This window comes from Actinoplanes subtropicus, assembly GCF_000721705.1.
GTDB classification, from domain to species: domain Bacteria; phylum Actinomycetota; class Actinomycetes; order Mycobacteriales; family Micromonosporaceae; genus Actinoplanes; species Actinoplanes subtropicus.
Genome location: NZ_JOJL01000009.1, coordinates 55,916 through 113,586, shown reverse-complemented (window position 1 = coordinate 113,586; position 57,671 = coordinate 55,916). Strand labels below are relative to the sequence as shown.

Annotated in this window: 44 protein-coding genes and 1 pseudogene (2 of these 45 running past the window's edge); 23 read left to right on the top strand and 22 right to left on the bottom strand. The window is 71.3% G+C overall.

Features of this window, described 5'->3' with window-relative positions; genetic code table 11:
• On the bottom strand, positions 1–476 hold the beginning of the coding sequence (locus IH26_RS0115180) for an ABC transporter permease (RefSeq protein ID WP_245665202.1). Its footprint begins 505 nt before the window's first position; 476 of the gene's 981 nt are visible here — the first part of the coding sequence; its start codon is at positions 474–476; its stop codon lies beyond the left edge, outside the window.
• A 74-nt stretch (positions 477–550) separates the two neighbouring features.
• The gene (locus tag IH26_RS0115175) at positions 551–2,242 is read right to left on the bottom strand and encodes a type 2 periplasmic-binding domain-containing protein (RefSeq protein WP_051808129.1); all 1,692 of its coding nucleotides are present in this window, start codon (positions 2,240–2,242) and stop codon (positions 551–553) included.
• Between the two features lie 194 nt (positions 2,243–2,436).
• On the opposite strand from IH26_RS0115175, the gene IH26_RS0115170 reads away from it, so the two are divergent.
• Together IH26_RS0115170 and IH26_RS0115165 are read left to right on the top strand one after the other, a co-directional pair.
• Positions 2,437–3,651 carry an ROK family transcriptional regulator gene (locus tag IH26_RS0115170; RefSeq protein ID WP_030436831.1) on the top strand — a complete coding sequence of 405 codons (1,215 nt, stop codon included), beginning with the start codon at positions 2,437–2,439 and terminating at the stop codon, positions 3,649–3,651.
• Between the two features lie 141 nt (positions 3,652–3,792).
• Entirely contained in the window at positions 3,793–4,635 is an 843-nt protein-coding gene (locus IH26_RS0115165; RefSeq protein ID WP_030436830.1) for an LLM class flavin-dependent oxidoreductase, read from the top strand.
• Positions 4,636–4,878: 243 nt separating this feature from the next.
• Here IH26_RS0115165 and IH26_RS0115160 read toward each other — a convergent pair whose 3' ends face one another.
• On the bottom strand, positions 4,879–5,892 hold the full coding sequence (locus IH26_RS0115160; RefSeq protein ID WP_030436829.1) for a sigma-70 family RNA polymerase sigma factor: 1,014 nt from the start codon (positions 5,890–5,892) through the stop codon (positions 4,879–4,881).
• Positions 5,893–6,871: 979 nt separating this feature from the next.
• Here IH26_RS0115160 and IH26_RS0115155 point away from each other — a divergent pair.
• Entirely contained in the window at positions 6,872–9,106 is a 2,235-nt protein-coding gene (locus IH26_RS0115155; protein ID WP_030436828.1) for a catalase, read from the top strand.
• Positions 9,107–9,136: 30 nt separating this feature from the next.
• On the opposite strand, the gene IH26_RS0115150 is transcribed toward IH26_RS0115155, so the two are convergent.
• Positions 9,137–11,905 (bottom strand): glycoside hydrolase family 3 protein, encoded by a 2,769-nt coding sequence (locus tag IH26_RS0115150; RefSeq protein WP_030436827.1) that lies wholly within the window; start codon positions 11,903–11,905, stop codon positions 9,137–9,139.
• Between the two features lie 177 nt (positions 11,906–12,082).
• On the opposite strand from IH26_RS0115150, the gene IH26_RS0115145 reads away from it, so the two are divergent.
• The 3 genes from IH26_RS0115145 (at position 12,083) to IH26_RS0115135 (ending at position 14,653) form a co-directional block, all read left to right on the top strand.
• Positions 12,083–12,781 (top strand): glycoside hydrolase family 12 protein, encoded by a 699-nt coding sequence (locus tag IH26_RS0115145; RefSeq protein ID WP_030436826.1) that lies wholly within the window; start codon positions 12,083–12,085, stop codon positions 12,779–12,781.
• Positions 12,782–12,810: 29 nt separating this feature from the next.
• Positions 12,811–13,581, top strand: coding sequence for an LLM class F420-dependent oxidoreductase (locus tag IH26_RS0115140; RefSeq protein ID WP_030436825.1), 771 nt, complete (start codon positions 12,811–12,813; stop codon positions 13,579–13,581).
• A gap of 130 nt (positions 13,582–13,711) precedes the next feature.
• Positions 13,712–14,653 carry an alpha/beta hydrolase gene (locus tag IH26_RS0115135; RefSeq protein WP_030436824.1) on the top strand — a complete coding sequence of 314 codons (942 nt, stop codon included), beginning with the start codon at positions 13,712–13,714 and terminating at the stop codon, positions 14,651–14,653.
• 21 nt (positions 14,654–14,674) lie between these two features.
• Here the strand turns inward: IH26_RS0115135 and IH26_RS0115130 are convergent, their stop codons facing one another.
• Positions 14,675–15,316 carry a helix-turn-helix transcriptional regulator gene (locus IH26_RS0115130; protein ID WP_030436823.1) on the bottom strand — a complete coding sequence of 214 codons (642 nt, stop codon included), beginning with the start codon at positions 15,314–15,316 and terminating at the stop codon, positions 14,675–14,677.
• 100 nt (positions 15,317–15,416) lie between these two features.
• On the opposite strand from IH26_RS0115130, the gene IH26_RS0115125 reads away from it, so the two are divergent.
• Positions 15,417–16,625, top strand: coding sequence for an NAD(P)/FAD-dependent oxidoreductase (locus IH26_RS0115125; RefSeq protein WP_030436822.1), 1,209 nt, complete (start codon positions 15,417–15,419; stop codon positions 16,623–16,625).
• Positions 16,626–16,661: 36 nt separating this feature from the next.
• On the opposite strand, the gene IH26_RS0115120 is transcribed toward IH26_RS0115125, so the two are convergent.
• From IH26_RS0115120 to IH26_RS0115100, 5 genes are read right to left on the bottom strand one after another with little or no spacing between them, the layout of a single operon-like run.
• Positions 16,662–17,945, bottom strand: coding sequence for a hypothetical protein (locus tag IH26_RS0115120; RefSeq protein WP_030436821.1), 1,284 nt, complete (start codon positions 17,943–17,945; stop codon positions 16,662–16,664).
• A gap of 39 nt (positions 17,946–17,984) precedes the next feature.
• On the bottom strand, positions 17,985–20,105 hold the full coding sequence (locus IH26_RS0115115; RefSeq protein ID WP_030436820.1) for an alpha-galactosidase: 2,121 nt from the start codon (positions 20,103–20,105) through the stop codon (positions 17,985–17,987).
• Complete coding sequence (locus IH26_RS0115110) at positions 20,102–21,478, bottom strand: ABC transporter substrate-binding protein (RefSeq protein ID WP_030436819.1); 1,377 nt, start codon at positions 21,476–21,478, stop codon at positions 20,102–20,104. The genes IH26_RS0115115 and IH26_RS0115110 overlap by 4 nt, the downstream gene beginning before the upstream one ends.
• Entirely contained in the window at positions 21,475–22,389 is a 915-nt protein-coding gene (locus IH26_RS0115105) for a carbohydrate ABC transporter permease (protein WP_030436818.1), read from the bottom strand. Before IH26_RS0115105 ends, IH26_RS0115110 begins: the two co-directional genes overlap by 4 nt.
• Positions 22,390–22,399: 10 nt before the next feature.
• The gene (locus tag IH26_RS0115100; protein ID WP_157437201.1) at positions 22,400–23,200 is read right to left on the bottom strand and encodes a carbohydrate ABC transporter permease; all 801 of its coding nucleotides are present in this window, start codon (positions 23,198–23,200) and stop codon (positions 22,400–22,402) included.
• A gap of 208 nt (positions 23,201–23,408) precedes the next feature.
• Between IH26_RS0115100 and IH26_RS53560 the strand changes: the two genes are divergently transcribed.
• Complete coding sequence (locus IH26_RS53560; RefSeq protein WP_157437200.1) at positions 23,409–24,716, top strand: ROK family transcriptional regulator; 1,308 nt, start codon at positions 23,409–23,411, stop codon at positions 24,714–24,716.
• Between the two features lie 168 nt (positions 24,717–24,884).
• Here IH26_RS53560 and IH26_RS0115090 read toward each other — a convergent pair whose 3' ends face one another.
• Positions 24,885–25,685 carry an SAM-dependent methyltransferase gene (locus IH26_RS0115090; protein ID WP_030436815.1) on the bottom strand — a complete coding sequence of 267 codons (801 nt, stop codon included), beginning with the start codon at positions 25,683–25,685 and terminating at the stop codon, positions 24,885–24,887.
• Between the two features lie 1,230 nt (positions 25,686–26,915).
• Positions 26,916–28,586, bottom strand: a complete 1,671-nt coding sequence (locus IH26_RS0115085; protein ID WP_051808127.1) for a SulP family inorganic anion transporter — start codon at positions 28,584–28,586, stop codon at positions 26,916–26,918.
• A gap of 130 nt (positions 28,587–28,716) precedes the next feature.
• Here IH26_RS0115085 and IH26_RS0115080 point away from each other — a divergent pair, with 130 nt between their 5' ends.
• Entirely contained in the window at positions 28,717–29,088 is a 372-nt protein-coding gene (locus tag IH26_RS0115080; RefSeq protein WP_030436813.1) for a hypothetical protein, read from the top strand.
• On the opposite strand, the gene IH26_RS0115075 is transcribed toward IH26_RS0115080, so the two are convergent.
• The 4 genes from IH26_RS0115075 to IH26_RS0115060 form a co-directional block, all read right to left on the bottom strand.
• The gene (locus tag IH26_RS0115075) at positions 29,085–30,302 is read right to left on the bottom strand and encodes a DUF1501 domain-containing protein (RefSeq protein ID WP_030436812.1); all 1,218 of its coding nucleotides are present in this window, start codon (positions 30,300–30,302) and stop codon (positions 29,085–29,087) included. The genes IH26_RS0115080 and IH26_RS0115075 overlap by 4 nt on opposite strands.
• Positions 30,303–30,313: 11 nt before the next feature.
• The gene (locus IH26_RS0115070; protein WP_030436811.1) at positions 30,314–31,756 is read right to left on the bottom strand and encodes a DUF1800 domain-containing protein; all 1,443 of its coding nucleotides are present in this window, start codon (positions 31,754–31,756) and stop codon (positions 30,314–30,316) included.
• Between the two features lie 81 nt (positions 31,757–31,837).
• Positions 31,838–33,481 carry an amidohydrolase gene (locus IH26_RS0115065; protein WP_030436810.1) on the bottom strand — a complete coding sequence of 548 codons (1,644 nt, stop codon included), beginning with the start codon at positions 33,479–33,481 and terminating at the stop codon, positions 31,838–31,840.
• 31 nt (positions 33,482–33,512) lie between these two features.
• On the bottom strand, positions 33,513–34,208 hold the full coding sequence (locus IH26_RS0115060; protein WP_034215215.1) for a TetR/AcrR family transcriptional regulator: 696 nt from the start codon (positions 34,206–34,208) through the stop codon (positions 33,513–33,515).
• A 108-nt stretch (positions 34,209–34,316) separates the two neighbouring features.
• Here IH26_RS0115060 and IH26_RS0115055 point away from each other — a divergent pair, with 108 nt between their 5' ends.
• The 5 genes from IH26_RS0115055 to IH26_RS0115035 are packed head-to-tail and all read left to right on the top strand — an operon-like array spanning position 34,317 to position 39,588.
• Positions 34,317–35,975 (top strand): ABC transporter substrate-binding protein, encoded by a 1,659-nt coding sequence (locus IH26_RS0115055; protein WP_030436808.1) that lies wholly within the window; start codon positions 34,317–34,319, stop codon positions 35,973–35,975.
• On the top strand, positions 35,972–36,919 hold the full coding sequence (locus tag IH26_RS0115050) for an ABC transporter permease (RefSeq protein WP_030436807.1): 948 nt from the start codon (positions 35,972–35,974) through the stop codon (positions 36,917–36,919). Before IH26_RS0115055 ends, IH26_RS0115050 begins: the two co-directional genes overlap by 4 nt.
• Positions 36,916–37,770 carry an ABC transporter permease gene (locus IH26_RS0115045; RefSeq protein WP_034215211.1) on the top strand — a complete coding sequence of 285 codons (855 nt, stop codon included), beginning with the start codon at positions 36,916–36,918 and terminating at the stop codon, positions 37,768–37,770. Before IH26_RS0115050 ends, IH26_RS0115045 begins: the two co-directional genes overlap by 4 nt.
• The gene (locus IH26_RS0115040; protein WP_051808125.1) at positions 37,767–38,783 is read left to right on the top strand and encodes an ABC transporter ATP-binding protein; all 1,017 of its coding nucleotides are present in this window, start codon (positions 37,767–37,769) and stop codon (positions 38,781–38,783) included. The genes IH26_RS0115045 and IH26_RS0115040 overlap by 4 nt, the downstream gene beginning before the upstream one ends.
• The gene (locus IH26_RS0115035) at positions 38,776–39,588 is read left to right on the top strand and encodes an ABC transporter ATP-binding protein (RefSeq protein WP_030436804.1); all 813 of its coding nucleotides are present in this window, start codon (positions 38,776–38,778) and stop codon (positions 39,586–39,588) included. Before IH26_RS0115040 ends, IH26_RS0115035 begins: the two co-directional genes overlap by 8 nt.
• On the opposite strand, the gene IH26_RS0115030 is transcribed toward IH26_RS0115035, so the two are convergent.
• The gene (locus IH26_RS0115030; RefSeq protein ID WP_030436803.1) at positions 39,585–41,204 is read right to left on the bottom strand and encodes an alkaline phosphatase family protein; all 1,620 of its coding nucleotides are present in this window, start codon (positions 41,202–41,204) and stop codon (positions 39,585–39,587) included. The two genes, IH26_RS0115035 and IH26_RS0115030, sit on opposite strands and share 4 nt — an antisense overlap.
• Positions 41,205–41,606: 402 nt before the next feature.
• Here IH26_RS0115030 and IH26_RS63890 point away from each other — a divergent pair.
• The 5 genes and pseudogenes from IH26_RS63890 to IH26_RS0115005 all read left to right on the top strand — a co-directional run.
• A pseudogene (locus IH26_RS63890) lies at positions 41,607–41,801 on the top strand (hypothetical protein); the annotation flags it as partial.
• Positions 41,802–41,972: 171 nt separating this feature from the next.
• Entirely contained in the window at positions 41,973–42,938 is a 966-nt protein-coding gene (locus tag IH26_RS0115025) for a HesA/MoeB/ThiF family protein (protein ID WP_281179738.1), read from the top strand.
• A 525-nt stretch (positions 42,939–43,463) separates the two neighbouring features.
• On the top strand, positions 43,464–43,613 hold the full coding sequence (locus tag IH26_RS62830) for a hypothetical protein (RefSeq protein WP_245665200.1): 150 nt from the start codon (positions 43,464–43,466) through the stop codon (positions 43,611–43,613).
• Positions 43,614–43,668: 55 nt separating this feature from the next.
• The gene (locus IH26_RS0115010; RefSeq protein ID WP_030436800.1) at positions 43,669–44,676 is read left to right on the top strand and encodes a YwqG family protein; all 1,008 of its coding nucleotides are present in this window, start codon (positions 43,669–43,671) and stop codon (positions 44,674–44,676) included.
• 45 nt (positions 44,677–44,721) lie between these two features.
• Entirely contained in the window at positions 44,722–45,765 is a 1,044-nt protein-coding gene (locus tag IH26_RS0115005) for an asparaginase (protein WP_030436799.1), read from the top strand.
• A gap of 172 nt (positions 45,766–45,937) precedes the next feature.
• Here IH26_RS0115005 and IH26_RS0115000 read toward each other — a convergent pair whose 3' ends face one another.
• From IH26_RS0115000 to IH26_RS0114980, 5 genes are read right to left on the bottom strand one after another with little or no spacing between them, the layout of a single operon-like run.
• Positions 45,938–47,497 (bottom strand): glycoside hydrolase family 13 protein, encoded by a 1,560-nt coding sequence (locus IH26_RS0115000; RefSeq protein WP_051808123.1) that lies wholly within the window; start codon positions 47,495–47,497, stop codon positions 45,938–45,940.
• A 12-nt stretch (positions 47,498–47,509) separates the two neighbouring features.
• Complete coding sequence (locus IH26_RS0114995; protein ID WP_030436797.1) at positions 47,510–48,682, bottom strand: ABC transporter ATP-binding protein; 1,173 nt, start codon at positions 48,680–48,682, stop codon at positions 47,510–47,512.
• 10 nt (positions 48,683–48,692) lie between these two features.
• Positions 48,693–49,526, bottom strand: a complete 834-nt coding sequence (locus tag IH26_RS0114990) for a carbohydrate ABC transporter permease (protein ID WP_030436796.1) — start codon at positions 49,524–49,526, stop codon at positions 48,693–48,695.
• Positions 49,527–49,528: 2 nt separating this feature from the next.
• A complete protein-coding gene (locus IH26_RS0114985; RefSeq protein WP_281179736.1) occupies positions 49,529–50,488 on the bottom strand; it encodes a carbohydrate ABC transporter permease in 960 nt (319 codons plus the stop codon).
• A complete protein-coding gene (locus tag IH26_RS0114980; RefSeq protein WP_245665198.1) occupies positions 50,485–51,687 on the bottom strand; it encodes an ABC transporter substrate-binding protein in 1,203 nt (400 codons plus the stop codon). The genes IH26_RS0114985 and IH26_RS0114980 overlap by 4 nt, the downstream gene beginning before the upstream one ends.
• 280 nt (positions 51,688–51,967) lie before the next feature.
• Here IH26_RS0114980 and IH26_RS0114975 point away from each other — a divergent pair, with 280 nt between their 5' ends.
• From IH26_RS0114975 to IH26_RS0114960, 4 genes are all read left to right on the top strand, one after another.
• Positions 51,968–53,188 carry a glycoside hydrolase family 6 protein gene (locus IH26_RS0114975; protein WP_245665196.1) on the top strand — a complete coding sequence of 407 codons (1,221 nt, stop codon included), beginning with the start codon at positions 51,968–51,970 and terminating at the stop codon, positions 53,186–53,188.
• Positions 53,189–53,258: 70 nt separating this feature from the next.
• Positions 53,259–55,328 carry a hypothetical protein gene (locus IH26_RS0114970; RefSeq protein WP_030436792.1) on the top strand — a complete coding sequence of 690 codons (2,070 nt, stop codon included), beginning with the start codon at positions 53,259–53,261 and terminating at the stop codon, positions 55,326–55,328.
• Positions 55,329–55,331: 3 nt separating this feature from the next.
• Complete coding sequence (locus IH26_RS0114965) at positions 55,332–56,852, top strand: hypothetical protein (RefSeq protein WP_030436791.1); 1,521 nt, start codon at positions 55,332–55,334, stop codon at positions 56,850–56,852.
• A 5-nt stretch (positions 56,853–56,857) separates the two neighbouring features.
• On the top strand, positions 56,858–57,671 hold the 5' portion of the coding sequence (locus tag IH26_RS0114960; RefSeq protein WP_169789750.1) for an aminotransferase-like domain-containing protein. The gene runs 290 nt beyond the window's last position; 814 of the gene's 1,104 nt are visible here — the first part of the coding sequence; it begins with the start codon at positions 56,858–56,860; the stop codon falls past the right edge of the window.

Sequence of the window (57,671 nt, the reverse complement as noted above, 5' to 3'; positions counted from 1 at the left end):
CCGCCGAGCATCTCCTGGAAGATCGTGATGGCCAGCACCCAGGAGAAGAAGTGCGGCAGGTAGACGATCGACTGCACGACCGTACGGACCTTGTTGCTCATGATCGAGTTGAGCAGCATGGCCAGCGCGATCGGGATCGGGAAGAACAGCACCAGCTGCACCAGGCTGAGCACCAGCGTGTTCTGCAGCGCCGACCAGAACGTCGGGTCGGCGAAGAGCGACCTGAAGGTGGTCAGGCCGGTCCACGGGCTGTGCATGAAGCCGGCGTAGATGCTGTACGACTGGAAGGCCGTGGCCGTGCCGAACATCGGCACGTAGTTGAAGACGACGAGCAGCAGCACCGCCGGCGCCGTCATGATCAGCAGGGCACGGTCGCGCCGGAAGCGCCGCCGGCGCTCGTCGCGCTTGCGGACGCCCGCGACGGACGGCGCCGGGCACGCCGGCACCGCGGGGGGCGCCTTGGGTATCGCCGTCAAAGCTCTGGCTCCTCGGAACTACGGGGAAGCACGGCGGCCCGGTCGTGGCCGGACCGGGCCGCCGATCCCGGGCCTTACTGACCGGTGCCGTATTTGTTGCGGATGTCCTCGTAGAACGCGCGCAGCTGGTCGCCGCCCTGCGCCTTCCAGGTCTTCAGCGCGTCCTGGTAGGCGGAGACCGGCTTGCGGCCGAAGCGGATGTCCTTGCAGATGTCGGTCATCGGCTGGGTGAGTTTCGCGTACTGCGCCGGCTCGGTGACGTTCATGCCGTAGAAGAGCGGCTTCTTGGCGTACTTCACCATGTCGCCCTCCCACGCGGCGTAGTCCTTCGCGACCTGGACGTAACCGGCCTGCACCGGTACCGGGGTGATCGGCGTGACCAGGAACTGGAAGGTGGTGGCGACCTCCTTGCTGCCCTTCTCGGTCAGCTGCGGGTTGCCGTCCTTCATCGTGTAGTCGACGCCCTGCTTGCCGAAGTTGACGGTGAGGAACTCGGCCGAGCCGTACGGGGAGGCCAGGTAGTTCGCGATCGACAGGCACTCCTTGATCTGGTCGGCGGACAGCTTCCCGTTCAGGAACGAGTACATGCCGGCGGCCGCGTTCATCAGGATCTCCGGCTTGCCGTCGGTCGACAGCGGCTTGAAGGCCTGCCGCTCGTACGTCGGGTTGGCCGCCTTGCCGGACTGGGCGTCGCCGCCGTTCCACGAGCCGGTGCCGTCGGCCTGGATGACCTCCTTGCCGCTCCAGAACCGCTGGTGGCCCTGATCGGTCTTACCGGCGATCGCATCCGGATGGACGTAGCCGTTCTTGACCTGCTTCGTCATCCAGTTGAGCGCCTCGAGGAACTCGGGCATCTCGTAGCGGTTGACCAGCTTGCCGCTCGCGTCCAGGGCCCACTTGTTCGGGTCGCCCGGGTACTTGTAGATCAGGCCCAGGTAGTCGAACAGGTCGCCGAACGCCCAGCGGCCGGCCTTGGCGTCGGTGAGCTGTTTGCCGGCCGCCTCCAGGTCGTCCGGCGTCTTGATCGAGTCGGCTCTGACCCCGAGCTTGTCGAGGATGTCCTTGCGGTAGTAGAACGCGCCGCCCGCGGTGGCCCCGCTGTAGTAGACCGGCAGGCCGAACAGCTTGCCGTTCCAGATGCAGCACTGCCAGGCCGTGCTCGGGATGGCGGCCAGGTTGGGGTAGGCCTTGACCGCGTCGCCGCTCAGGTAGGGACCGAGGTCGGCGAACTTGTTCACGGCCTCGGCGAAGCCGAGATTGCCCATGTTCCAGCTGGGGATCATCAGCCAGTCGGGCAGCTTGTTGCCGGCGAACAGGGTGGGCAGCGTCTTGTCGTAGTTGACACCGTCCGACGGCTGCATTTTCAGCGTCGCGCCGAGGGCCTGGTTGACCGTGTCGTAGTAGGTGTTGCCGGTGGACGCCGGGATGGCACCCCACAGCGGGGTGATGGCCGTATAGGAGCCGCCCTTGCCCGGGACGCCCGTCGCGGTGGTGGCGGGGCTGGCCGGGTAGGAGAGGTAGACCGGGGTGGAGAAGAAACCGTCGGTGCCCTGGACGCTCGGGATGTCGGGCTTGAGGCCGGCGGCCGCCGTGTAAGCCGGGAGGATCGACTTCAGCTGGTTCTTGTCCGTGGTGCCGGGACCGCCACTGGTCTTGGCATCGCCGCAGCCCGCGACCAGCCCGCTACCCGCGACGGCGAGCGCGCCGAGACCGGCCAGTTCCAGGAACCGGCGACGGTCGGAGCGGACTCCATCGAAAGGGTTCACTGTCCTTCACTCCCTTCAGTGCTTTGTCGATTGCTTCGAAGCGACGCTTGGCGATAGCCTTTAGTTGGGCTTCTAAACAAACAAAGTAGCCGAGGCCCTGCTCAGCCACAAGCCCTGTTACGCCTGCGTTACCGGGTGCTTGCGGTACGGCATGATGGGTGGCGAGGGCAATCGAGCGGGGGCAGGAGTCATTGGTGCTCACCAGGGACAGCGGGCCGCAGCCGGCCGACTTCGCGGATGTCCGCGCGACCAACTTGGCGGTCGTGCTCCGGCATCTGCGGACCGATGCGCCGTGCTCGCGCGCGGATATCGCCGCCGCCACCGGCCTCAACAAGGCCACCGTCTCCAGCCTGGTGACCGACCTGATCGAGCGCCGGCTGGTGCGCGAGGTCGGCATGACGGAGAACCGGATCGGCCGCCCCGCCATGATGCTGGTCCTCGACGGCTCGCCGTACGCGGCGATCGGTCTGGAGGTCAACGCCGACTACCTGACCGCGGTGGTCCTCGACCTGGCCGGGGAGCGGCTGCTCTCCTGGCGCCGCTCGTTCACCGGCGCCGCCAGCAGCCCCGGGCAGGCGATCGCGTCGCTGGCCGCGCTGGCCAAGCGGGTGCTGGCCAAGGTAACCCGCGAGGAGCGCCGGGTGCTCGGCCTCACCGTGGGCGTGCCCGGCCTGGTCGACGCGGACGGCGTGGTGGAGCTGGCGCCCAACCTGGGCTGGCGCGAGGTCGACCTGCGCAAGTCCCTGCTCACCGCGCTCAACCAGCCGTCCTACCCGCTGCTGGTGGAGAACGACGCCAACCTCGCGGTGCTGGCCGAGCAGCGGTTCGGCGGCCAAGGTGCCACCGCCGACCTGGTCTACCTGGCCGGCGGCGCGGGCATCGGCGCCGGGATCATCTGCGACGGCCGCCTGCTGCGCGGCGGGCGTGGCTTCGCCGGCGAGTTCGGCCACCTTCCGATCGATCCGGCCGGCCCGCTGTGCGGCTGCGGGCGGCGCGGCTGCCTCGAGGCGATGGCCGGCCTGGGCGCGCTGATCCGGCGGGCGCTGCCCGAGACGACGGCCTCACCGTCCGAGTTCGGCCCGCACGTCGACGAGATCCACCAGCTGGCCAAGGCGGGCGACCCGCGGGTGCTCGAGGCCCTCGCCGCCACCGGCCGCTACCTCGGCCAGGGCATCGCCATCCTGGCCAACCTGCTCAACCCGGAGTGCGTCGCCCTGGGCGGCTACTTCACGGTCCTCGCGCCGTGGCTGATCCCCGACGCGGAGCGCGAGCTGCTCGCCGGCTCGGTAGCCGGCCACGGCGGCGGCACGAGGGTGATCGCCTCGGCCCTGGACTCCAGCGCACCCGCAGCCGGCGGCGCGGCGCACATCCTGGACGCCATCGACGCGGGCGCGCTGCCCACCCCTTGACCATCCCGTTCAATTTCGGTGAGCTGAGCTCCTGCCGCACGGCTGCTCGGTGCAGGTCACCGGCCGGGCGCGCCCGGCGGGTGAGGTAACGGTCTTCGAGGAGCGGGCGCGCGCCGCCGGGGCCGGACTAGCCTGTGAGTCATGGAGATCAGCATCGGCTTGCCGAACACGTTGAGACATCCCGGACCGCTCATGATCGAGTGGGCCAGACGGGCCGAAGAGCGCGGATTCACCTCGCTCGGGACTATCGACCGGATCGTCTACCCCAACTACGACACCATCGCCTCACTGTGCGTCGCGGCGGGTGCCACCTCCCGGATCGGCCTGCTCAGCGGGGTACTGCTGACGCCGCTGTATCCGCCGGTGTGGCTGGCCAAGGCGGCGGCGGGCCTCGACGCGATGTCCGGCGGCCGGCTCACCCTCGGTCTGGGCGTCGGCGGGCGCGAGGACGACTTCGTCGCGATGGGCCGTTCGATGCGCGAGCGCGGCCAGAACATGGACGCGGCGCTCGAGATCATGCGTACGGTGTTCGCCGGCGAGAAACTCCCCGGCGACGCTTTCCCGGTGGCCGAGCACGGCCACCCGAAGGTACTCATCGGCGGCACCAGCGACGCGGCCGTGCGCCGCACCGTCGAGCACGGGCAGGGCTGGATCGCCGGCGGCGCCTCTCCCGCGCAGGTGAAACCGATGGTCGACCGGATCCGCCGCGAGTGGCACGACGCCGGCCGCGAGGGCGAGCCGCGGTTCGCCGGCCTGGCGTACTTCGGACTCAGCGATGAAGAGACGTCCAAGGGGTCACTGCGCAGCTATTACGGGTTCCTCGGCGACTTCGCCGACGTCATCGCCAACGGCGCCCTGCGGTCGCCGCAGGCCCTGCAGGAGGCGATCAAGGCGTTCGAGGAGGCCGGCCTCGACGAGCTCATCCTGGACCCGACCGTGCCTGATCTCGCCGAGGTCGACCGGCTGGCCGACGCCGTCTTCTGACCCAGTCGCGAAAATCGGCGCCTGGAACGACTCGGCGCTCAACCGCGCGGCCAGCGAGACACCGAGCGCAGGGTCCCCGGCAATCGACTCGGCCGCGCTCCGGCGCCGATAGAACTGCTCGGGGGTCAGCATCACCCGCGGACTCCGCAACCGGACCGCGGCCGGCCTGGCCGGCGCTGGCCTCGCGGCGGTTGCCGTCCTGGCGCTCACCCTGCCGGCCGGGAGCCGGCAGTCCGCTGCCGGTTATCGGATGGGGAGTGAGCGCGGTAGTCCGAACCACGGCAGCACGCTGGTGTCGAAGCGGGTCATGCCGCGGATCCGGTCGCCGGCGAGGGTGAGCACGTAGAAGCCGGTCGCGTGGCGGTTGCCGGCCGGGAGACGCAGGTAGGCTCCGAACGCGGGCTGGCCGTTGGCTCGGGTCGGGACGAGGTCGAACCTACGGCCCGCGCCGAACTGGCGGGCCCAGTAGCGGGCTACGGCGTCACGACCCTCGTATCCGAAGGGCTCCGGCGGCATCGCGAAGAAGACGTCGTCGGTCAGCAGGGCCACCAGCGCGTCGAGGTCGGCCGACTGCCACGCGCGGGCGAACTTGGCCACGATCGCGTCCTCGGCGGATGAGCCTGCGGCCGGCGGCGGTTGGTGGCCGGCGGCCGGCTGCTGCCGGCGTTGGAGGCCGGCGCGGGCCCGTTTGAGGGCACTGTTGACCGATTGGACGGTCACCTCCAGCATGCCGGCCACCTCGCTGGCGTGGAATCCGAGGACGTCGCGCAGGATGAGGACGGCCAGCTGGCGCGGCGGCAGCAGTTGCAGGGCGGTCACGAAGGCCAGCGAAATGGCTTCGGTCTGCTCGTAGCGGTCCTCCGGCCCGGGTGGCCGGCCGGCGGCGCGATCGAGGAGGGCGTCAGGAAACGGCTGCAGCCAGGCGGGCTCGTCGCGCGGGGTCGGTACAAGCGGTTCGTACTTGGACAGATCCCACCCGGTGGCCGGGCGCCGGCTCGCCGCGCGGCGTATGTTGAGGCACCGGTTGGTGGCGATCTTGTACAGCCAGGTGCGGAGCGAGGCGCGTTCCTCGGTGAATCCGTCGATGCCTTGCCAGGCGGCCAGCATTGTTTCCTGGACGGCGTCCTCGGCGTCGGCGAAGGATCCGAGCATCCGGTAGCAGTGCACCTGCAGCTCCCGCCGGTGGGACTCGGCCAGCTCCCGGAAAGCCTCGCCGTCCCCGGCCCGCGCCCGGGAGAGCAGATCGGCTGTCGCCATCCCGCGCTCCTTCCTTCCGCACCATGTCGTGTCTCCGCCCGGTACATACACCGCCCGGGACGCGAACTGGGCGGCTCTCGGGCGCCCAGTTTCCCGGTGCCGCGGTGTATGCACTACCGACCGCAAGCCAACGAGGGGAGCGCGGATCCATGAATAGCATCGCCGCCCCGCCACGGCGGGGCCTGCTCTGGCTCGTCCAAGCCATCGTCCGCGCCGGCGCGACGTTCCCGAGGCGGACCGGACGGCACGACCTAGAAATAGCGACGAAGAAGGCCGCGCCGGTTCAGCGGGCCGGCCCACTACCGCGCCGGCCCGCCCGGGAGGTCGCCCTGCGGTGTCGACGGTACGAGGACCAACGACTTACCGGACACTTGCCATAAGGCAGATACCCTCGTCCCACCAGCAGTAGCGCGAGAACCGGGGACGGCGTCGCTCGAATAGCAGGTCAGTAGTCCGGCGGTCGCGGGTTCGCGGTTGCGTAGCCGGCGCCGCCGGTCCGGTTTCGCCGCATCGTGGGCCCTGCCGTTGTCGAACAGGTTGCGGAGCAGGATACGCAGTTTCTCGTCCACGCCGCGCATTTTTGCAGGACCGCCCGCCCCGCCAGATGGACCCCGTGCCAGCCACGCTCATCGCACGATAATGCCACACGTGAACTTATCGGTGGACCCGGCATTTTCCTCGGACAAACGAATAGTATATTCCGCAGAATTCCACGCTACCGGGCCTTTAGCCGGACTGCATCGGGCGTACGGCGATGGGCCGGGACCGAACGGCCAGGCCTCCCCATGCTTACCCTTCGAGGGCCTGCGCTGGGGATGTCACCTGGAAACTGGAAAGGGGAAAGCGCGCGAGCCGCCGGCGCCACGAAAGCGATCGGAAATAGGACGACCGCAGCAATGCGCTGCGGATTCACGGCATCGGAACGAGGCCCGAACAGCCGGGTACGTTAAAGTGCCATTTCACCGGGTATCCGACGGGCATGGATCCCATCAAGGATGTAGTCAAGTCGGCGGCCGCGAAGATCGCTGAGGCGGGCAAGCCGGCCGTTCCGGGCTCGCCCGGCAGCGCGACGCCGCCGGTCGAGGAGCCGACCACACCCCGTCAGCCCCTGCCGCCCTCGCCGGAGCAGGGCACGCCGGACACGCGTACGCCCACCGGGGCCGAGACCGGCGTGCCGCCGGTCGCCAACGCCCAGCAGGGCGCCTACCTGACCACCTCGGCCGGCACCCGGCTGCGCGACACCGACCACTCGCTGAAAGCCGGCCCGCGGGGCCCCATCCTGATGCAGGACCATCACTTCCGCGAGAAGATCACCCACTTCGACCACGAGCGCATCCCCGAGCGGGTGGTGCACGCGCGCGGGGCCGGGGCGCACGGCATGTTCACCTCCTACGGCAACGCGGCCGGCCTGACTCGGGCCAAGTTCCTGGCCAAGGACGTCGAGACCCCGGTTTTCGTACGCTTCAGCACCGTCCTCGGCTCGCGCGGCTCCGCCGACACCGTGCGCGACACCCGGGGCTTCGCCACGAAGTTCTACACCGAGGAGGGCAACTTCGACCTGGTCGGCAACAACATGCCGGTCTTCTTCATCCAGGACGCGATCAAGTTCCCTGACATCATCCACGCCGCCAAGTGGCACCCGGACCGCGAGATCCCCCAGGCGCAGAGTGCGCACGACACGTTCTGGGACTTCGTCTCGCTGCATACCGAAGCGCAGCACCACACCATCTGGAACATGTCCGACCGGGGCATCCCGCGCTCGTACCGGATGATGGAGGGTTTCGGCGTCCACACGTTCCGCCTGGTCAACGCGGCCGGCGAGACGGTGCTGGTGAAGTTCCACTGGAAGCCCAAGCTCGGCGTGCACTCGCTGACCTGGGAGGAGGCGCAGCTGGCCGGCGGCGTCGACCCGGACTTCCACCGGCGCGACCTCTACGACGCGATCGAGGCCGGTGCGTTCCCGGAGTGGGAGCTGGGCCTTCAGGTCTTCCCGGACACGCCCCAGGAGACATTCGCCGGGATCGATCTGCTCGACCCGACGAAGATCGTCCCGGAGGAGCTGGCCGAGGTGCAGCCGATCGGCCGGATGATCCTCAACCGCACGCCGACCAACTTCTTCGCCGAAAGCGAGCAGGTGGCGTTCCACCTCGGGCAACTGCCGCCGGGCATCGACGTGACGAACGACCCGCTGCTGCAGGGGCGGCTTTTCTCGTACGTCGACACGCAGCTCACCCGGCTCGGCGGCCCGAACTTCAACCAGATCCCGATCAACCGTCCGCACGCCCCGGTCAACGACATGCTGCGGGACGGCTTCCATCAGGACGCGGTGCACGGCGGGGTGGCGCCGTACCGGCCGAACTCGCTGGACGCGGGCAACCCTTTCCCGGCCGGGGAGAACGGCTTCGTCGATGTGCCGGTGCGGGTGGCCGAAGCGCCCAAGATCCGGGAGAATCCCGTTTCGTTCGACGACCACTTCAGCCAGGCGCGGCTGTTCTGGCTGAGCATGTCGCCGGTCGAGCAGGAGCACATCGTCCGGGCGTACTCGTTCGAGCTGGGCAAGTGCTACGAGCAGGCGATCAAGGAGCGGCAGCTGCTCTGCCTGGCAAGGATCGATCCGGTGCTGTGCCGGCAGGTCGCCACCGCGCTGGGTCTGCCCGTGCCGTCGGTCGACGACCCGGTCGCGGAGGTGACGCCCAGCCGCGCATTGTCCCAGGTCGGCCGGATGTGGCCCGGCGATGGCCGGCTGATCGGCATCGTGGCCGGCCCGGGCGCCGATCTGGCCGGGGTCACCGCGGTGCGCGACGCGGTGTTCGCGGCCGGCATGGTCCCGCTGATCATCGCCCCGCAGGGCGGCAAGCTCGGCGATCTGGACGTGCAGCGGACATTCGCGACCGCCCGCTCGGTCGAGTTCGATGCGATCCTGCTGGCCACCGCACCATCGCCGGCCGCGGACGCGGTCCCGGCGCGGGACGAGAAGGCCGGCGCACCCGGTACCGGCGCGGTCGACCCGCGGGTGCTACTGCTGGTGGACGAGGCTTGGCGGCACGCCAAGGCGATCGGGGCCTGGGGCGCCGGTGCCGACTTGCTCGCTCAGGCCGGGATGGCCGGCACGCCCGGCGTCGTCACCGCCCAGGACGGCCCCTCGGCGCTCGCCGCCCTCCAGGAACTGCTCCCCGCCCATCGGGTCTGGCAGCGCTTCCCGGCCGCGGTCTGACGCTCGGCGGGCGATGGCGATGGGCTGACTTCACGGCCGGAACGTGATCTCGGTGAGCCGGGTTCCGGCCTCGAGGACCAGATAGAGGTCGTGCACGGCGGCCGCCTCGACCGGGGTGGCCGTGCCGGGCGGCGCGGTGGCGAGCTCGGCGCCGGTGTACGGGTCGTCGAGGCGCAGGACCACCGGCGGCCCGTCGCCGCCCACGGTCACCTCGCGGCACCCGGTCAGGTCGACGCCGGCCAGGCAGCACCACGCGCCGTCCTCGGTGGACCGGATGGCCTCGCCCCGCACCGGGTCGTCGCTGGCGACCAGGCTGATCCCGCTGTACTCGTCGTGGTCGACGGCGGGGATCGGGCGGTCGAGGGCCCGGCGCGGGCCGATCCGGGTGCCGCGCACCGACAGCGTCGCGGTGAGCCGGATGTCGCTCGACGACCGGCCCACCATGATCTTGTGCCGGGCCGTCTCCACCACGAACCGGTCCGTGGTGATGTCCCAGAACCGCAGGTCGTCCACCGCCAGCTCGAAGGTGACCAGCCGCGACTCGCCGGGCTCCAGGGTGATCTTCTCGAACGTGCGGAGCTGGCGCAGCGGCTGCTTGACCCGGGAGAGCTGCTGGTGCGTGTAGAGCTGCACCACCTCGCTACCGGGACGCCGGCCGGTGTTGGTGACCCAGACCGTGACCGTCACGGTGTCGCCGGGGGCCGCCGACGACTGGGAGACGTCCAGGGCGGAGTAGTCGAACGTGGTGTACGACAGGCCGTGCCCGAACGGGTAGAGCGGGGTGCCGCGGTAGTACTGGTAGGTGGCGTCGTTCGTGATGATGTCGTAGTCGAGGATGTCCGGCAGCTCGCAGGCGCTGCGGTACCAGGTCTGGGTGAGCCGGCCGCCCGGGTCGGCGACGCCGGTGAGCACGTCGGCGAGCGCGTGCCCGAGCTCCTGGCCGCCGTGCGCCAGCCACAGCACGGCCGGGAGGTGCACGTCGGCCCAGCCCACCGCGTACGGATAGCTGGAGACCAGGACCAGGGCGGTGTTGTGGTTCGCCGCGTACACCTCGCGGATCAGGCGGTCGGCGGCCGGCGGCAGCTTGAGGTCGGAGCGGTCCTCGGTCTCCCGGCCGTTGACCAGCGGATGGTTGCCGACCAGCAGCACGACGGCGTCGGCCGCGGCGGCCGCGTCGGCGGCGTCGGCGGCGCCGTCGGCCAGGGTCTCCAGGGTGAACCGGGCGGCGCGCGGGCCCAGGCCGAGCTGGGCGGTGACCGAGCCGAGGCCGGGGTTGCCGGGGGAGCTGTGCGAGCGCAGCGCGACGGTGCCGTCGGGGCGCTGGTCGAGGCGGAACAGTTCGCGGACCACCCACTCGCTCGGCCCGGCCGAGTCGGCGACCAGCCGGCCCTCCCCGGTCACCCGCAGGAACCGGTGGTTGACCGTGGAGCGCAGGGTGACCACGCCGTTGCCCCAGTCGAAGACGTCGAAGCCAGCCCGCTCGCCGCTGAGCCGGATCCCGTCGGCGTCGGCGGCCAGGTAGCGGTCGCCCAGGCGCAGGGCGATCCGGTCGACGCCCTCGGCGTGCAGGACGCGGTCGGCGCCGAAGACCTCGGCGAGGCCGTCGCGGGCGGTCACCGCGTACGGCAAGGTTCCGCTGTACCAGTCGGTGAAGGTGATCGCGGCGTGCGTGCCGATCACCGCGACCGTGCGCTGCCGCGCCGGGTCGAGGGGCAGCAGGCAGCACTCCGACTTGAGCAGCGTGATCGACTCCCGGGCCGCCTGGCGGGCCAGGTCCCGGTGCGCCGGGCAGTTGATCACCTCGGGGGTGACGCCCGCGTAGGGGTTGGCCTCGTCCGGGTCGAACTCGCCCAGCCGCACCCGTACGGTCAAGGCCCGGGTGACCGCCCGGTCGACGTCCTCCTCCTTGATCAGGCCCCGGCGCATCGCCTCGGTGATCCGCTCGATCGTCACCTCGGACCGGTCGTCGGCGTCGGTGAAGCTGTCGATGCCGGCCAGCAGCGCGGCCGCGTGGCTCTCCGCGTGATCCGGGAACCACGCCTGCTGCCGCGGGTCGGCCAGGTTGCTTGGCGCGTACGCGTCGGAGACCACGTAGACCTCGCCGCCGGTCCAGCCGCGCAGCTCGTCGGCGAGGTACGGCGAGACGTGCGCGGGCCGCCCGTTGACCAGGTTGTAGGAGACCATCACCGCGACCGCCGAACCCGCCTCGATCGGCAGGCGGAACGCGGGCAGCTCGTACTCCCGCAGCACCCGCGGACTCAGGTTGCTCGACGTCAGGCAGCGGTCGGTCTCGTTGTTGTAGCCGAGGAAGTGCTTCAGCGTCGGCGCGGTCCGCAGCACCCGCTCGTGGTCGCCGGCCAGACCTCGCGCGTACGCGTCGCCGACCAGGCCGGACAGCAACGGATCCTCGGCGTAGCCCTCCTCGTTGCGACCCCACCGGGGATCCCGCAGCGGGTTCACCACCGGCGCCCACACGTTCAGCCCGCACCGCGCCGGATCCCGCCGATGCATGCCGCGCACCTCGTCGCCGGCCGCCGCGCCGACCCGCCGTACCAACTCCAGGTTCCAGCTCGACGCCAGCCCCAGCGCCTGCGGGAAGACCGTGGCCTCGCCGAGCCAGGCCACCCCGTGCAGCGCCTCGGTGCCGGTGCGGAACGCGGCTACCCCCAGCCGGTCGATCGCCGGCTGGTGCTGATGGAGCATCGCCACCTTCTCCGGCAGGGTGAGCCGGGTCAGCAGGTCCTCGACGCGCTCCTGGAGCGGCACGCCGGGCCGGCGGAATCGAGGGGTCTCGGTCATGGGCACATCCCGCTCATCGAAGCGCTTCGATAGTGAGTTTCTACCGGCGACACGGGGCCAGTCAAGTGATGACGGCCGATGCGTACCGGGCCATGGGAGCGTTTGCATCGACTGAGCTCGATTGACTTAGTTTGACGTCTATCCTAATGTCCGAGCTTCAACCAAGAAGGAGGCAGCATGATCGGCAAGATCCGCCTGGCGGCGGGAGGCCTCGCGGCGCTCCTTGCCGCGGCGTCGCTGTTCGTCGCCGGCCCCGCGCAAGCCGCCACCTGGTCCTCGTCGGACAAGTGGGGGACCTGGTCGAACGGCGGGTACACGCTCTACAACGACGTCTGGGGCTCCGGCGCCGGCCCCCAGACGATCTGGGCCAACTCCTACAGCAACTGGGGCGTGTGGGCGAACCACCCGAACACCGGCGGCATCAAGTCGTACCCGAACGCGACCAGGTACCTCGGCAAGAAGGTCAGCACCCTGGGCACGACCACCAGCAGCTTCAACGTGACCGTGCCGACCAGCGGCGTCGCCTTCGAGAGCGCGTACGACATCTGGTCCACCGGCAACGCGTACGAGGTCATGCTCTGGATGAACAAGTACGGCGCGGTCGGCCCGCTGGGCACCCTGCAGACCACCGTCACGGTCGGCGGCCACACCTGGAAGGTCTACCGGGGGAGCAACGGCAGCAACGCCGTCTTCTCCTTCGTGCGCACCAGCAACACCAGTTCCGGGACCGTGGACATCCGGGCGATCGCCCAGTGGCTGCGCTCGGCGGGCTGGTGGGGCGACGTGACCATCGGCAACGTCCAGTTCGGCTTCGAGATCACTTCGTCCGCCGGCGGCAAGGACTTCATGACGAACTCCTTCTCGGTTACCGGCTGACCCACCCCGCGGCACGTAGGCTCGTTCGCATGATCGATAGGCCGGTTCGCATCGGGCTGCAACTGCAGCCGCAACACATGGACTACGCCACTATCCGCCGTACCGCCTCCGAGGCCGAGGACCTCGGGCTGGATCTCCTCTTCAACTGGGATCACTTCTACCCGCTCAGCGGCGAACCGGACGGTCTGCACTTCGAGTGCTGGACCATGCTCGCCGCCTGGGCCGAGTCGACCTCCCGCGTCGAGATCGGCGCTCTCGTCGCCTGCAACAGCTATCGCAACCCGGAACTGCTCGCCGACATGGCGCGCACCGTCGATCACATCAGCGACGGCCGGCTCGTGCTCGGCATCGGCTCCGGCTGGTTCGAGCGGGACTACCAGGAGTACGGCTACGACTTCGGCACCGCCGGCAAGCGCCTCGACGACCTCGCCGAGGCGCTGCCCCGGATCGAATCGCGCTGGGGCAAGCTCAACCCGCCGCCCACCCGCAAGATCCCGGTGCTGATCGGTGGCGGCGGCGAGAAGAAGACCTTGCGTCTCACCGCCAAGCACGCCGACATCTGGCACAGCTTCGCCGACGCCGAGACGCTCGAACGCAAACTCGGCATCCTCGGCGACCACTGCGCCGCCATCGGCCGCGACCCGGCCGAGATCGAGATCTCCGTCGTGGGCAACGCCGAGAGCCGCGACCGGATGTACGAGCTCGGGGCGCGCCTCTTCACGATCCACACCGGCGGCCCGACGCCCGACCTGACCGAACTCCGCGAGTTCCTGGCCTGGCGAGACAAAATCAACGCCTGATCCACCGGGCGGAGGCCGATCGTGCCGCGGTCTACGACCGCGGCACCGAGTTCGGCGGCCCCATCCGGAGCGGGACCTGCCCGCCGCCTGGCGGGTTTCGTTACCGGCCGCCCACCCGGAGCATGGCGGTATGAGCGAGAGGGAAGAGACCCCGGTTTGGGTGCCGACCAGCGTCAGCGAGCGTGCCCGGCAGTTCCTGGCCGTTCCCCGGGCACCGAGCAGTTGGCCCGCCCCGGACGACGTCGAAGGGTGGGAGAAGCACATCGCCGCGGTTGACTCCGCCATCCTTTCGCGGTTCGCGTCGGCCGCTCAGCTCCCGGTGACGGTGGAAGACCGCGACATCTCGGGCGTTCGCACGTACGTTGCCCGGCCGGAGGGTGTCCCGGCCGAATCCGGACCGATCTTCCTCGACATTCACGGCGGAGCTCTGATCATGTGCGGTGGGCCCGTCTGCCGTGCCACCACCGCGCTGACCGCGATGACCAGCGGCATGATCACCTGGGGTGTCGACTACCGGATGGCACCGCGACATCCCTACCCGGCCGGCCTCGACGATTGTGTCGCCGTCTACCGGGAGCTGTTGGAGATCCGCGATCCTGCCGACATCTTCGTCGGCGGCGTCTCGGCCGGCGGCAACCTCGCCGCGGCGCTGATCGTCCGGGCGAAGGACGAGGGCCTGCCCATGCCCGCGGCCCTGGTGCTGGGCACGCCGGAGCTCGACCTCACCGAGTCCGGGGACACCTTCCACACCAACCTGGCGTACGACACAGTCTTGGGTTCGCTCATGGCGGTCAACCGGCTGTACGCCGCCGGACACGACCTCGCCCACCCGTACCTGTCGCCGCTGTTCGCCGACGTCACCGGCTTTCCGCCGACCTACCTGCAGAGCGGCACCCGCGACCTGTTCCTGTCCAACACCGTGCGGATGCACCGCAGACTGCGTGCGGCCGGCATCGACGCCGAACTGCACGTCGGCGAAGCCATGCCGCACAGCGGCTTCACCGGCGACACTCCCGAGGACCTCGACCTGGCCGCCGAGCGGCGGCGCTTCCTGGACCGGCACCGCCGCTGATCGACTTTCTCCGTGACGCCTTCAGCGGGCGCGCAGCTCCACACAGCAGCGCCCGGTGCGCGGGGCCAGCACCGGCGCCGAGTCGGTGGCGCCGAGGCCGTCGACCAGCCCGGTGAGGAACGCGTGGTTGAGCCCGCACACCAGCGTGGTGTGCCGGGCCGCCAGCGCGTGGAACGGGCAGTTGTGCAGGGTGATCGCCTCGGGGTCGCGGCGCGGCTCGAAGCCCAGGTCGGTCAGCGTGCCGACCACGTCCTGCCCGGGCGGCAGCGCCGCCGACAGGTCCCGCCCGCGGCGGTAGGACAGCCGGGCGGCGGCCTCGGCGGCCGGCTCCTCGCCGCCGGCCACCGCCTCGGCCAGGATGTCCGCGATCAGCTCGTACCGTCGCGCGGGGATGGTCACCGCCAGGCCGTCGCCGGTGGCCTCGTAGACCTTGGGCGCGCGTCCGCGCCCGCGCGGCCGGCCGGTGGGCGCCGCGTACTGCGCCGTGAGCAGCCCGGTGTCGACCAGCTTGTCCAGGTGGAACGCGGCCAGCCCGCGGGACATCGCGGTGGCCGTGGCCGCCTCGTCCCGGCCGACTGGGTGGTCCTGGCGGCGGACGTAGTCGTACAGCGCGCGGCGCGACGGGTCGGACAGGGTGGTGACGGCGGTCCACGGGTCGTCCATGGCGCGAGATTATCACCAACATCGACTATTGAAATTACGCCCGATCACGAGGAGGCTGGCTATTAAAGGTAATGAGCGTTGGTAAAAATGGAGGCCGTGGATGATCGACGACCGCACCTTTGTGATCGTGGGGGCCGGCCTGGCCGGCGCCAAAGCCGCCGAGACCTTGCGCTCCGAGGGATTCTCCGGGCGCGTCGTGCTCCTGGGGGAGGAGACCGAGCGGCCGTACGAGCGGCCACCGCTCTCCAAGGGGCTGCTGCTCGGCACGGCCGAGCGCGTCAACGTCTACGTCCACGCCGCCGACTGGTATCGCCGACACGACGTCGACCTGCGCAGTGGCACCGCGGTGCGCGCGATCGACCGGGCCGCGCGTCAGGTGTGGCTGGCCGACGAGAGCGCCATCGGGTACGACCGGCTGCTGCTGGCCACCGGCGCCGAACCGCGCCGGCTGCCCCTCGTCGGCGACGTCCGCTACCTGCGTACCCTCGCCGACTGCCACCGCCTCGCCGGGAGCCTGCACGAGGGCGCCCGCCTGGTGATCGTCGGCGCCGGCTGGATCGGCCTCGAGGTCGCGGCCGCGGCCCGGGAGCGCGGCGCGGCGGTCACAGTGATCGAGACGGCCCCGCTGCCGCTGCACCGGGTGCTCGGCGACCAGCTGGCCGCGTCGTTCGCCGCCCTGCACGAGGAGCACGGCGTGGTGTTCCACTTCGGCCGGCAGGCCGCCGAGTTCCGCCCGGACGGCGTCGTGCTGGACGACGGCACCCTCTGCCCGGCCGACACCGTGCTGGTCGCGGTGGGCGTGCGGCCGCGTACCGAGCTGGCCCGGGCGGCCGGGCTGGCGGTGGGCGACGGCATCCTCGTCGACCACCAGCTGCGCACCGACGACCCGTTCATCTTCGCCGCCGGTGACGTGGCCGCCGTCGACCACGCGCTGCTGGCTCGCCGGGTCCGCGTGGAGCACTGGGCGAACGCGATCGACACCGGCGCGGCGGCCGCCCGGGCGATGCTCGGCCAGGAGGTGGCGTACGACCGGGTGCCGTACTTCTTCACCGACCAGTACGACCTGGGCATGGAGTTCGCCGGCTGGATCCCGCCCGGCGCCCGGCCCGAGCTGGTGATCCGCGGTGACCTGGCGGGCCGCGAGTACATCGCGTTCTGGCACGACGACGGGCAGGTGCTGGCCGGGATGAACGTCAACGTCTGGGACAGCAGCGAGTCGATCCAGGAACTGGTGCGCACCGGCGTCCAGGTCGACCCGGCCCGCCTGGCCGACCCGGCGGTGCCGCTGACCGAGCTGGCGAACGCCTGACCGGCGGTGGCCGCCCGGCGCGGCGTGATCGGAACACTACGGGAGCGGGAACATGCCGATCCGGCCGTGGAACTCGTGGCCGAGCTGGTCGGTGTCCGAGCCGACCAGCAGGCCCTGCGGGACGGCGACGAAGGCGCGGACGCCGACGCCCCGGCTGCGGGTCGGGTTCCAGGCCAGCGCCTTTCCGGTGGCCGGGTCGACCGCGCCGATGCCCGGGCGCTCGACGGCGCCCGGCCCGACCGTGTAGACCGGCGGCTTCCCCGGGTACTTGACCTTGTGACCGTACGGGTTGTCCAGGTACAGCTGGTGCCCACCCAGGTAGACGGCGGCGCCGGTGATGGCCACGGCGAGCAGCGTGTTGCCGCCGGTGCGCTGGACCCAGACCGGGTCGTGCCGGCCGGGGCCGCCGGTCTGGAAGCGGGCCGCCGCGTCGCAGATCTTGGTCGGGTCCGAGGTGCCGCCGCTGGTCGCCACCACCAGGTAGGAGCCGTCCGGGGAGAACTTCACCTGCCGCACGTACGCCTGGAACTGCGGGGCGCAGGGCACCGCGAACGCGTCGGTGTACCAGTCGGTCAGCGCCGCCCGCGGCCCGGATACGTCGAACATGGCGATCTGCGCCCGCGGGGCGGTTCCGGCCTGCTTCAACGCCCCGACCGCCACCAGCCGCCGGCCGTCCGGCGACAGGTCGAGGCTTTCGACGAAGGTCTGCGGCAGGCCGGGCGCCGACAGCTGGGCGTCGAAGCCGGGGTCGACCGCGCCGGTGTACGCGTCGACCCGGGCCAGGCCGGCCCGCCGGACGCCGTCGACCGCCTTGAACAGGCCGCCGGCGTAGACGTTGTCGTCGCGTACGGCCAAGGCTTTGACGTCACCGTGATCCACGGTGGCCCGGAACCCGCTCACCCGACGGCCGTCCAGCGACAACCGGACCAGGCCGCGCTGCGGCACGCCGCCGACCGTGGTGAACGCGCCACCCGCGTAGACCGTCCCGCCGGGCCCGGCGGCCAGCGCGTGCACGCCGCCGTCCACCGTCGGCGCGAACCGGCTGACCGCGCCGGTGAACAGGTCGAAGGCGAAGATGTTCCGCCGCGCGTAGGTGTGCTTGCGGGAGCTGTCCGCGACCGTGGTGAACTCGCCGCCGACGACCACGGTGCGGCCGACGACGGCGATCGCCCAGACCGCGCCGTCCAGCACGTGCGGGGTGTACCCGACCGGATGCTCGGACACCACCGCCGATTGCGCGAGATCGGCGGCGGCCGGGGTGGGCGGTCCGGTCGTGACCGCGACGGCCACGAGCAGGGCGGCAAGCAAACGACGTCGCATCGGTCGGTCCCGGGTGCTGGAAGGAGCTGATCAAATCGATCAACGACCCAACGGCCGCCGGGTGGCGCGGATCAGGGCGAGCCGCTCCGGGAACTGCACCGGCGCCTGCACGCCGGCCGCCGCGAGCGCCCGGCCGGTCAACTCGACGCCACCGGCCCACCAGCGCAGCGCGTCCGGGGTCGGCCCGGCCGGCCGGTCGCCGGGCGCGAGCGGCTCGACCCGGTAGAGCGCGTCCGGTTCCAGGCCGGGCAGCCGTACCGGCCCGGGCGGCGACGCCACCCCGGTCGCCATGGCCACCAGCGCGTACACGGCGTCCGAGCGGTCCGGGGCGACCACCCCGTGCACCCACAGCGCCGGATCCGGGTGGTCGGCCCGCACGACCGTCCCGCCGTGCAGCAGGCCGCGCAACTCTTTGTAGAGCCGGACCCACTCGGCGAGCCGCTCGCGGTCGGCCTCGGTGGCCGCGGTCAGGTCCCACTCGATGCCGAAGTGCCCGAACAGCGCCGTCCCGGCCCGGAAGTCGAGGGTGTGCACCCGCCCGGTGGTGTGCGAGACGGTCGGTCCCACGTGCGCGCCGATCATCTCGGGCGGCAGCAGCGTGCCGGTCCAGCGCTGGATGTGCTGCCGCTCGAGCGCGTCGTTGCAGTCGCTGGCCCAGACCCGGTCGGTGCGTTCGAGGATGCCGAGGTCGACCCGGGAGCCGCCGGAGGAGCACGACTCGATCTCCACCCCGGGGTGCCGGGCGCGCAGGTCGTCGAGCAGCGCGTACAGCCGGAGGGTCTGGACGTGGACGCCGGCCCGGCCGGTGGGCGAGTGCCCGGCGTCGATGAGGTCGCGGTTGTGGTCCCACTTGAGGTAGTCGATGTCGTACTCGGACAGCAGCGCGTCCAGCCGTTCGAGCAGGTAGTCGTAGGCCGCCGGGTGCCCGAGGTCGAGGACCTGCTGGTGGCGGGCCGCGGGCGGCATCCGGCCGCCGGTCGACAGGATCCAGTCGGGGTGGGCCCGGGCCAGGTCCGAGTCGGGGTTGACCATCTCGGGCTCGACCCAGAGGCCGAACTCGAGGCCGAGCCCGCGGACGTGGTCGACCAGCGGGTGCAGGCCCTTGGGCCAGACCGTCTCGTCGACGTACCAGTCGCCGAGCCCGGCGTGGTCGTCGCGGCGGTGCCGGAACCAGCCGTCGTCCAGGACGAACCGCTCGGCGCCGACCCGGGCGGCGACGTCGGCCAGCGCGGTGAGCCGGGCCAGGTCGTGGTCGAAGTAGACCGCCTCCCAGGTGTTGACGATCACCGGGCGGGGCGATCGGGGATGCCGGGGCCGGGCCCGCAGGTGCCGGTGGAAGCGCCCGGACAGCTCGTCCAGCCCCCGGCCGTACGAGCCATAGAGCCAGGGGCTGCCGTACGACTCACCCGGCGCCAACCGCACCTCGCCGGCCAGCGGCAGCTCTCCCCCGCCGAGCAGGGAGACCCCGGTCGGCGTCCGCTCGGCCAGCGTCCGGTGGTTGCCGCTCCAGGCCACGTGGATGCCCCACACCTCGCCGGCGCCGAAGCCGAACCCCGCGGCGCCGGCGGCCAGCACGATCGAGGCGTCGGCGCCGGTCCGCCCGCGCCGGTTCTCCCGCAACCGCGTCCCGAGGGTGAAGGGCTGCCGCTGGGGGATGCGTTCGCGCAGGTGCCGCCCGGTGAAGTCGAGCAGCTCGGTGGCCTCGGCCGGCACCGGCAGGGTGGGCAGCAGGCCGTCGACCGTGAAGACCGACGCCGGGTCCGCATTGGTCAGCGTCGCCCGCTGCCGCACCAGGCCGGCGTCGGTCAGCTCCAGCCCCAGCCGCAGCGCGAGCCCGGCCGCGGCGTCCCGCGCGGCGACGGTCAGGCGCCGGCCGTCCTCCTCGAGGCCGGTCACCACGAAAGCGGTGGAGAATGCGGTGCCTTCGCGGTGGCCGGCCAGTCCGGGGGTGCCGACCCAGCCGGCCGACTGCTCCGGCAGCACGCTGACCGGGACGACCTCGTCGAGGCCGTTGCTGGCCCGCTGCGGCACCCCGGCGAGCGCCAGATCCGCCAAGGACACGTCCCCGAGGTCGGCGCCCCAGTGCACGACGCGGGGCAGGAGGGTCCCGGAGCAGTCGAGCACGAGGCTGACCCCGCCGGCGCGCCAGTGCAGCATCATTGGGCGACCTCGAACAGCTTGTTGAGCTGGTCGTTGAGCGTGGTCAGCGAGGAGACCGGAGCGCTGCCGATGTAGACGGCGTCCATCCGCGGGTTCATCAGCGCGGTGATGTCGGCGGCGTTGGTGGTCACCGGGAAGAGGAACGTGGTCTTCTCCTTGACCTGGTCGGTGAACGGCGTGACGTCGAGCTTGCGCTGGTCGCGGTTGTAGGCGACGGCCAGCTGGGTGCCCTCGGGCCGGGCCGGGAAGACCACGCCGGAGTGGCCGATGATGTCCTGGCACTGGGCGCCGGAGAGGAACTTGACCCACTTGGCGGCGTTCTCCGGCTGCTTGGAGAGGGTGGTGATCGAGTCGGCCAGGCCGTTGAACATCGACGCCCGCTTGCCGGTCGGGCCGATCGGGGTGGGCGCGATGCCGATGTCGAGCTTCTTGCCGGCCGCGTCGGTGAGCTTGGTGAACGTGGAGATCATCCAGGAGCCGCTGAGCCCCATCGCCGCGATTCCGGACTGGATCTCCTTGTCCGGGCCGATCGGGTTGGCACCGCCGATCTGCTCGTACGACGGCATGAAGCCCTTGCGGACCAGGCCGAAGTACCAGCTCAGGGTCGTCTGGAAGGCGGGCTGGTCGAGGTTGAAGTGGGTGCCCCACGGGTTCTTGTCGGTGACCGACCAACCGGCGCTGCCGGTGAACGCCGACCACTGGGTCTGGCCCCAGCCGCCGCCCCCGGAGCCGTCCGAGCCGAGGCCGTACTGCTTGACGTGGTTCTTGTCGAAGCCCGGCTGGTCGCCGCGGACACCCTTGTCGTCGATCGTGAGGTGGGCGACGAGCTTCTCGAAGGTGCCGCCGTCCCGCGGGTTCCAGCTCAGGTTGCCGAGCTGGGCCGGGTCGACGCCGGCCGCGGTGAGCGCCGCCTTGTTGTAGAAGATCGCGATGGTGTCCCAGTCCTTGGGGGTGCCGTACCGGTGGCCGTCCTTGCCCTTCCACAGCTCGGCCAGGCCCTGCTGGTAGTCGCCGTCCTGGACGTCGCTGGTCGGGCCGAGCTCGTCCAGCGGGCGCAGCACCTTCAGGTCGACGAACTGGGCGAACTTGGCGAGGTGGTCGGTGAAGACGTCGGGGGCGGTGTCGGCGATGAAGCCGGCGGTCAGCTTGGACCAGTAGACGTCCCAGCCGTACTGCGAGATGTGCACCTTCAAGCCCGGGTTCTGCGCGGCGAACGCGTCCGCGCACTTCTGGTAGCCCGGCTGCTGCCCGGAGTCCCACAGCCAGTACTCGATGGTGCCGTTGCCGCCCGGCCCGGTGGCGGCGTCCGCGCCACCCCACCCGCACCCGGCGAGCAGCGTGGCGGCGGACAGGGCCGCGAGAAGTCGTCTCATTTGATCCCACTGAATCCGATCGAGTTGACGATCCGCTTGGCGAAGAAGCAGAACAGGACGAGCATCGGCAGGGCCGCCACCAGGGTCGCGGCCATCAGCCCGGACCAGTCCGGGCCGGTCTGCGGCGTCTGCGACTTGAAGACGCCCAGCGCGACCGTGAGCACCCGGGAGCGGTCGGTGTAACTGACCATCAGCGGCCAGAAGTAGTCGTTCCACGAGGTGATGTAGGTCAGGATCGCCAGGGTGGCGAGCGGCGCCGAGGACATCGGCAGGATCAGCCGGAAGAAGACCCGCACCTTGCTGGCCCCCTCGACCAGCGCCGCCTCCTCGACCTCGCGGGAGATGCCGAGGAAGAACTGGCGCAGGAAGAACACCGCGAACGGGGTCATCAGCATGGTCGGCAGCGCGATCCCGAACAGCGTGTCGACCAGCCCGAGCTGCTTGATCAGCACGAAGTTCGGCAGCAGCGTGAAGATCGTCGGGATCATCAGGCCGCCGAGGAAGAACCGGAAGACCGTCTCCCGGTGCCGCCACTGCAGGCGGGCGAACGCGTACGCGGCCATCGCGGAGAAGAACACCTGGCCGCCGGTCACCAGCGAGGACACGATGACCGAGTTCAGCAGGTAGTGCCAGAACTGGATCGGCTGCCCGGCGCCGCCGGCGTCGATCGCCGCCTGCCCGGTCTGCAGGCCGAAGACCCGCTCGAAGCCGCCCCAGGAGAACTGCACCGGCAGCAGGCTGTCCGACCCGGCGTACAGGGCGTTGTTGCTGGACAGGGCCGTCCGCAGCATCCAATAGAACGGGAACAGCGACAGGAGAATCACCAAGATCATAAAAGCCCAGGCGGCCGTACGCCCGAAGCCGAACCGGCGCTTCGCAACGACCGGCACCGCGGCTGTGGTGGTGGCCATCGTCTCCTCCTCACGCCAGATCCGACGACTCGGCCCGGGTGAGCCGGTACTGCACGAAGGTGATCACGACCAGGATGACCAGCAGGGCGACCGACATCGCCGAGGCGTAGCCGAACTGGAAGCGGCCGAACGCCATGTCGTAGATGTAGTACTGCAGCACCCGGGACGAGTCGACCGGCCCGCCGCGGGTGGTGACCGCGACGGTGTCGAAGACCTGGAACGACCCGACCACCGTGATGATCAGCACGAGCGCCATGATCGGCCGCAGCAGCGGCACCGTGATCCGCCGGAACATGGTTATCTCGCTCGCGCCGTCGACCCGGGCCGCCTCGTACATGGTCTCGGGAATGGTCTGCAGCCCCGCGAAGATCAGCAGGGCCGTGTAGCCGACGTGCCGCCAGACGTTGATCAGGGCGATCGTGGGGATGACCCAGGTGCTGTCGCTCAGGAACGCGATCCGGTCCAGCCCGAGCCAGGAGATGACGTGGTTCCCGATGCCGAGCTGGTAGTCGAGGATCCACAGGAAGACCAGGGCGGCCACCACGTTGGAGACCAGGTACGGGGTCAGCACGATCCCGCGCAGCCAGGTGCGCTTGGTGAGCCGCTGCATCATCACGGCGATCACCAGCGCCACCGCGGTCTGCACCGCGATGTTGACCACGACGTAGTAGACGGTCACCTTGAGCGCGTTCCAGAAGACCGGGTCCTGCACCATCCGGACGTAGTTGTCCAGACCGGTCCACTTCGGCGGGGTGAGCAGGTTGAATTTGGTGAAGCTCAGATAGATGCCGCGCAGGGTCGGCCACACCATGAAGACCAGAAACCCGATCAGGGCCGGGGCGATGAACAGGATGGCCAGCCGGGTGTCGTCGTGGCGCTTCGCCGAGGCCCGGCGGGTGGGGGTGGCGCGAGCGACGGGGTGGAGGTGCTGATTGCCATCAATGCCTCCTTATTTTCAATCTGATTGAAAATAAGGCGAGGAGCCGGGTGTGACAAGCGTCACTCGTAGACTGGTGCACATGGTGATGACCGGCAGGTCGGGGCGGCCTCGGCGAGGGCTGTCCGCCGCCGAGCTGGCGGTCACCCGGCACCTGCTCGTGCACGGCCCGGCCACCCGGCAGGACCTGGGCGATCACCTGAACATCTCGTACGCGTCGACCTCCCGCCTCGCCCGCGCCCTGGTCGACGGCGGCATGGCCTCCGAGGCCCTGGAGCCGGAGACGGCGATCGGCCGCCCCCGCCAGGTGCTGACCGCGGTGCCCGGCGCCCGGCACGTGGTGGGCTGCAAGCTCACCGGCGACACCGCGTTCGGCGTCGTCTGCGACATGTTCGGCGAGGTCAAGGCGACCGCCCGGGCGGCGCTGCCCGAGCCGGCCGAGGGCACGGTGCCACCGGCCGGCGCCGCCAAGGTCGTCGCCCAGCTGGCCGGCAAGCTCGCCCGGCGGGTGCCCACCCTGGACGGCATCGCCGTGTCCGTCGGCGGGGTGGTCGCCGATCGCACGATCGTGCGCGAGGGCACCTTCCTCGGCTGGCGCGACGTCGACCTCGCCACCCCGATCGAGCAGCGCACCGGCCTGCCGGTCATCGTCACCAACGACGTCGCCGCCCTGGCCCGTGAGCAGCTGTGGTTCGGCGCCGGCCGGACGCACTCCACCTTCGGCGTCGTCACCGTCGGCGCCGGCCTGGGCTTCGCCGCCGTCCGCGAGGGCATCGCCGCCGAGCAGCTCATCGACAACGGCCACCTGCTCGCGCACGCGCCGATCGACCCGCGCGGCCCGCGCTGCCGGCTCGGCCATCGCGGCTGCGTCTCGGCCTACCTCAACCGCGAGGACATGCGGGGCAGCGCGCCCGAGGGCGCCCCGGGCCCGGCCACCTCCGCGGGCCTGGCCGAGGCGGGCCGGGTCGCCTCCGCGGGCCTGGCCGAGGCGGGCCGGGTCGCCTCCGCGGGCCTGGCCGAGGCGGGCCCGGTCGCCTCCGCGGGCCTGGCCGAGGCGAGCCCGGTCACCTTCGCCGGCCTGGCCGAGGCGAGCCGGGCCGGCAACGAGCGGGCCGGCCGGCAGCTGACCGCCGCCGCCCGCGCCCTCGGCCACCTGGTCGCCACCGTCGCGGGCGCCCTGCAGACCACTTGCGTCGTGCTCGCCGGCGAGGACGTCGCCGCGCTCGCCGCCGCGCCCGCGATGCGGCAGACCATCGACGACCGGCTGCGCCCGGGACCGTACGAGGTCCAGCGCTGCGCCCTCGAGATCGTCACGACCCCGCTGACGTTCACCGACTGGGCCCGCGGCGCCGCCGTCGCCGGCATCCAGCACGTCCTCGGCGGCGTCTGACCGCCTGGCGGGCGGCGGCCTGGCGGGCGGCGGCCTGGCGGGCGGCGGCCTGGCGGGCGGGCCGCCGCCCGCCTGGCCCGGCGCGGGGCGCCATCCGCCGCGGGATGACACCTCGTATCTCGGGCAGGTCGCCGTCGAGGGCCAATTCGAACGCTTCCGGCGGACCGGTCAGAGCTTGCGGGCCACCAGGCCGTTGCAGGCGACGTCCTCAACCGCCGGTCGTGGCTGCGGCGCATCGTCGGCACGCCAGCGTGACACCGAGACCAGGCCCGGCTCGACCGGCGCCAGGCCCGGCGGGAGCAGGCCGAGCAACTCGGTGCCGTTGCGCGGGACGAAGCGGCCGTCGGCGTTGGCCGCGGTCAGCTTCTCGATCGACTCGGCCGACTGGTACTGCCAGGTGGCCTGCGTGATCGCCAGGTAGCTGCCCGGGGCCAGGGCGTCGGACAGGCGCTTGATCACACCCACGGCGTCCTCGTCGTCGCGGACGAAATGAATCACCGCGATGAGCAGCAGACCGACCGGGCGGGTCAGGTCGAGCGTCGCCGCGAGGTCGGGGTGGTTCAGGATCGACTCGGGATCGCGCAGGTCGGCGTCGAGGTACGCGGTCGCCCCGACCGGCCCGCTGGTCATCAGGGCGCGGGCGTGCGAGAGCACGAGCGGGTCGTTGTCCACGTAGACCACCCGTGCCGACGGCGTGATCGACTGGGCGACCTCGTGCGTGTTGCCCGGCGCCGGGATGCCCGTGCCGATGTCCAGGAACTGGTCGATCCCCTGCTCGGCCAGGAAACGGACGGCCCGTCCGAGGAACATCCGGTTCTCCAGCGCCATGAGCCGGATCCCGGGCATCGCGGCTTCGATCGCGTCGCCCGAGGCCCGGTCCGCGGCGAAGTTGTCCTTGCCGCCGAGCCAGTAGTTGTAGCGGCGAGCAGGGTGGGCGACGCTGCTGTCGAACTGCCCGGACGAACTCATGGCCGTGATCGTAATGGGTTCCCCTCGAACCCTCTCACCGCCGGCCCGCGAAAGCCGCGCGGCATCATGCTGCCCGGCCCGGCGTCGATCTCACTGTCCTCGGCCGAACACCGCGGCGGGCGGCGCCGGCGTTGCGAATGCCGAAAATCCATCCCGCCCTGACCACGTGTCAGGTCGGAAATCACCAAGCCGGACGGCGTCACCGACGCGGCCCGGCAGGCGGCGCAGGCCGCTTGTGCTTCGGTCCTGCCGTCCCGGGTCCGGGCAACGGCAACGGCGGGAATGGCGGCAACAACAAGGGTTAGCCGGCCGCGACGCATCCGGGTCGTGTCGTCGACGCGACTCCGGCCCCGCCTTGCCAACAGCTCTCAAGCGAGCCTCACGATCAGGTCGGCTGCCATGCACGGGCCGCGCTGCGGCCAGGGGTCTGGCGCCAGTGGGCAATCCCGACCAGTTCCGGGGCCGCGAACGGCTACTCCGCGATCACCCGGCCGAGCGGCGCCTGGCCCCCGACCACCCGACCATGCCACGACGCTGCGTAACGAGCGAATCGCGGCATGAGCGGAGGTCTCGCGCCGCCATTTGCTCTGCGCACCATGACGCACAGCTCTGCGCACCATGACGCACCACCCCCCGCCGCGCCATCCAGATCTGAAAGCGCGGACCAGCCGGGCAGCCAGAGAGGCGCAGAGACCCTTCATCGATGTTTCGCTCCACCGGAGAGTGCAGATTTTCCGTTAGCTCTGAACGCCGGGCCATCAAGATCGAGGTGGGGCGGCGAGCGATGCGTCGCGGTGTGCAGAGCAGGGCGTCGCGGTGTGCAGAGCAGGGCGTCGCGGTGTGCAGAGCAGTGCGTCGCGGTGCGCAGAGCAAAGTCGGGCAGCGAACGTGGGGCATCCGCTGATCGGCAAATCCTGAAGCGTACCGCCCAGGCGAGCGTCATCGTCGGCACTACCCGGCGTTACCGTGATCCCGGGTGGAGGTCGCGCACCTTCAGGGCTCGCGAACCCGTTAGACCGTCCGGACACCATTGATCCCCATGAGAATCGCCACTTGCTCGAGACGCTCTTTCCGGGACAAGGATACGTATCGGGTCCCGGGCGCCACGCTGCACGAGATTCGGCCGGGACGCGTGCGACTGTCTGAGAAACCTGCCAATCTCACCGGGCTGGACGGTGAGGCGGAGGGCTCGTCCAACGAAACGATCACGGTGACAACTGCCGCTGTTCGTCACACGGATGCCGCCTCGGTGACGGAGTCGGCGGGATCGAGGTGCAGCAGGTGGCGGGCCCGGTCGATGGCCGCCGGGGTGTCGGGGAAGACCAGGTCGTCCCGGCGCAGGCGGGCGGCGACCCCGAGCGCGGAGAGCACCTGCTGGTGGCTGGGATCGATGCCGGACAGCAGAACCGCGATGCCGCGCCGCTGGAGGCGGGTGATGGTGTCGTCGAGGATGTGGGCGCCGGTGGCGTCGATGGTCGAGACCCGTGACATGCGCAGGATCACCACGCGGACGTCGGCGACCTCGCTCAGCTCCAGCAGGAAGTCGTGGGCGGCCGCGAAGAACAGCGGGCCGTCCAGGCGGTACGCGACGATGTGCTGGTCGAGCAGGGCCTGCTCCTCGGCGTGCCGGTCGTCGCGGTCGATCGGCACGCGTTCGAGGCGGGCCGTGCGGGCGACCGCGCGCAGCGCCAGCACGACCGCGACGCCGATGCCGGCCGCCACCGCCGTCACCAGGTCGAAGAAGACCGTGACGCCGAAGGTGAGCACCAGGACGATCGCGTCGCGGCGGGTGGCTCGGATCAGGGCGAGCAGCGACGCGGCCTGGACCATCCGGACCGCGGTGGCGATCAGGACCCCGGCGAGCGCGGCCATCGGGATCCGGGACACCAGCGGTGCGGCCAGCAGCACCACGCCCGCCAGGGCGGCGGCGTGGGTGAAGGCGGCCAGCTTGGAGCGTGCGCCGGCGCGCACGCTGACCGCGGTGCGGGCGATCGCGGCCGTGCCGGGCACGCCGCCCAGGACGGGCGTCACCAGGTTCGCGATGCCCTGCCCGAACAGCTCCCGGTCGGGGTCGTGGCGCTCGTCGACGCTCATCGCGTCGGCGACCGTCGCGGACAGCAGGCTCTCCAACGCCGCCAGCGCGGCGACCGCGCCCGCCGCGGGCAGCAGCCCGGGCAGCGCCCGCCAGTCGAGGAAGGCCAGCGACGGCGCCGCGAAACCGGCCGGCAGCGCGCCGATCCGGGCCAGCGGCAGGCCCGTGGTCTCCGCCAGCACTGTCGCCACGAGGATGCCGAGCAGGGAGAACGGCACGACCGGCCGCCAGCGCGCCCCGAGCAGCATCAGCGCGGCGACGCCCGCGGCCACCAGGATCGGCGCCGGCCGCGGATGCCCGGCGAACCGGATCACCGCATCCGCCGCCACCGACCACACCTTGTCGCCGTGCGCGCCGGCGACTCCCAGCGCCGCGGGCACCTGCTGGAGGCCGATCACGACCGCGATGCCCGCGGTGAAGCCCTCGACCACCGGAACCGGCAGGTACCGCAGGTAGCGGCCGAGCCGGGCGAACGCCATCGCGACCAGCAGCAGACCGGCCAGCAGGCCGACCATCAGCACGCCGGTGCGCCCGAACCGGTGCACCACCGGGAGCAGCACCACGGTCATCGCGCCGGTCGGCCCGGAGACCTGCAGGTTCGACCCGCCGAAGATCGCCGCCAGGGCACCGGCCACCACCGCCGTGATCAGCCCGGCCTGGGCGCCCAGGCCGGAGGCGACACCGAAGGCCAGGGCCAGCGGCAGCGCCACGACCGCGACGGTCACCCCGGCCACCAGGTCGCGGCGTGGGGCATGCCGGAGCGCGTTCCAGTCCGAGCGCTGCGGCAACAGATCGCTTACCCGTCTCATCACAGTAATTTAGTATCTTTGTACTTGCAAAAATCTTCAAGTGACGCACGATGAGTCCGGCCCGGCGGCGTACGGGCCGCACATCCTCGGGCAATCGACCAAGACACGTTTCGTGATCGGAGGACGGCAGATGGCTGAGCTAGGGGTGGCGCTCAAGGAAGCGCTGCAGATCGACGGGGCGATCGCCGCGGCGGTCGTCGACCGGACCAGCGGCATGACCCTCGGCACGGCGGGCGGCGGCCAGGAGTTCGACCCGGTGGTCGCCGGCGCGGCCAACACCGAGGTGCTGGTGGCCAAGATGCGCACCATGGAACTGCTGGGCATCACCGAGAAGATCGAGGACGTCCTCGTCACCCTGGACACGCAGTACCACCTGCTCCGCCCGATTACCGGCCGGTCGGGCAAGGGCCTGTTCATCTATCTCGCGCTCCGCCGGGACCGGGCCAACCTGGCCATGGCCCGGCACCGGTTGCGGATCATCGAGCAGAACTTCGAGATCTAGGCGGCGACGAGGCCCAGGGCGGAGCCGGTCACGCCCGGGAAGACCGCCGAGGTGTCGGTCAGCCCGCAGCGCGTCCGCAGCACCTCGGCGATCACCGCGCGGTAGTCGGTGGTCACCGCGAGGTCGCCGTCGACGAGCCGGGACGCGGCGAGGCCCGGCCATTGCCCGTACACCCGACCGCCTTTGACGTTTCCGCCGAGCAGCAGCATGGCGTTGCCGTAGCCGTGGTCGAGCCCGCCGGAGCCGTTCTGCGCGACCCGCCGGCCGAACTCGCTGATCGTCACGAGGGTGACCTTGCGCATCCCGTCCGGGCCGAGGTCGGCGGCGAAGGCGGCCAGTGCGGTCGCGAGCGCGTTCAGGTGGTCGTAGAAGCGCTTGCCCGAGACGGCGGCGCCGAGGTCCTCGTGCATGTCCCAGTCGCCGCAGTCGAGCGTCGCCGTGCGCAGCCCGACGTCGGCCTTGACCAGCCGCGCCACGTCCTTGAGCGCGTTGCCGAGGTCGGTCGCCGGGTAGCTCGCGGCGGGCGCGTACCCGGCGGCCCGCAACTGCTTGGCCGTGCCGAGCGCGCCGAGCATCTGGCCGGTGTTGGTGGCCAGTGCGTCCGGCGCGCCCTGGTACAGCTTGGCCATCGTGGCGGCGAGCGGCCGCCCGTCCAGGTCGCCGTCGAGCTTGAAGCCGTCCACCGAGGACAGGCCGAGGTGCGGGGCGCCGCCGGCCAGCACCCGGGCGGGCCGGGCGCTGCCGACCGAGACGCCGCCGAACCCGGCCGGCGAGCCGAACCCGCCGAGCACCCGGTCGAGCCAGCCGGTGCGGATCGAGGTGCCCGGCGCGGCCCGCTCCAACTCCTCCATCGCCGCGAAATGCGACCGGTTCGGCGCCGGCTGCCCCGCGGCGTGCACCGCAGCGAACGTGCCGGCCTGCCAATACGGCAGCAGCGGGGCGAGCGCGGGGTGCAGGCCGAAGAAGCCGTCGCCGGCGAGCAACTGCCCTTGCGGTACGCCGATGGTCGGCCGCAGCGCGTAGTAGTCCGGGTCGGCCGCCGGCACGATCGCGGACAGTCCGTCGAACCCGCCGCGCAGCGAGAGCAGCACGAACACGTCCCGGCCGGCGGCCGGGCCGGCGGCGAAGGCGAAGCGGGTGTCGAGCAGCGTCGCGGTCAGGCCGGCCGCCGCGCCGGCGAGCAGGGTCCGGCGCTTGCACAGGATCTCGGTCAAGGTGTCGCTCCTCAGCGCAGCGCGAAGGTCGGGGAGTTGAGCAGCATGGCCATCAGGTACGGGAACATCCAGTCGATCGCCGGGTCCTTGGCCCCGACCGGGCTCGCCGTGGTCTTGCCGAAGAAGCCGGCCAGCGCCTCCCGCTGCGGGTCCGGCAGGGTCGTCTGCAACAGGCGGAGGGACGTGGCGTCGATCAGCGCGCCGTAGGTGGCCGGCGTCGGCGTCCCGGCGAACGCCGCGAGCAGCGACGGCGGCCGCACCAGGGTGGCCGGCCAGTAGCCGGCGCCCACGTTCAGGTGGGCGTTCCAGCGCACCAGTTGGCTCGCCGGCGAGACCCAGGCGGCCGCGACGTCGGGGTAGCCGTTGGGCGGGCCCCAGGCCAGCGGCGCCTGACCGGCGTTCGCGCAGGTCCAGTAGAGCGACTCGATCGCCTTGGTGCCGGCGGGCTCGGGACCGTAGTCGAGCGTGCGCAGGGTGGCCACGATGTCCTCGTACGGCGTCCGGGTCTTCGCCCCGATCGACGCCGCGAACTCCGGCGACGCGAAGAGGGCGCGCAGCACCGGCGCGATCGCCGACCGGTTGTCCAGGTAGACCTTCATCAGGCTGGTGATCAGGCTGACCGGCGGGTCGTCCGCGACGAACCGGACGCAGAGCTTGGTGACGATCCGGCGGGCCGTCGACGGGTGCAGCGCCAGGTAGTCGAGCAGGGCGAGGACCGCCTGCTCGCCGCCGTCGGCGCTCGGGTTGGGGTGCGAGAAGCCGAGGACGGTCACCGCGCCGACCGCGTGCCGGGCCGGGTCGTATCGGTAGAGGCCGGTGGCGTTGTCGACGGTCAGGCCGGTGAGCAGGCGGGCGGCGTCGCGCACGTCGGATTCCCCGTACGGTATCCCGACGGTGTGCAGTTCGAGCAGCTCACGGCCGTAGTTCTCGTTCGGGGCGGCCTTGGTCGACGACCGGTTGTCGAGGTAGGTGAGCATCGCCGGGTGCCGGACGACGGCCTTCAAAAGATCCGAAAAACTTCCCAGCGCGTACGTACGGAGCACGGCCGCGTCGTAGTCGGCGCGGCTGTCCCAGGTGTCGCCGTCCGGGCAGATCACGTTGAAGTGGTTCGACCAGAACTCGGTCATCACCTCGAGCAGTTGCCGCTTGCTCCAGACCGCGCGGGCGAAGGTGGCGAAGCTGACCTGCCAGACCGGTGTCCAGTCGTACACCTTGAGGGTCTTGGCCGCCGCGGCGGCGCGGATCGCCGGAATCGTCGCCGTGCACCACGGGAACCGCGCCACCAGGTCGTCCGCGACGGGGTCGTCGATCGACGCCGGGTCGAGCTGGGCGTCCAGCCACGCCGCCGCGCCGAGCCGGCGGATCTCGGCGACGGCGGCGGGCCTCGGGCCGTAGGTGGCCCGCCGCAGCAGATGCAGGAGGGGGTCCGGGGAGAGGAGGTCGGCGGCGGTCATGCCCGGTCCATCGGCAAAGATGTGTCTGATCTTTTGGCCTTCGCCGGAGGCGCAACCCAGGTGCTCCCGTCGGGGAGCGGCTCAGGCGTCCGGCGCGGCGTGCACCAGCTCCCCGGAGACCCAGGTCAGCGCCACCTTGGTGGCGCCGATGGCGTCGGCCGGGCCGTCGAACGGGTCCCGGTCGAGGACGACGAGGTCGGCGACGTTGCCGGCGCGCAGGCTGCCGCTGTCGTCGCGGTGGTTCACGTACGCGGTGCCGGCGGTGTACGCGGCCAGCGCGGTCGCCAGGTCGAGCCGCTGATCGGGCAGGAACGCCGGGGCGGTCGAGCCGGGGACGGCCCGGTTGACCGCGACGTGCATGCCCTGGATCGGGTCGGCGTCGCTGACCGGCCAGTCGCTGCCGGCGGCGAGCGTCGCCCCCGTACGCAGAAGGTCGGCGAAGAGGTATTGCCGCTCGGCCCGCTCCGGGCCGAGGAACGGGATGGTCAGCTCGTCCATCTGCGGCTCGTGCGCCGCCCACAGCGGCTGGATGTTCGCGGTGGCGCCGAGCCGGCGGAAGCGGGGCAGGTCGTCGGGCTGGATCACCTGGAGGTGGGCCAGGTGGGGGCGGGTGTCCCGGAAGCCGTTGGCCCGCCGCGCCGCCTCGACCGCGTCGAGCGCCTCGCGGACCGCGCGGTCGCCCAGGGCGTGGAAGTGGACCTGGAAGTCGAGGCCGTCCAGCGCGGTGACGTACTCGGCGAGCGCGGCCGGATCGACGAAGCTGAGGCCGCGGTTCGCGGTCGCGCAGCCGCACTTGTCCAGGTACGGCTCGGTCATGGCGGCCGTGTGGTTCTCGGCGACGCCGTCCTGCATGATCTTGACGGTCGAGCAGGTGAGGCGGCCGGTGCTGAACCGCCGGCGGGCCTCGACGAGCCCGGCGATCTGCTCGGCGCCGCGGTCCCGCTCCCACCACAGGGCGCCGGTGACGGTGGCGGTGAGCGTGCCGTCGAGCGCGGCGGCCCGGTAGGCGTCGGCCGGGTTGGGGTGGCCCTGCTGGTCCCCGAGCAGCGCGTCCTGCCAGCCGGTGATGCCCAGCGAGTGCAGCAGCCGCTGCGCCCGGAGCAGGCCGTCGAGCCGCTCCTGGAACGTCGTCGGGGGGATGAGCCTGGCGACCAGCCCCATGGCACCCTCCTGCAGGCAGCCCACCGGTTCGCCGCCCGCGTCGCGGTTGATGACGCCGTCCGCCGGGTCGGGGGTGTCCCGGGTGAGGCCGGCCCGGCCGAGCGCCACCGTGTTGACCCAGGCGCCGTGATGGTCGCGGTTGGTGAGGTAGACCGGCCGGTCCGGCACGACCCGGTCCAGCAGGCCGCGGGTGGGTACGCCGCCGGGGAAGCTCTCCAGCGACCAGCCGCTGCCGGTGATCCAGCCCGCGCCGGGGTGCGACTCGGCGTACTCGCGGATCTTGGTCAGGGTTTCCTCGGGGCCGACGATCCCGGTCAGATCGCACTGGCCCATCTCGATGCCGCCGTACACCGCGTGCACGTGGGCGTCCTGGAAACCCGGCAGCAGCAGGCGCCCGCGGAGGTCGACCACCTCGGTCTTCGGCCCGCGCAGGTCGTCGAGGCCGTGGCCGACCGCGAGGATCCGGCCGTCGCGGACGGCGAGGGCGCGGGCCCGGGTCCGGGCGCCGTCGATGGTGAGCACGGGACCGCCGACGAAGAGCAGGTCTGCCAGAACGTCTGTCATGCCGCGATGAAACGGCAAATGAATGACGTTGTCAACAGCGTTCACTTCGAGCGGCCGCGGCCGCGCCCCGGGCGGCGACCGCGTCGAAGATCAATTCCAGCGCCAGCTCGAACTGGTCCTCCTGGTTGACCTCGGCGAGATGTCCGGCGACGTCCTGGATGTGCGGGAACCGGCCGGCCGGCAACACCAGGTACTCCCGGGTCCAGGCCAGGCCGTCGCGCTCCATGGCGTCGGTGTCGACCGCGCGGGAGGCGGCCAGGAACGCCGTCCAGGCCAGGGCGGTGTCGGCCAGCACCCGATAGATCCGGGCCGCCTCCCGCCCCCGCAGGCCGGCCTGCTCGACCGCACCGATCACCAGGTCGGCGGCCTGGAACTCGGCCTCGCGGCGCAGCGTGCGGGTGGCCACCAGGACCGCCACCCGGGGGTGGGCCTCGAACGACCGGCGGGTGGCCCGGCACAGCGTGAGCAGCCGGGTACGCCAGTCCGGCTCGTCGACGTCCACCTGGGAGATCGCGTCCTCGAGCAGCCGGGCGCCCAGCGCGAGCAGCAGGTCGTCCTTGTCCCGGAAGTGCCGCAGAACGGCGGTGGGCGCGACGCCGAGGGCCGAGCCCAGCCGCCGGAACGTCACCGCGTCCGGCCCCTCGGTCTCGGCGATCTCCAGGGCGACCGTGACGATCTCCTCCTGGCTCAGCGACCCTCGGGCCCGTGCGCGTCCTGTCCGTTCCATGCGGTCAGTTTCGCTCGAAACAGCGATGCGAACAAGTTTGTGAACACCGTTGACATTGTTGTTTCCGTCGGCATACGTTCCCCGGCAAGGGAACGAGGGGAGAGGTCGATGTCCGAGGTGTTCACCCGCCGCCGCGCCGCCGGCGGCCTCACCGGCCTCGCGGCCGCCATGGCGCTCGTGGCGTGCAGCGGCGCCCCGGCTCCGCAGCCCGCCGGATCGGCCGCCGCGTCGGCGCCGACCAGCGGGTTCACCGTGCTCAGCCCGGCACCGACCGCCGACGCGGGCGATCTGACCTGGGCGACCTACCGGGAGACCCAGACCCTCGACCCGATCAAGGCGTTCGACTACCCGGAGAACACGGTCGACCCGCTGCTCTGCGACGCGCTGCTGCGGCAGAAGCCGGACCTGACGATCGGCGACGGGCTGGCCAAGGTGACCACCACGTCGCCGACCCGGTTCGACTTCACGATCAACTCGGCCGCGACGTTCTGGGACGGCTCGCCGGTCACCGCCAAGGACGCGGTGTTCAGCCTGAAGCGGGCCGCCGACCCGGCCGCCGGCGGCTTCTACAGCGAGGACTTCACCCGGGTGTCGGCGATCGAGGCGACCGGCGACAAGACCTTCCGGATCACCCTGAAACAACCGGACTACTGGCTGCTCAGCGAGCTGTCGGCGGCCCCCGGCGAGATCCTGCAGCAGGCGTACGTGCAGGCGAAGGGCGAGAATTTCGGCACGGTCAGCGGCGGGACGATGTGCTCCGGGCCGTTCAAGCTGGACTCCTGGAAGACCGGGCAGGGCGTGAAGGTGGTGCCCAACCCGAGTTACTGGGACACGAGCCTGCCCAAGCCGCGGCTCAAGAGCCTGACCATCGCCGGCGTGCCGGACGACGCGAGCTTCACGGCCGGCGTCAAGACCGGGGCGCTGTCGGGCGGCTACGTGAACGCGCTCAGCACGCTGGGGCAGCTGGAGAGCGACCCGTCGGTGAAGGTCTATCAGGGCGCGCCGTCGGCCACGGCGGCCCTGGTCATCAGCGCCACCAAGGGCCCGCTCGCCGACCCGAAGGTCCGCCAGGCCATCTCGTACGGGATCGACCGGCAGGGCATCATCAGCACGGTCTACCGCGGGGCCGCCAACCTGCCGCACGCGATCGCCGCCTCCGGGACCTGGGGCTACGCGCCGGACACCTTCGCCCAGGCGTACGCCGACCTGCCCGAGCTGAGCCGGGACGCGGCCAAGTCGCAGGAGCTGGCCAAGCCGCTCGACCTGGCCGGGCAGAGCATCACGATCGGCACCTCCTCCGGGATCCCGTCGCTGCACACCCTGGCCCTGGCGGTGAAGGCGGCCGCCGAGGCGATCGGCCTCGAGGTCACGATGAAGAACGTCAGCCCGGCGAACTACGTCAACTTCTTCACCGACCCCAAGGCCTTCGGCTCGGTCGACGCGTTCCCGACGATGAACTACGGCGACTTCGCCGACCCGGCGGCGCTCTACCGCACCTTCGCCCTGGCCGGCGCCACGCAGAACTTCGACAGCTGGACGAACCCGGAGGTCACCCGCAGCCTCGAGGCCTCCCGCGGCGAGGCGAACCCGGTCAAGCGGGCCGAGGACGTGGTGGCCGCTCAGAAGATCATCACCGAGCAGCTGGTCTGGATCCCGCTCGCCGCGCCCAACACCGTGCTGGTCATGAACAAGGCGGTGACCGGCGCCCCGGCCACCTTCCAGTACATGGCCGGGCCGTGGGCGGTCACCCTCGGTGGAACCCGGTGACCCGGTTCCTGGCCCGGCGGACCGCGATGCTGGTCGCCACCATGCTGGTGGCCAGCTTCGCGATCTACGGCGCGCTGTACGTCTCGCCGGGCAGCCCGCTGTCCGCGCTGACCGGCAACCGGCCGCTGCCGCCCGAGGCCAAGGCCCAGCTCGAGGCCCGCTACCACCTGAACGAGCCGTTTCTGGTGCGCTACTGGCACTGGCTCGTCTCGGCCCTGCACGGCGATCTCGGCGAGTCCATCCCGCTGCACGAGAACGTCTCCACCCTGATCGGCCAGCGGGTCGGCGTGACCGCCGGCCTCGTCCTGCTCACCTCGGTGATCATCGTGATCGCCGGGGTCGGGCTCGGCATCCTCGGCGCGCTCGGGAAGGGGCTGGTCGACAACGGGGTGCTGCTGGCCTCGACGGTCTCGGCGGCGCTGCCCTCGTTCGCCGCGGCGGTCGTGCTGCAGTTCGTGGTGGCGGTCAAGCTGGGCTGGCTGCCCGCGCTGGGCACCGGCCACGGCTTCGCCGACTCGCTGCGGCACCTGCTGCTGCCGGCGCTCGCCCTGGCCGCGACGTCGGTCGCGCTGGTCACCCGGGTGACCCGGGCGGCCGTACGGGAGGAGACCGGCCGGGAGCACGTGCAGACCGCGGTCAGCCGGGGCCTGCCCTGGCCGTCGGTGGTCCGCCGGCACGTCCTGCGCAACGCGGCGATCCCGATCACCACGGTCGTCGGCATCACGATCGCCAGCCTGATCGCGCTGTCCGCCGTGGTGGAGACCGCGTTCGGGCTCAATGGCCTGGGCGCGTACCTGGTGCAGGCCGCGCAGAACAAGGACGTCGCCGTCGTCCAGGGCATCAGCCTCGTGCTCGTGCTCGCCTTCGTACTCACCAACATGCTGGTCGACATCGCGTACGCCGTGCTCGATCCGCGTCTCACGCTGGGAGGCCGAGCCGCATGAGCGTGCTGACCCTCGACATCGTCACCCGCCGGCGCCGCCGGTCGGGGCTCGGCGTGCTCGGCTGGACCAGCCTCGCCGTCGTCGCCGTCGCGGTGCTGCTGGCGATCGTCGGCCCGGTGCTGCGGCCGTTCGACCCCAACTTGGCCGACCTCTCGTTCGCCAACGTCGGCGCGTACGGCTCGCACGTCCTGGGTTTCGACGGGCAGGGACGCGACCTGCTCAGCCGCCTGATGGCCGGCGCCCGGACGACGCTGACCGGCGCGGCCTTCGTCGCCCTGGTCGCGATCGTCGCCGGCTCGCTGATCGCCGTGGTCACGGCCTGGTTCGGCGGGGTGGTCGACGCCTTCGCCGCCGCGGTCCTCGACGTGCTGTTCGCCTTCCCGGGCATCCTGCTGGCCGTCGTCGCCGCCGCGATCCTCGGGCCGGGGCTCCTCTCCGCCGGGCTCGCGCTCGCGGTCGCCTACATCCCGTACGTGACCCGCGTGTTGCGCGGCGCCGCGCTCAAGGAGCGGGCCATGACGTACGTCGCGGCCCTGGAAGTTCAGGGTTTCAGCGCCTGGCGGTTGTGCCTGCGGCATCTGCTGCCCAACATCTCCGCCCTGATCATCGCGCAGGGGACCATCATGTTCGGCTTCGCCATGGTGGATCTCGCGGCCATCTCGTTCCTCGGCCTCGGCGTGCAGTCGCCGCAGGCCGATTGGGGCGTCATGATCTCCGACGGTAAGTCCGGCCTGTTGCAGGGCTATCCGCTGGAGTCGCTGTCGGCGGCGGTCTGCATCGTGGCGGTCGTCTCCGCGGTCACCTTCCTCGGCGAACGCCTGGAAGCCCGGGCGAAGGAGTCCCGCCGATGAGCGCGCTGCTCGAGGTTTCCGACCTCACCGTACGGCTGCGGCTCGGCGACGAGCAGCGCGAGGTCATCACCGGCACCGCCTTCCAGATCGCCGCGGGCGAGGCGATGGGCCTGGTCGGCGAGTCGGGCTCCGGGAAGTCGATGACCGCCAAGGCGATCGCCCGGCTGCTGCCTCTCGGCGCCCGGGTGTCCGGCCGGGTCACCTTCGACGGCGCCGATGTGCTCGCCCTGCACGGGGCCGAGCTGCGCCGGCACCGCGCCCGGGTGGCGGTGGTCTTCCAGGACCCGCGGGCGCACATCAACCCGGTCCGGCGGATCGACGACTTCATGACCGAGTCCCTGCGCCTCCTCGACGACGTGCCCCGGGCCGAGGCGCGCCGCCGCGCGGCCGCTGCCCTGGAGGAGGTCGGCATCGACGACCCGGCGAAGCGGCTGCGCCAATTCCCGCACGAACTCTCCGGCGGCATGCTGCAACGCGTCATGATCGCCACGGCGCTGCTCTCCGAGCCGCGGCTGCTGCTCGCCGACGAGTGCACCACCGCCCTGGACGTCACCACCCAGGCCGAGGTGATGGCCATCCTCGACGATCTGCGCCGCGACCGCGGCCTGGCCATGCTGTTCATCACCCACGACCTGGAACTGGCCGGCGCGGTGTGCGACCGGACCACCGTCATGTACGCCGGGCAGATCGTGGAGACCCGCGGCTCGCAGCGGCTGCACGACGACCCGCTCCACCCGTACAGCGCCGCCCTCGTCCAGGCCCGGCCGAGCGTCACCGCCACCGCGCCCCGGTTGAACGCGATTCCCGGCCGGCCGGTCTCCGCCTTCGAGGCGCCCGGCGGCTGCCGGTTCGCGCCCCGCTGCCCGCATGCCGTGGACGCCTGCCGGTCGCACGATCAGCAGCTCACCGCGCTCGACGGGGGATGGGTGCGGTGTTCGTGGGCAGCCGAGCTGCGCGGTCGGCTCCTCGCCTCATCTCCGGCTTCGTCTTCGGGGGAGAACGCCAATGCCTGAAGATCCCATTCTTGCCGTACGCGGACTGCGCAAGCAGTTCGGCGCGCACGTGGCGGTCGACGACCTCTCGTTCGACCTGCACCGGGGCCGCTCGCTGGCCGTCGTCGGCGAATCCGGCAGCGGCAAGACCACCGTCGCCCGCATGATCGTCGGCCTGGAACGGCCCGCCGCCGGCACGATCGTCGCCTGCGGCCGCGACCGGAGCCGGCCCGCCCGCGGCGGCGCCGAGCGCAAGCGTCGCGGCCGCGAGGTCCAGATCGTCTTCCAGGACCCGTACGCGAGCCTCGACCCCCGCCAATCCGGCGCGGTCCTGGTCGACGAGGTGCTGCGGGTGCACCACGACCACGACGCAGCGACCCGCCGCCGGATCACCGGCGAGCTCGCCGACCTGGTCGGCCTCGACCAGCGCCAGATCAACGCCCTGCCCCGGGACCTGTCCGGCGGCCAGCGCCAGCGCCTCGCGATCGCCCGGGCGCTGGCCACCGACCCGCGGGTGCTCATCCTCGACGAGTCGGTGGCCGCGCTGGACGTGTCGATCCAGGCCCAGGTGCTGAACGTGCTGGCCGACATCCGGGACGAGCGCGGGATCAGCTACATCCTGATCAGCCACGATCTGGCCGTGGTACGCCAGCTCACGGACGACGCCGTGGTCATGCGCAAGGGGGCGGTGGTCGAGCACGGGCCCACCGGGCGGCTGCTCGACGACCCGCAGCACCCGTACACCCGGATGCTGCGGGCCAGCGTCCCCGGACCGGGCTGGAAACCGGCCCGCACGTTGCGCCCCGCCGCCCCGCCCTCGTCCTAGCCGGGCAGCGGCGCGGTGTGCTGGATGCGGACGGCGGCGAGCTCGCGCGGGTCCAGGCCGAGCAGGCGCAGGATGGTCGGCGCGATCTGGGTGGTCTCGACCGGCGCGTCGACCGTGCGCCGGCCTGCGCCCGGCCCGGACACCACGATCGGCACGTGCCGGTCGGCCGGCGCGTCACCGCCGTGCTCGGCGATCTTCGACTTCTTGGCGGTGTAGACCACGCCCGGCTGGGCGATGCCGATCAGGTCGGGCACCCGCGCGTCGCCCGCGGGGACGCCGATGAACGCGGCCGCCGCCGCCCCGGCGTACACCTTCGAAAGCCCGGACGAGGTGTACGGCTTGGCCGCCCCGGTGATGCCGTTGCCGGTGCCACTGTGGCCGAGCAGGAAGCTCCGCGCGAAGGCGGTCGCGGCCGGCGACCGGTCGGTCAGCCAGATCAGCATGGTGTCGTCGTCGACCGAGAACGCGACCAGGTTGCCCGAGTGTCCGGCCGCCTTCCACGCCGCGTTCAGCCCGTCGATGATCGCACCGTCGTCGATCCGGGTCAGCTGGGCCGGGTCGGTGGGGGACTGGCCGTGCTTGGCCGACACGATGACCGTGGTCCGGCCGGCCAGCCGCTGCTTGGCCAGCTCGGCGGTGAACCGGCCGACCTGGGCGTCGACGAAGTCGAGCGCCCCGGCGAGGACCGGCCCCGGCGTACGCCCGTCGGCCAGGTAGCCGCCGGCCTGCCCGTCCGAGGTGGGCAGCTTCTGCGCGGTCGAGACGCTCTGGAAGTTCATCCCGAACACCGCGGGCGTGCCCAGCTTGATCGAGCGACTGTGGTCGTACCCGTCGATCTGGTTGAGCACCGCCTGCACCTTGTACCCGTCGTACTGCTGGGTCAGCCGGTTGACCTTGGTCCAGTCGTCCCCCGCGGCGTCGGCGGTGCTGTTGATCTCCGGTGTGAACAGGTCCTGAATGCCCGCGCCGGACGGACCCTGCAACACGTCGTACGCCGGATGCTTGTCCGACCAGGCGGTCACCAGCCCATGCCGGCGGGCGACCTCGAAGACCGTGTTCACCTTGAGGTACTGGTGCGGGTAGACCGGCGTGCAGGTGGCCGGGTCGACCGGCAGCTGGGCCGGATCGAGCAACTCCTCGGGCGAGCCGGTCAGCGACAGGATCGAGCCCGGCAGCCCCGCCAGCCCCTGCCCGGCGTCCAGCCGCGACGAGTCCCGGTCGGCCGGCTCGGCATAGTCCACTTCGGCACCCGGCTGGACCCCGGCGCACTTGGTCGTCCCGGCCGGCAGCAATGCCGCGTTCCAGGTGTCGTCGTAGTAGACGCCGGTGGTCCGCGGGTCGCCGCCGGTGACCTGCGCCAGCATCCCCGGGAACGAATCGGATGGGTACGGCGTGGCCGCGTTGCGATACCTGGTGCCCGACGCGGTGAGCCGGGCCAGCGTCGACTGCGGATGGGTCCGGACGTACCAGTCGAGGTCCTGCTGGTGCAGACCGTCGATGGAGAGCAGCAACACGTGCGACGCGTTCGGCGGATGCGCCTTGCTGGGCGCGGCATCGGCCGGTGCGGCGGCCAGCAGACCCAGCACGGCGAGGCCGGCGACGGCGGGACGGATCATCTCGGGTTCCTTTCTCGTGATCCCCGAACCTGTGCCGCTTGTCTATGAGCCACAGATGAACGGCCGAGCCGCCGCTGGCATACGCGAGGTGACTTGAACATCGACGAACATCGCGCGTCTTCAGCGGCCCTTCAGCCCCGCTGTGCTGCCGGGCCATGACGCCGTACACGGGCAGTGCGCCGACTGTGGCCACTGACGGCGAATGGAGCGCTTGGTAGCGAGTGAACACTGAGCGTATGCGGCCTCCGATGACCTTCCAGATGTGGGAGACGCCAGACTCAGTTGCGGTGATCCGACGGTGCGTGGCGTGTGGGACCCGCTACGTGCTCCGAGTCCAGCCACTGGCCGGACTCGTCGAGGGCGAGGTAACCGGCCGGCCGTGCGTTCCGGCGCCCGAGGGTCAGGGCTACCCATGACCGCTTCGACGGGCTGCCGCACGTCCAGTGGCGGCGCGCCATCTGCCTCTACGGCAGCGACAGCGACTGGGACCCGAGCGACGGCATGTTCGGATTCCTGTCCCGGCTCTTTCAGTGGTACAGCCGTGCCGCCAACGGCATGCTGGACAACGCCGACCTCCCCTGGGATCCGCCCACCGCGTTCCCGAACACCGGCGACGCTTGCATCGTCGTGCGGACCGACGTGCCTGACTCCCTGACCGCGAGCGGGCGCGCGGAGTTGGGTGTGGCCGTCCTGGCCCAGGTCAACGACGAACGACGCGACGTCGTCGGCTGGCAGAAGGCAGCCGCTGACATCAGTCGGCTCAACCAGATGGGGGAGACGCCCGAACACCTTGCCCTGGTCATCGTGCTGCCTCGCCCGGTCGGCGTGGAGTATCCCGAAACCATTGATGACCTCCTGCGGACCCTGGACGCGCAGCGGCTTTCCCGAACCTACGCGCAGGACTTGCTGGACGAGATCATCGAGATCAATGCCGAGCGTGGCCGGGAGGCCGGAACGACGCCGCCGATCACGGTGCTCCTCGCGAGCCCGTCCACCCGGGCGGACGCGCCCCACCGGATCGCGCACCTCGCGGCTTGGCGAGCCGACACGGACGCGACCGTACGGTGGGAGCGGGTCTTCGATCAGCGTGGCCAGATCACGGTGCGCCGAGACCAGGACCGGCCGGCCGGTTGGCTCCTGGGCCGCAGGCTGCTGATCCTCGGCTGCGGCGCGCTGGGCGCGCCGGCCGCTGAGCTGTGCCTGCGCGCCGGCGCGGCCGAACTCCACCTCGTCGACAACGGCCTGGTGCATCCGGGCATCCTGGTACGCCAGCCGTACGACGAGCGCGACATCGGGCGCCGCAAGGCGGCGGCCCTGGCCGAAGGTTTGCGCGCGATCCGTCCCGATGCACGGATCACGGCGTATGCCGAAGATGCCCGGGACGTGCTGACCGGGTGCCGCGATTGGCACGGCGTCGACCTGATCATCGACGCGACCGCCAATCGAACGGTCGCAACCTGCTCGAACTTGTCCGGGGCGATCCTGCGCACGACCGGTCAGCGCTCATCACCCTGGCTGTGGGTCATCGGGCCGAGCGCGGCATTTCCACCGTATCGATGCCCGCGGCGAGCGGCGGGGGCACCGACGTGCTGCGCCGGATCGCCTTGCTCAGTGGCGACCCCCGCCTCGCCGACGTCGGCCGCGACTTCTTCCCGGACCCACCCCGTACGGACTGGTTCCAGCCCGAGTACGGATGCTCGTCACCGACGTTCCGCGGGTCTGCCACCGACGTGACCGCGTTGGCCGCCACCATGCTCGACGCCGGCCTCACCCGGCTACAGGAATATGAGTCCGAGCGGCCGACACCGCCGCTCGGGGCGTCCATCGTGCGAATGCCGGGCACCGAGCCGCCAGTCGGCCACGTGGAGCACTTGCACTGGCTCAGCGACTACGTCGTGGCCGATCGGGGCGGCGCCTACCAGGTACGTATCGATCCCGCGGCGCTGGACGCGATGCGGGAACTGGCCCTCTGGATCGCCCGCCGACGCGACGGGCGGACCGAGACGGGCGGACCGCTTTACGGTCAGTTCGACCACGCGGCCCGCATCGTCTGGGTGACGAGCGTCGGCGGGCCGCCCCCGGACAGCGAGACGTCCCCGGGAGGTTTCGTGCTCGGTACCTCGGGGCTGGCCGACGCCGTCCGCGAGTACCGCCGGTCCAGCGCCGATACGCTCACCTTCAGCGGAGCCTGGCACACCCACCCGTTCGGTCCGCCGAGGCTCAGCAAGACCGACCACGAGGCCGCTCGGAGACTGCTGTATGACGGCGAACGACCATCGCCCCACTGCTTGGGTGCTGGTCATCGGCGGCGCGGATGGGCAGTGGGCGGACTGGCTGGCCGGCGGCCACCTCACCCCGGACATCGCCGCACACGTCTTCGACCGCGCCGGCCTCGCCAGGGAGGCCTGACCAGCCGTGCTGAGCAGGACCGCCGACGACCGCAGGTACCGCTACGCTTCCGGCCGTGACTCGAACCTCGCCGGCGCGGCCGCTGGATCTCAAGGCTTTGTTCCCGGGCATTGGCGCGTTTGCGAGGACGGCGACGCGGCTGCATCCGCGGCCGGGGGAGCCCGGGCCGTTCGACAGTCACGTCGGCGGGCCGCTGCTCTGGCCCGCCGATGAGCCGTGGCCCAGCTGCGACCAGCCGCACAGCGTGGAAACCCGGACACCGGTCCCGCCCGAACTCGCCGGGCGGCTGCGGAACCCCACCGCTCAGGTGATGAGGGCGCTGCATGCGGCGGCGCCGGGGTTCTGCGGCGTCAGCACCACGGAGGAGGGCACCTTCCTGCTCGCGCGCACGATGGCGGAGCAGCCCGGCCCGCTGGTGCCGGTCGCCCAGCTACGCGCCGCGGATGTGCCGGATCTGCGGTGCCCACCGGGCACCGACATGCTCCAGGTGCTGTGGTGTCCGAACGTGCACTATGTCGGGGCGGACTATGCCGGGCCGGCGATCCAGCTGCGCTGGCGGGCGGCGGCTGACGTCCTCGACGTGTTGCCCACCCCGCCGCCGGTTGCCGTGAGCGAGGAGGACTTCCGGCCGCGCCGCTGCGTGCTGCATCCCGAGCAGGTGGTCGAGTATCCCTGGTGGCAGGAGCTCCCCGAGGACCTCGGGGCGCAGGTCGAGGCCTTCGAGGACAGCCGGCAATTCGGTGCGGAGTCGTATTCCTCGGTGTCGCAGGCGCCGGGGTGGAAGGTCGGCGGATACGCGCAGTGGGGTGCGAGCGACCTCGACCCGATGCTCTGCGCCGGCTGCCACGCGCCGACAGACCTGCTCCTGACGATCGGCGAGACCGAGGGGCGGCCGGGGGCCTGGCTACCGGTCGAGGACGCCCACCTCGAGCCGTCGCGCATCAACCCCGAATGGCTGGCCGCCACCGAACCCACCGGCGTGCACACCGCCCGCAACTACGGGCTGCGCATCTTCATGTGCCGGGCCTGCCCCGGCGGGCCGATTCGGCTGAACAGTCAATGAGCGGTCGAGGGAGCTTGGCGGGTCGGTTGACGAAGGGGCCGCACGTTGGCTGGAGAAGATAGCGCATCGGCGCCGCGGGTGCTGGTGGTCGCCCTTGGTGGCACGATCGCGATGACCGCCGGCGAGGCCGGTGGCGCCACGCCGTCGCTGACCGGCCGGCAACTGGTCGACGCGGTTCCCGGGCTTGCGGAGACCGGCATCGACCTCGACGTGCTGACCTTCCGCAGCAAGCCCGGTGCGTCGCTGACCATTGCCGACCTGACCGGACTGGTCGGGGAGATCAAGGCGCGCCTGGCCGGCTCGATCAGCGGGGTTGTGGTCACGCAGGGGACGGACACGATCGAGGAGACGGCGTACGTCCTCGATCTGCTGCACGCCGGGCCGCAGCCGATCGTGGTGACCGGGGCCATGCGTAACCCGGGCCGGGCGGGGGCGGACGGGCCGGCGAACCTGCTCGCCGCGATCCGGGTGGCGGCGAGTGCCGCCGCCCGTGACCTCGGGTGCCTGGTTGTTCTGGCCGACGAGATTCATGCCGCGCGCCGCGTGCGGAAGAGCCATTCCACCAGCGTGGCCACCTTCGTGTCGCCGAACGGCGGGCCGCTGGGCTACGTCGTCGAGGGCCGGGCCGTGGTCGTCAACCGGCTCGGCGGTCGGTACACGCTGCCCTTGCCTGGCGATCGGATGCCGCGGGTCGGGCTCTACACGGCGACGTTCGGCGACGACGGCGCCCTGCTGAACACGATCATCGGAGGCGTTGACGGGCTGGTGGTGGCCGGCTTCGGCGTCGGGCACGTTCCCGAGCCGTGGCTGCCCACGCTGACCGAGGCCAGCGCGCGCATCCCGATCGTGCTCGCCTCCCGAACCGGGAGCGGCCCGGTCCTGGCCGGAACGTACGGCTTCCCCGGCTCCGAGCGGGATCTGATCGGCCGCGGCCTCATCCCCGCCGGCCTGCTCGGCCCCTACAAAGCCCGAATCCTGCTGCTCCTCGCGCTCGCCGCCGACGCATCCCACGAGCGGATCGCCACCGCCTTCGCCGCGGCCGGCGGCCTCGCCGACGGCCACCCCTGGCCCTGGCCGCCACCTGAATAGCTCGACGACCGGGCCACCGCCGATCTCGAGGTAGACCTTGATGGCGCGGCGTTCGGAGCGAACAGATCCTCTTCACCGTTGGACTCCCGCCTGCCGAGGGTGGAGATTTCCGGTCAGCTCCGAATGCCGCGCCATCAAGATCTGGGCCCGGGACGGTGGCGAGGGGGCGCCGTCAGCGGGTTTCCGTGAGGTACCAGGCGGCGGTGTCGGGAGGGAGGGTGTTGTCGCTGGCGAGGGGGTCGCTGGCAAGCAGCAGCCGGGCGCCGCGCACGGCGTCGGGTGCCGAGGCTGGGCGGTCGCCGGCGTTGACCACGCAGGAGAAGCCGGGAGCGCGGGAGAAGGCCAGCACGTCCCTGGCGCTCGGCAGCCAGGTGAGCGAGTCGTCCACCGCGAGGGCGGCCCGGTGACGTAGCGCCGACCGGTACAGCGACAGCATCGACGCCGGGTCCGAGGACTGGCGGTCCGCGGTCAGCCGTGCCCAGGACGGCGGCTGGGGGAGCCACGCCGTGGACGGGCCGAAGCCGAAGGGTGGGGCGGTGCCCGACCACGGGAGCGGGACCCGGCAGCCGTCCCGGCCGGGGTCTGCCCCCTGCGTACGCAAGAAGGTCGGGTCTTGGCGAAGTTCGGACGGCAGGTCCAGCACCTCGGGCAGACCCAACTCCTCGCCCTGGTAGATGTAGGCGCCGCCGGGGAGGGCCAGCATCAGCAGGGCCGCCGCCCGGGCGCGCCGGAGGCCGGTCGCGCCGTCGCCGTAGCGGGTGACGTGCCGGATGACGTCGTGGTTGGACAGGACCCAGGTGGCCGGGGCGCCCACCGAGGCCAGCGCCCGCATGCTCTCGTCCACCGCGTAGCGCAGCGCCTTGGCGTCCCAGGGCGCCAGCAGGAAGGTGAAGTTGAACGCCGTGTGCAGCTCGTCGGGGCGCAGGTAGCGGGCGAGCCGGGCGGGGTCGGCCACCCAGATCTCGCCGACGAAGGTGCGGTCGCCGGGGTAGCCGTCGCTGATCCGGCGCCAGGCTCGGTAGACGTCGTGCACCTCGTCGAGGTCCCAGTGCGGGTGGCCCTCGACGGCCGGGCCGGAGGTGGCGTGGCCGGTGCCGAGGTCGGTCATCGCCGGGTCCTTGGCCAGGCCGTGGGCGACGTCGATGCGGAAGCCGTCGACGCCGCGGTCGAGCCAGAACCGCAGGATCGACTCGAACTCGGCTCGCACCTCGTCGTTGGTCCAGTCCAGGTCGGGCTGCTGCGGTGCGAACAGGTGCAGGTACCACTGGCCGTCGGGGACCTGGCTCCAGGCGCGGCCGCCGAACGCGCTCGACCAGTTGTTGGGCGGGCGCGATCCGCGGCCGTCGCGGAACAGGTACCGGGCCCGCTCGCGGCTGCCCGGCGGCGAGGCGAGGGCGGCCCGGAACCAGGGGTGCTGATCCGAGGTGTGGTTCGGCACAAGATCAAAGATCAGGCGCAGGCCGTACGCGTGGGCCTCGGCGATGAGTGCCTCCGCGTCGGCGAGGGTGCCGAAACGCGGGTCGACGTCGCGATAGTCCGAGACGTCGTAGCCCGCGTCGGCCTGCGGGGACGGGTAGAACGGGTTGAGCCACAGCGCGTCGACGCCCAGGTCCCGCAGGTACGGCAGGCGGGATCGGACACCCGGCAGGTCCCCGATCCCGTCGCCGTCGGAGTCGGCGAAGCTGCGCACGTAGACCTGGTAGATCACCGCGTGGCGCCACCAGGTGCTCATGCGAATGTCCTCTCAGTTGGCTTCGAGCAGGTTCTTGCCGGTGGACGCGTCGAACAGGTGCAGCTTCGCCGTGTCGTACCAGAGCTTGGCGGTGCTGTTGCGACGCACGCCGGAGGCGGCGTCCAGCCGGGCGGTGATCGAGAGCCCGGTGCCGTGCAGGTCGTTGCCGGTGTCCTTGGCCAGTTCGTCGAGCTCGGCCGAGCTCGCGCCCTCACCCTTGACGGTGAAGTAGGCGTAGACGTCCGACCCCATCGCCTCGACGATGTCGATCGGCGCGTCGAAGGTGGCCCCGGGCTTGTCGCCGACCACCGACGCGTCCTCGAAGTGCTCCGGCCGGATGCCGACGATCACCTCCCGGTCGCCGGACGCGCCGTCCAGCGCCCGCCGGGACCGGTCGGGCAGCTGGGCCTCGCCGAGGGCGGTCACCACCGTGCCGCCGCCCTTCAGCTGCCCGGGCAGGAAGTTCATCGACGGGCTGCCGATGAAGCCGGCCACGAACAGGTTCGACGGGTGGGCGTACAGGTGCGCGGGGGTGCCCACCTGCTGCACGACGCCGGCCCGCATGACCACGACCCGGTCGCCGAGGGTCATCGCCTCGGTCTGGTCGTGCGTCACGTAGAGCGTCGTGGTGCCCAGCGATTTCTGGATGCGGGAGATCTGCGTACGCATCTGCACCCGCAGTTTCGCGTCCAGGTTGGACAACGGCTCGTCCATCAGGAAGGCCTTGGGCTGCCGGACGATGGCCCGGCCCATGGCGACGCGCTGCCGCTGCCCGCCGGACAGGTTCGCCGGCTTGCGGTCCAGGTGCTGGGTCAGCTCCAGCAGCTCGGCGGCCTCGTCCACCTTCTGCCGGATGGTCTGCTTGTCCATCCCGGCCAGCCGCAGCGGGAAGCCCATGTTCTCCCGGACGGTCATGTGCGGGTAGAGCGCGTAGGACTGGAACACCATGGCGATGTCGCGGTCCTTGGGCGCCTTGTCGTTCACCACCTGACCGTCGATGATCAGTTTGCCGGCGGTGATGTCCTCGAGGCCGGCCACCATGTTGAGGGTGGTCGACTTCCCGCAGCCGGACGGGCCGACCAGGATGATGAACTCGCCGTCGGCGATGTCGAGGTTGAAGTCGTCGACGGCCAGGGCCCCGTCGGGGTAACGCTTGACGACGTGCTCCAGAACGATCTCGGCCACTTTTCGCTCCTCAGCCCTTTACCGCGCCGGAGGTCAGGCCGGCGACGATGCGCCGCTGGAAGACCAGCACGAACAGCACGATGGGAATGGTGATGACGATGGCCGCGGCCGCGATCGGCCCGGTCGGTTTCTCGAAGGTGGTGGCCCCGGTGAAGTAGCTCATCGCGGCCGGCACGGTGCGCGCGTTCGACGTCGAGGTCAGCGACAGCGCGAACAGGAAGTCGTTCCAGCACGCGATGAACACCAGGATCGCCGTGGTGAACACGCCGGGCATCGCCAGCGGGGTGATGACCTGCCGGAAGGCCTGGTACGGGGTGGCGCCGTCCATCTTCGCCGCCTTCTCCAGGTCCCACGGGATCTCCCGGAAGAACGCGGACAGCGTGTAGATCGCCAGCGGCAGCGCGAAGGTGATGTACGGGATGATCAGGCCCGGCCAGGTGTCGAACAGCCCGATCGCCGTCTCGATCTTGAACAGCGGGGTGACCAGCGCGATCTGCGGGAACATCGAGACCAGCAGGGCCATCGCCAGGATCGCCGCCTTGCCCGGGAACTGCAGGCGGGCGATCGCGTACGCGCACATCGTGCCGATCACGATGGCCACCAGCGTGGAGATCAGGCAGATGCCGATCGAGTTGATCAGCGAGCGGACGAAGTCGTCGTTCTGGAAGATCGCCTGGTAGCTGGCGCCGGTCGGGTGGGTCGGGAAGTAGTTGCCGTCGTTGAGCGTCTCGGCGTTCTTGAGCGACAGCGAGAGCAGCCAGAACACCGGTACGAACGCGTACAGCAGCACGAGGATGTTGATCCCCCACCACATCAGCTTGCGGTTGGTCGTCGCGGGTTGCACGGCTACCGCCTCCCACCGGGGTCGGCGCCCGGCGCGGCGGCGCCGAACAGCTTGATGAACGCGAACGCGATGATTCCGGTGGTGATGAAGATCAGCACCGACATGGCCGAGCCGATGCCGAGGTTCAGCCCTCTGATCAGGTTGCTGTAGGTCACCATCGACACCGAGCTGGTGTTGTTGGACCCGCTCGTGAGAATGAAGATGTTGTCGAAGATCCGGAACGCGTCGAGCGTGCGGAACAGCAGCGCCACCAGGATGGCCGGCTTGATCAGCGGCACGGTGACCATCCAGAAGCGTTTCCAGGCCGACGCGCCGTCCATCGAGGCCGCCTTGAGCAGGTCCTCCGGCACCAGGGCGAGGCCGGCCATGAGCAGCAGCGCCATGAACGGGATGGTCTTCCAGATCTCGGCCAGGATGATGATCCCGATCGAGGGCCAGAACGAGGTCAGCGGGGCCGAGCCCTTCGGCGCCAGCCAGCCCAGGTCCTGGGTCCAGGCGAACCGCCAGGAGAACGCGGCGACCACGGTCACGATCGCGTAGGGGACCAGGGCGGAGGTCCGCACCAGGCCCCGCCCGACGATCGTGCGGTGCATGATGATCGCCAGGATCATGCCCAGGGCCAGCTCGAACGCGGCGCTGACCACGGTGATCAGCGCGGTGACCCCGAACGCGGTCCACCAGATCGGGCTGGACAGCACGGTGACGTAGTTGCTGAACCAGATGAAGTGGTTGTCGTTGGGCCTACGCAGGTCGGCCTTGTTGAGCGAGAGCCAGATCGCGTACAGCACCGGGTACGCCGTCACCGCGAGCATGATGACGACCGCGGGCGAGACCAGCAGCAGGCCCAGCTTGCGCTCGGCCGCCTTGGCCTCGTTGTGCCGCTTGCGGGCGATGGCGGTGGTTTCTTCTTCGATTTGGAGGTCGGCCGACTCCGCGGCCGCCGGGGTCGGCGTAGCGGTCACGGGAGGATCCCCTTGCCATCGATGGCGGCCTGGATTGCGGTGCGGAGCTTGTCGGCGGACTTCTGCGGATTGATCTTGCTGGGTGGCGACAACGTGGTGGAGACGATCGTGGAGATGTTCTGGTAGACCGGCGACACCGGGCGCGGCACGGCGTTCTTCAGCTCGGTGAGCATGACGTCCTTCATCGGGTACGCCTTGATGAACGCCGGGTCGTCGAAGACGGTGGACAGGGCCGGCACGTCACCGGCGTCCAGCGCGGCGCTCAGCGCGTTCTTCTCGTCGCGCATGCACATGCCGGCCTCGAACGCCTCGGTGGGGTGCTTGCTGTACGTGCTGATCGCGTAGTTCATCCCGCCGAGGGTCACCTTCGGCGTCCCGCCGTCGATCGACGGGTAGGGGGCGAAGCCGAGGTCGTCCACGATCGCGGGGTTCGCCGTCCGCATGGCGCTGAGCACGTACGGCCAGTTCAGCGAGAACGCCGACCGGCCGGCCTGGAGGTCGGCGAAGACCTCCGGCTCCTGGGCGTTGGACAGCGACTGGCTGGTCACGCCGGAGGTGGCGAGCCGGCGCATCATGGTGAGGGCCTGCACGGTCTTGTCGTCGACCGTGGGCTTCGTGCTGTCGGCGTTGACCAGGGTGCCGCCGTACGCCGTGACCAGGTTGTTGATGTTGACGACGTAACCCTCGTACTGGGCCGCGGTCAGTCCGATCTCATACGGTTTGCCCTGCGCCTTGAGCTGCTGGGCCATCGTGATCATCTCGTCGAAGGTCTTGGGCGGGGTGGGCACCAGCGACTTGCGGTACCAGAGCAGTTGGACGTTGGTGGTGCGGGGAATGCCGTAGAGCTTGTCCTTCCAGGTGGCCGTGTCGATCGGCGGCTGCAGGGTGTCCTTGATGGCCTGCGCCTTCTCGTCGCCGGTCAGCTCGCGGATCCAGCCGGCCTCGGCGAACTCGGCGGTCCAGGTCACGTCCATGCCGAGCAGGTCCATGCCGCTGTCGTGGGCGGCGAGCCGGCGGACGAACTGGTCGCGCTGGCCGTCGGCGTCGCTGGGCAGCAGGTTGCCGACGATCGTGTAGCGGCCGCCGGCCGCCTGGTTGCAGTCTGCGATGATCTTGTCGAAGCCGGTGCCGCTGGCCCCGCCGTACAGGTTGACCACGATCCCCTTCGGACCGCTGGAACAGGCGGCAAGGGATGCCATCAGGGCGATTACGCCTAGGGCCGCAATTCGTCGTGATGGGTGCCCTTTCCTCGCTGCCGAATGGTGAAGCCTCATTGATCCTCCGTCCGCCAATACGCTGCGTTATGACGTAGATCACAACTCAACTCAGACTGCCACTTCCTGCTGGGAAGCGCGACCGGAGGGCTAACCCGATTTTGCGAATCGTCGGTCATCCATCGTCCCCATTGACTTGGACAGGCCGGAGTTCGAAGCTCGATCGATAGATGGGAACGCTCCCACGGCGACTCAGGAGTCCGACGTGTCCTTATCTCTCACCGCGACGGCCACCGCCGTCCTGATGACCTTCAACCCGTGCCCCGGCGGTATTCCGGACGGCACCCGCTTCTACACCCCGCGGCCCGATCCCGGCGCCGTCCAGCAGATCGCCCAGCTCCAGGCCGCCGGCCAGGGTGGACTGGCGCGCCAGGTCCGCGCCATGGTCGAGACCCCGCAGGCGGTCTGGGTCACCGGCGGCTCCGGCCCGTCGCTGACCAAGTCGATCCGGGCGGAGGCCCGGCGGGCGGCCGCCCAGCGGACCTTGCCGGTCTTCGTCGCCTACAACATCCCGTTCCGGGACTGCTCGCAGTACTCGGCCGGCGGCGCGACCTCGGTGGCCGCGTACGAGGCCTGGATCGACGCGTTCGCGGCCGGCATCGGTGCCGAGCCGGCCGCGGTGCTGGTCGAGCCGGACGGGCTGGGCATCATCCCCTGGTACACCACCATCAACGGCAGCAAGGAGTGGTGCCAGCCGGCCGACGCCGACCCGGCCACCGCCGCCTCCGACCGGTTCGCGATGCTCAACTACGCGGTCGATCACCTGACCGCCCTGCCACGCACCAGCGTCTACCTGGACGGCACGCACAGCGCCTGGCTCGGCACCGGCGACATCGCCGATCGCCTGGTCAAGGCGGGTGTACGGAAGGCCGACGGGTTCTTCCTCAACGTGTCGAACTACGAGACGACCGAGCGCCAGCTCAAGTTCGGCGACTGGATCTCGAAGTGCGTCTACTACGGCACCCAGGGCACGGCCGACAACCGTGGTCACTTCGAGCGGTGCGCCAGCCAGTACTACCCGGCGAGCCCCGGCGACTTCAGCACCTGGGGGCTCAGCGACGCCTGGTACGACGCCAACGTCGGCACCGTCGCGCCGAACCGGTTGGCGCACTTCGTCGTGGACACCAGCCGCAACGGCCAGGGCCCGTGGGCCGCGCCGGTCGGCGTGACCTGGCCCGACCCGCAGACCTGGTGCAACCCGCCGGACCGGGGGCTGGGCCTGCGCCCGACCACCAGGACCGGCGACCCGCTCGCCGACGCGTTCCTGTGGGTCAAGACGCCGGGCCAGTCCGACGGGCAGTGCGACCGCGGCACCGGCACGGGCGTCGACCCGGCCCGCGGCGGCACCGCCGACCCGGCGGCCGGCGCCTGGTTCCCGCAGCAGGCCCTGGAGTTGGTCAAGCTGGCGAACCCGCCGCTGCACTGAACGGCGGCCGAGACCGTCGATATGGCGACAGATCTTCCGTCGGACCGGGGACGGCGGCCAGGATCAAACCATGACGGTCACCATCCGGGGGAGCTCACCGCCGGCCGATCCGTCGGCCGGCGGTCCGCTGGACCACCTGCGAACGCTGATCGTGGCGCTGCCGGTGCCCACCGCCCCCATGACCTTTCCCAGCCGGGACGCGGCGCTCGGGCTGGCCCTGATGGACCTGTCCCTGCGGCTCGACCACCTGGCCCGGCTGTCGGAGCAGCTGACGCTGGTGGACCGCGGGCACATGAGCCGGTCGATCAGCGTCGACGTCGACCTCGACCTGATCTCGGGACGGCTGCGCGACACGCTGATCGTCCCGGGCGAGGCGCCGGACGGTCATCCCTCGCTGTGGGTGCCGGTGTCCCGGTACAGCCGCCGGGACCTGGCGCCCGTGGTCATCAAGGACTCGAGCGGCGAGGTCGTGCCCCGGCTCTCGCACCGCGACGCCAACCGGGTCACCGCCGCCGCCTTCGTGAAGCTGCTCCACATGCTGATCAACGCGCACGAGGACGTCTCGGCGCCGGCCAGCCCGATCCACCAGCTGCGGCACACCCACCAGCGGTCGCGCTGGCTGATCGAGGCGGCGATCACCGAGCTCATCATGGTCGGCTCGCCGGCGGGACAGCGCCTGCACACCCCGCTCGACCACGCCGGGCTGCTGACCCGGCAGGGCAATTCCCGGGCCGTACGCGATCTCGCGCTCCTCGGCCTGGAAGCGCTCTTCCCGGCGGAGGGCGGCGACCGGCTGCTGATCCCGTTCGCCCGGCTGCTGCAACTGGCCACCCGGCAGTACATCCTGGTCGCCCAGCTCGCCCTGAACCGGCCGCGCCGGTTCCTGACCTGGGACGCGCCCCTGCTGCCGGCCCAGCACCGCCCGACCCCGCTGCGGACGCTGGCCAAGAACGCGCTGCCGGTCAACCGCGAGTTCGTCGTCGAGTACGAGACGGAGATCCCGCGGTCGGTCAAGGCGTACCACCTGACCCTGGAGGTCCGGCAGGAGATCAGCGTCCGCCGGTTCCTGATGTCCAGCGACGTCGACGAGGAGTTCGTCGAGGTGCTCGCCCAGGACCTGGAGTCGGTGGCCCGGCGCGCGGACCGGCTCGGCACCTACCACAAGCTGCTCGAACTGGAGATGCAGGGGATCGCGTCGCGGCTGGCCGAGCTGGGCCGGCGGCGGCTGGTCGACCTGGCCGGTTACGAGGCCTATCTCGCCCGGCTGCCGATCCCGGTCGGCCCCGGCTCGGCGCCCCCGGCCCGCCGGTTGAGCGCCGACGAGGTGATCGCGGCGCTGTCCGCCGGGGACTGCTCGCTCGACGTGCTCGCCGCGTTCTGCGCGCACTACGCCGCCGACGGGATGCAGCATCTGGCCCGCAGCGGGCTGCCCGGGCCGGCCCTGCTGAGCATCGCCGCCGGGCTGCGCGCCGCCCAGGTGGGCCGGGACGTCACCACCGACAACGACCCCCGCGAGCACGGCGCCCACGCGCACTGGCGGCGGCCCTCGGTGGAGCTCAGCCCCCAGTCCACCGAGCCGGTCCGGGTCTTCGCCTTCATGGCGCTCGCCGACGAGGCGCCGGCCCTGATCGAGAACATCACCCGGATGGTGGCCGGGCTGGCCCTGGTGGTGCTGGGCATCGGGACCTTCCTGGCCGGCGGGCTCGAGTGGCTGTACTCGGCGAAGGTGTCCCCGGACTTCGTGCCCGAGCAGGCGGACGCCGTCGTCGCGGTGCTCCTGCTGGTCCCGGGGCTGCTGCTGGCGCGGCTCGACCTGCCCGGCACCAAATCGGTGCTCGGCCAGCTGCACAAGTTCCAGCGGATGCTCGCCACCGCCTCGGTCGCGGTGACCACCGCGCTGGCGATCGCCATCGCGACCGTGCAGTCGGACCGGGAGATGACCCGGCTGTTCCAGGTCGCGCTGGCCGTGCTGATCTTCATCGTCGTCCTGTGCCTGTGCGAGTTCTACGCCCGGCGGATCCACCGGGGAAGTTCGGTGCCGCGGTCGTCCCGGGTGCCGCGCTGGCTGCGCGACGCGCGGGGCGCCCCCGGGCGTACGGTCGAGCCGGACGACTTTTTCGACGCCCGTGGTGGGGGGTGACGTGTGACGCTGCCCGCGAACTCGACGAAGTCCTCGGAGCTGGCCCGGATAGCGGCGGAGGCAGCCGGCACCTATTTCTCCTCGGTGGAATTCACGCTGACGCACGGCTACGGCCCGTCGCCGCTGCCGGTCATCGAGCCCGACCCGGACAAGGAGGACCCGAGTGCCTGGCCGACCGATTTCTGCCACTTCGCCGCGGCCGGGCTGTCGGTGTCGACGTCGATCTGGCCGTCGGCGATGTCGGCGTTCAGCGGCCGGGTGCAGATCGACCCGGTGAAACACGACGCCGGGCCGGAGACGTACTCGTACTCCGGGCACGCCGTGCCGAATCCCGGCTTCATCCACCAGTCCACCCGCCAGGTCGAGGTGCTCATCACGCTGGGCAACACGCACTGGTCGCCGACCTACCGGGAAGCGCTCATGCAGGCGCTGGTCATCGAGAAGCTGACCGGCCTGGCCGGCGAGCGCGGCGCGCCGGTGCTGCACCTGCACACCCCGGTCGCGCCCGTCCCGCAGATCAGCCGGTCCGAGCGGGGCGACGGGTCGAACGAGCGGCTGCGCGACGCGATCGGGCCCTGCCTGCGGTTCTCGATCGGGGTCGACCCCAAGATGTCCGAGACCCGGCTGGATTTCGAGACGGAGCTGGCGGCGCTCGCCGAGGAATACGGCTTCGGCCTGAAACTCGACGATCAACGGCTCAATCGCGTACGGGGGGAGTGGTTCACGATCCGGGGGTTCGATCGAGAGCGCTACCGCCAGGCCCGCAACCGGCTGTTCCCGGAGGCGTCGGTGCACATCCCGAAGCGGGCGGTGATCGCGAGCATCGTCGGGCCGTCGCAGCCCGGGACCACGGCCGCGACGGTGCAGGCGTTGCGGGAGCGGGGCATCGGGGTGCTCGCCGCGTCCATCTCCAGCATGCGCAAGACGACGTTCATCAACCTGGTGCTCCCGGTCGCCGCCGATGCCCCGGAGTCCTTTCCGCAGTGGACCGGGGGCTGGCACGACGCCCTGCCCCGGCTGGAAGCCTGTGCGGGGCCCCGGCCGGGCGTCGCCGCGGAGTCCGAGGACCGGCTCATCGGCGACTGGAAGGTCGCGCTGAGCCCGGCGATGCGCTGCTCCTACCCGCCGTCGAGCCAGCAGACCGGCGCCACCGCGACGGGCCGGGTGCCGTACCCCATCTGGCTGTGGTGGCAGCTCCCGCACCGCACGGTCGACACGCCGGCGCTGCTGGCCGAGGTGCAGGCCGCGCTGCAGCCGCACACCCGCCGGTGCGAGGTCGCGTACGCCCAGTCGCGGCTCTGCCGGGGCGACGTCGTCCGCGGCCGGGCGAAGCTGGTCGTGATGCTCGCCCAGGAGCACAAGGACCACGCGGCGGTGCAGCGCCTGCTCACCGACGCCGCGGAGGCCGCCCAGCTGCGGATCCGGGAGTGGCTGCCCGCCCTCGGCCGGGTCGACCCCAGCAAGATCCGGCTCCGGCTGTCGCCCCGTGAGCGGTGGCTCATGTACGCCGGCATCTCCGCGTGATGCCGATGATCCAGTTCCGGAGCCGGCCCGGCATCCTCGACCTGGGCTGGGGACATCCACGGCCGGAGTTGTTGCCGGTGGAGGCGTGGGCGGCGGCGTCGGCCGCGGCGTCCCGGGAGTTCGGCTGGCAGCAACTGACGTACGGCGATGCCAGGGGGCCCGCGCCGCTGCTGGACTGGCTGACCGCCCACCTCGGCGACAGCACGCCCGAGCAGCTGTTCGTCACCGGGGGCGCCTCGCACGGCCTGGCGCTGGTGGCCTCGCTGCTGGCCGGCCCGGGCGACGTGATCCTGGTCGACTCGCCCTCCTACCACCTGGCGTTCCCGATCTTCACCGACACCGGCGCCACGGTGCTGCGCGCCCCGGCGGACGCCGACGGCGTGGACCCGGCCGCGCTGGCCGAGATGCTGGACGGCCCGCGCGTACGGCTGCTCTATCTGGTGCCGACCTTCGCCAACCCGACCGGCCGGAGCCTGCCGCCCGACCGCCGCCGGGCCCTGGTGGAGCTGGCCCGGCGGACCGGCCTGACGATCGTCGAGGACGACACCTACCGCGAGCTGTGCTACGACGGCCAGGCCCCGCCGTCGCTGTGGCGACTCTCCGGCGGGGAGGGCGTCGTCCGGGTGGGCACCTTTGCCAAGACCGTCGCGCCCGGCCTGCGCCTGGGCTGGATCAACGCCGATCCCGCGCTGATCACCCGCCTGGCCACGCTGGGTTACGTGCACAGCGGCGGCGGCGTCAACCACTCCGTCGCCACCACGATGTACTGCTTCGGCGCGTCCGGGGCATACCAGCGGCACCTCGACGCGGTCCGCGCCG

Excerpts from the sequence above, each read along its gene's own strand:
- IH26_RS0115060 (WP_034215215.1), bottom strand. The coding sequence starts at position 34,208 with ATGGAACGGACAGGACGCGCACGGGCCCGAGGGTCGCTGAGCCAGGAG.
- IH26_RS0115110 (WP_030436819.1), bottom strand. The coding sequence starts at position 21,478 with ATGAGACGACTTCTCGCGGCCCTGTCCGCCGCCACGCTGCTCGCCGGG.
- IH26_RS0115035 (WP_030436804.1), top strand. The coding sequence starts at position 38,776 with ATGCCTGAAGATCCCATTCTTGCCGTACGCGGACTGCGCAAGCAGTTC.
- IH26_RS0115135 (WP_030436824.1), top strand. The coding sequence starts at position 13,712 with ATGAGCGAGAGGGAAGAGACCCCGGTTTGGGTGCCGACCAGCGTCAGC.
- IH26_RS0115125 (WP_030436822.1), top strand. The coding sequence starts at position 15,417 with ATGATCGACGACCGCACCTTTGTGATCGTGGGGGCCGGCCTGGCCGGC.
- IH26_RS0115140 (WP_030436825.1), top strand. The coding sequence starts at position 12,811 with ATGATCGATAGGCCGGTTCGCATCGGGCTGCAACTGCAGCCGCAACAC.
- IH26_RS0115085 (WP_051808127.1), bottom strand. The coding sequence starts at position 28,586 with ATGAGACGGGTAAGCGATCTGTTGCCGCAGCGCTCGGACTGGAACGCG.
- IH26_RS0115045 (WP_034215211.1), top strand. The coding sequence starts at position 36,916 with ATGAGCGTGCTGACCCTCGACATCGTCACCCGCCGGCGCCGCCGGTCG.
- IH26_RS0115040 (WP_051808125.1), top strand. The coding sequence starts at position 37,767 with ATGAGCGCGCTGCTCGAGGTTTCCGACCTCACCGTACGGCTGCGGCTC.
- IH26_RS0115165 (WP_030436830.1), top strand. The coding sequence starts at position 3,793 with ATGGAGATCAGCATCGGCTTGCCGAACACGTTGAGACATCCCGGACCG.
- IH26_RS0115030 (WP_030436803.1), bottom strand. The coding sequence starts at position 41,204 with ATGATCCGTCCCGCCGTCGCCGGCCTCGCCGTGCTGGGTCTGCTGGCC.
- IH26_RS0115130 (WP_030436823.1), bottom strand. The coding sequence starts at position 15,316 with ATGGACGACCCGTGGACCGCCGTCACCACCCTGTCCGACCCGTCGCGC.
- IH26_RS62830 (WP_245665200.1), top strand. The coding sequence starts at position 43,464 with ATGACGGCGAACGACCATCGCCCCACTGCTTGGGTGCTGGTCATCGGC.
- IH26_RS0115100 (WP_157437201.1), bottom strand. The coding sequence starts at position 23,200 with ATGGTGTGGCCGACCCTGCGCGGCATCTATCTGAGCTTCACCAAATTC.
- IH26_RS0115145 (WP_030436826.1), top strand. The coding sequence starts at position 12,083 with ATGATCGGCAAGATCCGCCTGGCGGCGGGAGGCCTCGCGGCGCTCCTT.
- IH26_RS0115150 (WP_030436827.1), bottom strand. The coding sequence starts at position 11,905 with ATGACCGAGACCCCTCGATTCCGCCGGCCCGGCGTGCCGCTCCAGGAG.
- IH26_RS0115065 (WP_030436810.1), bottom strand. The coding sequence starts at position 33,481 with ATGACAGACGTTCTGGCAGACCTGCTCTTCGTCGGCGGTCCCGTGCTC.
- IH26_RS0115070 (WP_030436811.1), bottom strand. The coding sequence starts at position 31,756 with ATGACCGCCGCCGACCTCCTCTCCCCGGACCCCCTCCTGCATCTGCTG.
- IH26_RS0114970 (WP_030436792.1), top strand. The coding sequence starts at position 53,259 with ATGACGGTCACCATCCGGGGGAGCTCACCGCCGGCCGATCCGTCGGCC.
- IH26_RS0115120 (WP_030436821.1), bottom strand. The coding sequence starts at position 17,945 with ATGCGACGTCGTTTGCTTGCCGCCCTGCTCGTGGCCGTCGCGGTCACG.
- IH26_RS0115000 (WP_051808123.1), bottom strand. The coding sequence starts at position 47,497 with ATGAGCACCTGGTGGCGCCACGCGGTGATCTACCAGGTCTACGTGCGC.
- IH26_RS0115025 (WP_281179738.1), top strand. The coding sequence starts at position 41,973 with ATGGGGGAGACGCCCGAACACCTTGCCCTGGTCATCGTGCTGCCTCGC.
- IH26_RS53560 (WP_157437200.1), top strand. The coding sequence starts at position 23,409 with ATGGTGATGACCGGCAGGTCGGGGCGGCCTCGGCGAGGGCTGTCCGCC.
- IH26_RS0115115 (WP_030436820.1), bottom strand. The coding sequence starts at position 20,105 with ATGATGCTGCACTGGCGCGCCGGCGGGGTCAGCCTCGTGCTCGACTGC.
- IH26_RS0115160 (WP_030436829.1), bottom strand. The coding sequence starts at position 5,892 with ATGGCGACAGCCGATCTGCTCTCCCGGGCGCGGGCCGGGGACGGCGAG.
- IH26_RS0115155 (WP_030436828.1), top strand. The coding sequence starts at position 6,872 with ATGGATCCCATCAAGGATGTAGTCAAGTCGGCGGCCGCGAAGATCGCT.
- IH26_RS0115055 (WP_030436808.1), top strand. The coding sequence starts at position 34,317 with ATGTCCGAGGTGTTCACCCGCCGCCGCGCCGCCGGCGGCCTCACCGGC.
- IH26_RS0115080 (WP_030436813.1), top strand. The coding sequence starts at position 28,717 with ATGGCTGAGCTAGGGGTGGCGCTCAAGGAAGCGCTGCAGATCGACGGG.
- IH26_RS0115090 (WP_030436815.1), bottom strand. The coding sequence starts at position 25,685 with ATGAGTTCGTCCGGGCAGTTCGACAGCAGCGTCGCCCACCCTGCTCGC.
- IH26_RS0115105 (WP_030436818.1), bottom strand. The coding sequence starts at position 22,389 with ATGGCCACCACCACAGCCGCGGTGCCGGTCGTTGCGAAGCGCCGGTTC.
- IH26_RS0114980 (WP_245665198.1), bottom strand. The coding sequence starts at position 51,687 with ATGGCATCCCTTGCCGCCTGTTCCAGCGGTCCGAAGGGGATCGTGGTC.